Annotated in this window: 51 protein-coding genes, 1 pseudogene and 2 riboswitches (2 of these 54 only partly in view); of the genes and pseudogenes, 42 read left to right on the top strand and 10 right to left on the bottom strand. The window is 53.4% G+C overall.

Features of this window, described 5'->3' with window-relative positions:
• Positions 1 to 155: pseudogene (locus M6D81_RS07400) on the top strand (RtcB family protein); its annotated part reaches 1 nt to the left of the window's first position; the annotation flags it as partial.
• A gap of 62 nt (positions 156 to 217) precedes the next feature.
• Here M6D81_RS07400 and M6D81_RS07395 read toward each other — a convergent pair.
• From M6D81_RS07395 to M6D81_RS07380, 4 genes are read right to left on the bottom strand one after another with little or no spacing between them, the layout of a single operon-like run.
• Positions 218 to 2,965, bottom strand: a complete 2,748-nt coding sequence (locus tag M6D81_RS07395; RefSeq protein ID WP_262676200.1) for an FIMAH domain-containing protein — start codon at positions 2,963 to 2,965, stop codon at positions 218 to 220.
• Between the two features lie 22 nt (positions 2,966 to 2,987).
• A complete protein-coding gene (locus M6D81_RS07390) occupies positions 2,988 to 4,625 on the bottom strand; it encodes an extracellular solute-binding protein (RefSeq protein WP_262676198.1) in 1,638 nt (545 codons plus the stop codon).
• Between the two features lie 22 nt (positions 4,626 to 4,647).
• Positions 4,648 to 5,520, bottom strand: coding sequence for a carbohydrate ABC transporter permease (locus M6D81_RS07385; RefSeq protein ID WP_262676197.1), 873 nt, complete (start codon positions 5,518 to 5,520; stop codon positions 4,648 to 4,650).
• 12 nt (positions 5,521 to 5,532) lie between these two features.
• Positions 5,533 to 6,447: an ABC transporter permease gene (locus M6D81_RS07380; protein ID WP_262676196.1), complete on the bottom strand. Its 915-nt coding sequence runs from the start codon at positions 6,445 to 6,447 to the stop codon at positions 5,533 to 5,535.
• A gap of 247 nt (positions 6,448 to 6,694) precedes the next feature.
• Between M6D81_RS07380 and M6D81_RS07375 the strand changes: the two genes are divergently transcribed.
• Together M6D81_RS07375 and M6D81_RS07370 are read left to right on the top strand one after the other, a co-directional pair.
• Positions 6,695 to 7,927, top strand: coding sequence for an MFS transporter (locus tag M6D81_RS07375; protein WP_262676195.1), 1,233 nt, complete (start codon positions 6,695 to 6,697; stop codon positions 7,925 to 7,927).
• Positions 7,928 to 8,146: 219 nt separating this feature from the next.
• Complete coding sequence (locus M6D81_RS07370; protein WP_262676194.1) at positions 8,147 to 10,747, top strand: Ig-like domain-containing protein; 2,601 nt, start codon at positions 8,147 to 8,149, stop codon at positions 10,745 to 10,747.
• 74 nt (positions 10,748 to 10,821) lie between these two features.
• Here the strand turns inward: M6D81_RS07370 and M6D81_RS07365 are convergent, their stop codons facing one another.
• A complete protein-coding gene (locus tag M6D81_RS07365; protein ID WP_262676193.1) occupies positions 10,822 to 11,346 on the bottom strand; it encodes a C40 family peptidase in 525 nt (174 codons plus the stop codon).
• Between the two features lie 4 nt (positions 11,347 to 11,350).
• Positions 11,351 to 11,506, bottom strand: a riboswitch (cyclic di-AMP (ydaO/yuaA leader).
• Between the two features lie 167 nt (positions 11,507 to 11,673).
• Here M6D81_RS07365 and M6D81_RS07360 point away from each other — a divergent pair.
• The 4 genes from M6D81_RS07360 (at position 11,674) to hisC (ending at position 15,581) form a co-directional block, all read left to right on the top strand.
• Positions 11,674 to 13,347: a glutamine--tRNA ligase/YqeY domain fusion protein gene (locus tag M6D81_RS07360; RefSeq protein WP_262676192.1), complete on the top strand. Its 1,674-nt coding sequence runs from the start codon at positions 11,674 to 11,676 to the stop codon at positions 13,345 to 13,347.
• Between the two features lie 79 nt (positions 13,348 to 13,426).
• Positions 13,427 to 13,951 (top strand): GNAT family N-acetyltransferase, encoded by a 525-nt coding sequence (locus M6D81_RS07355; RefSeq protein ID WP_262676191.1) that lies wholly within the window; start codon positions 13,427 to 13,429, stop codon positions 13,949 to 13,951.
• A 58-nt stretch (positions 13,952 to 14,009) separates the two neighbouring features.
• A complete protein-coding gene (locus M6D81_RS07350) occupies positions 14,010 to 14,498 on the top strand; it encodes a VanZ family protein (protein WP_262676189.1) in 489 nt (162 codons plus the stop codon).
• A 15-nt stretch (positions 14,499 to 14,513) separates the two neighbouring features.
• Positions 14,514 to 15,581, top strand: coding sequence for a histidinol-phosphate transaminase (hisC, locus tag M6D81_RS07345; RefSeq protein WP_262676188.1), 1,068 nt, complete (start codon positions 14,514 to 14,516; stop codon positions 15,579 to 15,581).
• Positions 15,582 to 15,649: 68 nt separating this feature from the next.
• On the opposite strand, the gene M6D81_RS31675 is transcribed toward hisC, so the two are convergent.
• Both M6D81_RS31675 and M6D81_RS07330 read right to left on the bottom strand, forming a co-directional pair.
• On the bottom strand, positions 15,650 to 18,754 hold the full coding sequence (locus tag M6D81_RS31675) for an FAD-dependent oxidoreductase (protein ID WP_317259100.1): 3,105 nt from the start codon (positions 18,752 to 18,754) through the stop codon (positions 15,650 to 15,652).
• A gap of 187 nt (positions 18,755 to 18,941) precedes the next feature.
• Positions 18,942 to 19,148 (bottom strand): hypothetical protein, encoded by a 207-nt coding sequence (locus M6D81_RS07330; RefSeq protein WP_262676187.1) that lies wholly within the window; start codon positions 19,146 to 19,148, stop codon positions 18,942 to 18,944.
• A gap of 265 nt (positions 19,149 to 19,413) precedes the next feature.
• On the opposite strand from M6D81_RS07330, the gene M6D81_RS07325 reads away from it, so the two are divergent.
• The 6 genes from M6D81_RS07325 (at position 19,414) to M6D81_RS07300 (ending at position 26,263) form a co-directional block, all read left to right on the top strand.
• Entirely contained in the window at positions 19,414 to 19,833 is a 420-nt protein-coding gene (locus tag M6D81_RS07325; RefSeq protein ID WP_262676186.1) for an RrF2 family transcriptional regulator, read from the top strand.
• A 64-nt stretch (positions 19,834 to 19,897) separates the two neighbouring features.
• Complete coding sequence (gene trxA / locus M6D81_RS07320) at positions 19,898 to 20,209, top strand: thioredoxin (protein WP_262676185.1); 312 nt, start codon at positions 19,898 to 19,900, stop codon at positions 20,207 to 20,209.
• A gap of 169 nt (positions 20,210 to 20,378) precedes the next feature.
• The gene (locus M6D81_RS07315; RefSeq protein ID WP_262676184.1) at positions 20,379 to 22,757 is read left to right on the top strand and encodes an S-layer homology domain-containing protein; all 2,379 of its coding nucleotides are present in this window, start codon (positions 20,379 to 20,381) and stop codon (positions 22,755 to 22,757) included.
• Between the two features lie 290 nt (positions 22,758 to 23,047).
• A complete protein-coding gene (locus M6D81_RS07310) occupies positions 23,048 to 24,397 on the top strand; it encodes an ABC transporter substrate-binding protein (protein WP_262676183.1) in 1,350 nt (449 codons plus the stop codon).
• 104 nt (positions 24,398 to 24,501) lie between these two features.
• On the top strand, positions 24,502 to 25,359 hold the full coding sequence (locus M6D81_RS07305) for a carbohydrate ABC transporter permease (RefSeq protein ID WP_262676182.1): 858 nt from the start codon (positions 24,502 to 24,504) through the stop codon (positions 25,357 to 25,359).
• Between the two features lie 22 nt (positions 25,360 to 25,381).
• Positions 25,382 to 26,263, top strand: coding sequence for a carbohydrate ABC transporter permease (locus M6D81_RS07300; protein ID WP_262676181.1), 882 nt, complete (start codon positions 25,382 to 25,384; stop codon positions 26,261 to 26,263).
• Between the two features lie 133 nt (positions 26,264 to 26,396).
• Here the strand turns inward: M6D81_RS07300 and M6D81_RS07295 are convergent, their stop codons facing one another.
• Positions 26,397 to 26,540 carry a hypothetical protein gene (locus tag M6D81_RS07295; protein WP_262676180.1) on the bottom strand — a complete coding sequence of 48 codons (144 nt, stop codon included), beginning with the start codon at positions 26,538 to 26,540 and terminating at the stop codon, positions 26,397 to 26,399.
• A gap of 149 nt (positions 26,541 to 26,689) precedes the next feature.
• Between M6D81_RS07295 and M6D81_RS07290 the strand changes: the two genes are divergently transcribed.
• The 4 genes from M6D81_RS07290 to prmC all read left to right on the top strand — a co-directional run bounded on the left by M6D81_RS07290 (position 26,690) and on the right by prmC (position 30,905).
• Positions 26,690 to 27,109: an SRPBCC family protein gene (locus M6D81_RS07290; RefSeq protein WP_262676179.1), complete on the top strand. Its 420-nt coding sequence runs from the start codon at positions 26,690 to 26,692 to the stop codon at positions 27,107 to 27,109.
• 147 nt (positions 27,110 to 27,256) lie between these two features.
• On the top strand, positions 27,257 to 28,357 hold the full coding sequence (gene ychF / locus M6D81_RS07285) for a redox-regulated ATPase YchF (RefSeq protein WP_262676178.1): 1,101 nt from the start codon (positions 27,257 to 27,259) through the stop codon (positions 28,355 to 28,357).
• Positions 28,358 to 28,669: 312 nt separating this feature from the next.
• Positions 28,670 to 29,749: a peptide chain release factor 1 gene (gene prfA / locus M6D81_RS07280; RefSeq protein ID WP_262676177.1), complete on the top strand. Its 1,080-nt coding sequence runs from the start codon at positions 28,670 to 28,672 to the stop codon at positions 29,747 to 29,749.
• Positions 29,750 to 29,921: 172 nt separating this feature from the next.
• Positions 29,922 to 30,905: a peptide chain release factor N(5)-glutamine methyltransferase gene (gene prmC / locus M6D81_RS07275; protein ID WP_262676176.1), complete on the top strand. Its 984-nt coding sequence runs from the start codon at positions 29,922 to 29,924 to the stop codon at positions 30,903 to 30,905.
• Positions 30,906 to 32,044: 1,139 nt separating this feature from the next.
• Here prmC and M6D81_RS07270 read toward each other — a convergent pair.
• Together M6D81_RS07270 and sigJ are read right to left on the bottom strand one after the other, a co-directional pair.
• Positions 32,045 to 32,482 (bottom strand): carboxymuconolactone decarboxylase family protein, encoded by a 438-nt coding sequence (locus tag M6D81_RS07270; RefSeq protein WP_262676175.1) that lies wholly within the window; start codon positions 32,480 to 32,482, stop codon positions 32,045 to 32,047.
• 453 nt (positions 32,483 to 32,935) lie between these two features.
• A complete protein-coding gene (gene sigJ, locus M6D81_RS07265; RefSeq protein ID WP_262676174.1) occupies positions 32,936 to 33,829 on the bottom strand; it encodes an RNA polymerase sigma factor SigJ in 894 nt (297 codons plus the stop codon).
• A 175-nt stretch (positions 33,830 to 34,004) separates the two neighbouring features.
• Between sigJ and spoIIR the strand changes: the two genes are divergently transcribed.
• The 25 genes from spoIIR to M6D81_RS07140 form a co-directional block, all read left to right on the top strand.
• Positions 34,005 to 34,703, top strand: a complete 699-nt coding sequence (gene spoIIR / locus M6D81_RS07260; RefSeq protein WP_262676173.1) for a stage II sporulation protein R — start codon at positions 34,005 to 34,007, stop codon at positions 34,701 to 34,703.
• A 70-nt stretch (positions 34,704 to 34,773) separates the two neighbouring features.
• Entirely contained in the window at positions 34,774 to 35,826 is a 1,053-nt protein-coding gene (locus M6D81_RS07255; protein WP_262676172.1) for an L-threonylcarbamoyladenylate synthase, read from the top strand.
• A gap of 67 nt (positions 35,827 to 35,893) precedes the next feature.
• Positions 35,894 to 36,442, top strand: coding sequence for a manganese efflux pump MntP (locus tag M6D81_RS07250; protein WP_262676171.1), 549 nt, complete (start codon positions 35,894 to 35,896; stop codon positions 36,440 to 36,442).
• Positions 36,443 to 36,478: 36 nt separating this feature from the next.
• The gene (locus M6D81_RS07245) at positions 36,479 to 37,048 is read left to right on the top strand and encodes a low molecular weight protein arginine phosphatase (protein ID WP_262676170.1); all 570 of its coding nucleotides are present in this window, start codon (positions 36,479 to 36,481) and stop codon (positions 37,046 to 37,048) included.
• Between the two features lie 97 nt (positions 37,049 to 37,145).
• A riboswitch (ZMP/ZTP riboswitch) is annotated at positions 37,146 to 37,227 on the top strand.
• 137 nt (positions 37,228 to 37,364) lie between these two features.
• Entirely contained in the window at positions 37,365 to 37,823 is a 459-nt protein-coding gene (gene rpiB, locus M6D81_RS07240; RefSeq protein ID WP_262676169.1) for a ribose 5-phosphate isomerase B, read from the top strand.
• 39 nt (positions 37,824 to 37,862) lie between these two features.
• Complete coding sequence (locus M6D81_RS07235) at positions 37,863 to 38,468, top strand: TIGR01440 family protein (RefSeq protein ID WP_262676168.1); 606 nt, start codon at positions 37,863 to 37,865, stop codon at positions 38,466 to 38,468.
• 75 nt (positions 38,469 to 38,543) lie between these two features.
• Complete coding sequence (locus tag M6D81_RS07230) at positions 38,544 to 39,791, top strand: serine hydroxymethyltransferase (RefSeq protein WP_262676167.1); 1,248 nt, start codon at positions 38,544 to 38,546, stop codon at positions 39,789 to 39,791.
• Between the two features lie 1,329 nt (positions 39,792 to 41,120).
• Positions 41,121 to 42,788 (top strand): peptide ABC transporter substrate-binding protein, encoded by a 1,668-nt coding sequence (locus tag M6D81_RS07225; protein ID WP_262676166.1) that lies wholly within the window; start codon positions 41,121 to 41,123, stop codon positions 42,786 to 42,788.
• A 131-nt stretch (positions 42,789 to 42,919) separates the two neighbouring features.
• A complete protein-coding gene (locus M6D81_RS07220) occupies positions 42,920 to 43,855 on the top strand; it encodes an ABC transporter permease (protein ID WP_262676165.1) in 936 nt (311 codons plus the stop codon).
• A 1-nt stretch (position 43,856) separates the two neighbouring features.
• A complete protein-coding gene (locus tag M6D81_RS07215) occupies positions 43,857 to 44,801 on the top strand; it encodes an ABC transporter permease (protein WP_410795702.1) in 945 nt (314 codons plus the stop codon).
• Positions 44,802 to 44,832: 31 nt separating this feature from the next.
• The gene (locus tag M6D81_RS07210; RefSeq protein WP_262676164.1) at positions 44,833 to 45,834 is read left to right on the top strand and encodes an ABC transporter ATP-binding protein; all 1,002 of its coding nucleotides are present in this window, start codon (positions 44,833 to 44,835) and stop codon (positions 45,832 to 45,834) included.
• Entirely contained in the window at positions 45,831 to 46,787 is a 957-nt protein-coding gene (locus M6D81_RS07205) for an ABC transporter ATP-binding protein (RefSeq protein ID WP_262676163.1), read from the top strand. The genes M6D81_RS07210 and M6D81_RS07205 overlap by 4 nt, the downstream gene beginning before the upstream one ends.
• A gap of 220 nt (positions 46,788 to 47,007) precedes the next feature.
• Entirely contained in the window at positions 47,008 to 47,637 is a 630-nt protein-coding gene (upp, locus tag M6D81_RS07200) for a uracil phosphoribosyltransferase (RefSeq protein WP_262676162.1), read from the top strand.
• Positions 47,638 to 47,675: 38 nt separating this feature from the next.
• Positions 47,676 to 48,824, top strand: coding sequence for a non-hydrolyzing UDP-N-acetylglucosamine 2-epimerase (gene wecB, locus M6D81_RS07195; protein ID WP_317259099.1), 1,149 nt, complete (start codon positions 47,676 to 47,678; stop codon positions 48,822 to 48,824).
• Between the two features lie 190 nt (positions 48,825 to 49,014).
• Entirely contained in the window at positions 49,015 to 49,248 is a 234-nt protein-coding gene (locus M6D81_RS07190; protein ID WP_262676161.1) for an AtpZ/AtpI family protein, read from the top strand.
• Positions 49,241 to 49,606 carry an ATP synthase subunit I gene (locus tag M6D81_RS07185; RefSeq protein ID WP_262676160.1) on the top strand — a complete coding sequence of 122 codons (366 nt, stop codon included), beginning with the start codon at positions 49,241 to 49,243 and terminating at the stop codon, positions 49,604 to 49,606. The genes M6D81_RS07190 and M6D81_RS07185 overlap by 8 nt, the downstream gene beginning before the upstream one ends.
• Positions 49,607 to 49,631: 25 nt before the next feature.
• Positions 49,632 to 50,390: a F0F1 ATP synthase subunit A gene (gene atpB, locus M6D81_RS07180; RefSeq protein WP_262676159.1), complete on the top strand. Its 759-nt coding sequence runs from the start codon at positions 49,632 to 49,634 to the stop codon at positions 50,388 to 50,390.
• A gap of 106 nt (positions 50,391 to 50,496) precedes the next feature.
• Complete coding sequence (atpE, locus tag M6D81_RS07175) at positions 50,497 to 50,715, top strand: F0F1 ATP synthase subunit C (protein WP_262676158.1); 219 nt, start codon at positions 50,497 to 50,499, stop codon at positions 50,713 to 50,715.
• A gap of 86 nt (positions 50,716 to 50,801) precedes the next feature.
• The gene (gene atpF, locus M6D81_RS07170; RefSeq protein ID WP_262676157.1) at positions 50,802 to 51,284 is read left to right on the top strand and encodes a F0F1 ATP synthase subunit B; all 483 of its coding nucleotides are present in this window, start codon (positions 50,802 to 50,804) and stop codon (positions 51,282 to 51,284) included.
• A complete protein-coding gene (locus M6D81_RS07165) occupies positions 51,281 to 51,829 on the top strand; it encodes a F0F1 ATP synthase subunit delta (protein ID WP_262676156.1) in 549 nt (182 codons plus the stop codon). The genes atpF and M6D81_RS07165 overlap by 4 nt, the downstream gene beginning before the upstream one ends.
• 15 nt (positions 51,830 to 51,844) lie before the next feature.
• Positions 51,845 to 53,350 (top strand): F0F1 ATP synthase subunit alpha, encoded by a 1,506-nt coding sequence (gene atpA, locus M6D81_RS07160; RefSeq protein ID WP_262676155.1) that lies wholly within the window; start codon positions 51,845 to 51,847, stop codon positions 53,348 to 53,350.
• Between the two features lie 133 nt (positions 53,351 to 53,483).
• Positions 53,484 to 54,344: an ATP synthase F1 subunit gamma gene (gene atpG, locus M6D81_RS07155; protein ID WP_317259101.1), complete on the top strand. Its 861-nt coding sequence runs from the start codon at positions 53,484 to 53,486 to the stop codon at positions 54,342 to 54,344.
• A 33-nt stretch (positions 54,345 to 54,377) separates the two neighbouring features.
• Positions 54,378 to 55,784 (top strand): F0F1 ATP synthase subunit beta, encoded by a 1,407-nt coding sequence (gene atpD, locus M6D81_RS07150; RefSeq protein ID WP_262676153.1) that lies wholly within the window; start codon positions 54,378 to 54,380, stop codon positions 55,782 to 55,784.
• Positions 55,785 to 55,805: 21 nt separating this feature from the next.
• On the top strand, positions 55,806 to 56,210 hold the full coding sequence (locus tag M6D81_RS07145) for a F0F1 ATP synthase subunit epsilon (protein WP_262676152.1): 405 nt from the start codon (positions 55,806 to 55,808) through the stop codon (positions 56,208 to 56,210).
• 137 nt (positions 56,211 to 56,347) lie between these two features.
• A protein-coding gene (locus tag M6D81_RS07140) for a spore germination protein (protein WP_262676151.1) crosses the window boundary here: on the top strand, positions 56,348 to 57,671 show its 5' portion. 251 nt of this gene lie beyond the right edge of the window; the window shows 1,324 of its 1,575 coding nt (coding positions 1-1,324); it begins with the start codon at positions 56,348 to 56,350; its stop codon lies beyond the right edge, outside the window.

The following is a 57,671-nucleotide window of genomic DNA, read 5'->3' as shown; positions in this document are numbered from 1 at the left end:
AGATTGTTGTCAATCATCGAGCACTGGAAGCGATTATTGATGAATCGCCCCAGGCCTATAAGGATGTGGATCAGATTATTGAGAGCGTAGTTCGTGCTCGTCTGGCTGATGTTGTAGCCAAGTGCAGTCCGCTCGCGACGATTAAAGGGGTTTGAACGAGATTGTGAGAAGGAGCTCCTGCATAACACGCTGCAGGAGCTCCTTCATTGGTAGCTGTCTATTCGTTCTGCCAGTTATGCATCAGATAATAGCTCGATGCCTGCAATACGCGTATGGCATCTGCGTTGATCAGATTTGTGTTCTCGGTGTCGGTCAGGTGCTTCAACAATTGCCTTAGATGATGCTGCGCTTGTTCATCATGGCCTTTCATCTGGTGGTGTACAGCCGCCTTTAACGCATTCGCCAGCTTCTTCGTCAGAGGGTGCAGCAGCTGGCCGGATGCCGCGTATTCGTTGATGCGGTCCTGAAGGAACTCAGCATTCACCTGATCCGCGCTAAGCGTATAAGACATACGGATATTGTCGTAATAAGCCGTCGTCATCCAATACTGCGAGCAGAAAGCAACCACTCTTGCGGTATGCGCGCCTTCCGGAGCCGTACCCTTGATCGTGACCGACTGCCATGCTCCTGCTCCGCTTGTCACTTGTGCGCTGGACTTGGCGAGCTCCTTGTCATCTTCATCATAATAGCCGATGTACAGCAGCGTTCTTCCCTCTTGCAGAAATACGTCAGCGGTGAGGGTGTAATCCACGCCCGGCTGTACGGGGAACGGATCTGAGCCTACGGCGACTGTGCCGGTCTGGCTGTTATCCTCAATCTTCAAGCTGTATTGGCCGGAGCTGCTTCTCTCGGGACTAACTTCAGTGTCCGCGTTCGATTGATACAGCGTTGCCCAGCCTGGAATATCCGTAGCGGATACGAATTGCTCGAAGTCATAGTTAGGGATCGGAATCGCCACTTCCACATCCGGGATCGTGACACCGTCCGATACTTCGATCATGGCCAGCTTGGTACCGTCCATACCGTAATAGATGTTCCCGTCATCTCCCAAGGCCATGACCGGTGTTTTGCCTAGTCGGACATATTCCAGCGTCTCGGGATCAAGGACGGTCAGATGTCCCGCCGGCGTAGAATAGAGCAATCCGTCAGCTCCCCAACGGGAGTATACCGGACGCCACTTTCCATACTGAGACACACTGGCATCGACGGTGACATGCTTAACCATGTCGAGAGTGTCCGGATCAAGAGCGAACAGGGTGCCGTCGGCGGCTGCCCAGAGCAATCCGTCCGGCCCGAATGTCAGACCGCTGATCATCGTCGGAGCTGTGGTTGCGCCGGGAATGTCGGGAGTGAACTCAATCGTTTTTTCATTCGTCGATAAATCCCACACAAACATTTTTGCTGCTGTTTCCGTTGGATTAATGCCTTCCCCGCCGTGAATGGAGGTGGAGCCGTAAAGCTTGCCGTCCCTGTAGGCGAGGCCCACAATGCTTTGATTGTATACTACATTGTGGAATATCTCATGTTCATTAGTCGTCGGATCGTAGATCGTTAAAGCTCCGCCTAACAGCCCATAGTCGGGGATCGTGCCGATATACAGCTTCTCCTGATCCGTTGTCATAATGAACGGCCTGTCTTCTCCTTCGATTTTGAACAGGGAAGTAATGGCCGACCCGTCTGGCTGTGTCGGGTCGTAGGCGATAATCTCGGCTTCCGGATAGATGCCCATGTACAGTGTATCGCCTATAGCGACCATGCCTTCCGCCTGATTTAAGCCGAATACGGCAGTTTGACCGGTGGCGGGATCGTATTTGGCGCCCTTCCCGCCGGGATAGCCGCTCATATAAAGCGCACCGTCGGGGCCTTTCTCCATAATGCGAATCGCCACCGGCTTGCCTTCCACCGGGAATGTCCTGCTCTTGGTCACACCTGTGGCAGGATTCATATAGACTACATTGCCGAAGTAGCCCACTGTGGCAAGCGACCAGCCTGGCAGTTCCGGATCGCCTTCTACTTGTACCCATTCGGAGTTGCGAAGGAAGGAGGAGTATCTGACTCCCGTATCGGCGGCCGTTAAGGTGTTCAAGTCAAGCTCAAGCAGCTTGCCGTCTTGCAGGAAATAGACAGTATCACTGCCTGGAAGACCCTCGGCCAGCCTCAAACCTTTGTAATTGGGAAAGACGGCGTCGGTCCAGGACTCGGTCAGCAGATCATAAATATGCAAGCTTCCGTTCACGGAAGCGAATAAGTAATGGCCTGAAATATCTACCCGCTTGATGGCAAGCGATGCGTCCTGAATGTAGCCATCGGGAAGCGGGAGTATCGATTTCTCGCCCGTGGCCACATCCAGCTTCACAATATGGCCTACCGTGCCGATGCCGGCGTACAGGAAGCCCTCATAATAAGCGGTAGAGTCGACGTACTCCTGGCCGTCCACCATCTGTCCGTAGTCTGTCCATTCTCCGTTCGCATCATTGTACTTGAATACTTTTCCGCCAGGGTACGATCCGCCGTATACATTGCCGTTATCGTCAACCGATAAGCCGTACAGCTGCCGTTGTCCGGGCATCTCCCCCACATTGACCATCTGCTTGGTAACTGGGGAATAGCGGAACAATCCTCCTCTATCTGATGTGCCTACATAGATCGTGCCGTCAGGGGCTGCAATATGAGAGAAGGAGTCGATGACTCCCTCTAGCGTGAATGAGCGAAGCACCTCTCCTGTCACCAGATCGATGACATGGAATGCGCCAGGAGCCCCGCTGCTGGTCATATACATCACGTCGTGTCCGTTCTCGACGCCGAAGGCGCTATCGAATACGGAGACCAAGCTAACTGGTTCTCCGATCTCTACAGGATCGGAGAATGACCTTTCAATGAAAGCTTCGGTTTTGACGGGAAACAGGACAACGCTTGCCGTGATGACGAGTACCAGCATGAAGGATAAAGCGGAACGAAGGTTCATGTTCGGTGTCCTCCTCTATCGATTATTGAGACATGAAACGGTCATACGCCTGCTGCTCAAGCTGAAGCATTTCCTCAACGCCCATGTTCTTCAGACTTTTCTGGAATGCGGCGAACGAATCGTCCGTCAAGTCTTCCGCGCCGAGAATCCATTTCTGCGACATTTCTTCCACATAAGTCTCGATCGCGCTCTTTAAAGTCGTGAGCCGGTCTCTTTCCTCATTGGCATAGCTAAGTGTAGGGTACTGCTCCATGAACACGTTGGCTTTCGTATACATATCTTCGCCTTGCAGCGCAATGGCATTGGACCATTGTCTTTCATAATCAAAGTTCTGATGGAAGCCGATTTCAATCTGCACGCCGTCTTCCTGCAGCGCGGCCAGTGTGCCATTCTCTGCATTCAGATATTCCTCTTTGAATATCGGTTTGCCATCGATCATGTCATAGTGCACGCCTTCAATGCCGAAGTTCATCAGACGGCGACCTTCCTCGGAGAACCAGAAATCGAAGTATTTGATCGCCTCTACTTTATGCTTGCTCGTGGAAGCGATGCCCCAGCCGCTGGATGTTACTTCCGCCCGCTTGGTTTCTTCACGCATCTGACCGTCTATGCTTGCCGGCGGAAGCAGGGGCATGAAAGCGAAGTCTGGCCGCTCGCCTTGCAAGAGATCGTTATAGCCTGCTGTGCTTCCCAGCCAGTCATGCGTAATCCCGCCGCGGTCTTCGCGCAGCATAATGTCCCGGCCTTTCGAGCCGCGGGTGAAGATTTCAGGATCGATCAGCCCTTCTTTATACCACTCAGCGATATTTTGCACGCCTGTTTTGTAAGCGTCCTCATACGGTCCGAAGCCTATCTTGCTATCGGCAAGGTACAAGCCGCGGTTCGCATTCCAGAAGACAAGGAAATCAAGAGCCGCGGACTTCACTCTGGCGAAGTAAGGCACTTCATCCTTCTGGCCGTTGCCGTTCGGGTCCTGCTCGCGGAACGCTTTCATCACGGTGTAAAGCTCATCAACGGTTTTAGGCGCTTCGAGCTGAAGCTTCTCCAACCAGTCCTCGCGGATGAACCAGCCTTTCGCCACTTGTCCGTCAGGGATGAAGTTGATGTAATAGATGTTGCCGTCTGAAGCGGTAGCATATCGTTTCAGCTCCGGACGTTCTTCGAACAGCGCTTTGATGTTGGGGGCATGCTCGTCGATGAGATCGTTGAGCGGCTCGAATGCGCCTTCAACACCGTAATTATCATATACATCCTTCATATTGAAATGAACGATATCCGGCAGCTCCCCGGAAGCCATCGTAATGTTGAACAGCTCCTGGCTGTTCGTGGCGCTGCTTGGCGCCGTTCCTTTCAGAGAGATATTGGTCAGCTCGGCAGCCTTCTGGAATACCGGCCAATCATCCTGATAGGAGACACGGTCGGCGAAGTGCATATGAATCGTCAGCTCAAGCGGGTCCTTCGTCACCAGATGGCCTGAAAGTCCGTCAGCCTCAGCGTTGTTCCCGCCATTTCCAGCGTTGTTCGAGCCTGCATTTGACCCGTTTTCAACGTTGCCGCCGGAATTATTCGGCTCATTTTTGCTATCTGCGCAGCCTGCAAGCAATGAAATGGTCATGGCGAGCACCAGAAGCAGGGTGTATCCGTTTCTTTTTCTAAACATAATAATATGTCCTCCCTTTTAGTTATCCTTTCACAGAACCGATCATAACCCCTTTGACGAAGTAGCGCTGAATGAACGGATAGACAGCTACGATCGGTATAATGGAGATGATGATGGTGGCGTAGACGACGGTTTCTTGTGAGATGGCAGCAGTTACATCTCTGGACGCCATCATTTCCTCACTCAGGTTCAATTCGACGATAAGCTTCTTCAGCAGCACTTGAAGCGGGATTTTATTCTCGTCCTTCAATAGTACCATAGCCCAGAAGTAGCCGTTCCAGCGGAATACGGCGTAGAACAGGCCGATGGTCGTGAGAGCGGCCTTTGACAAGGGCAAATAAATTTTCCATAAAATCTGAAAGTCGTTCGCGCCGTCTACTTTAGCGGATTCTTCGAGATCGTTCGGTATGTTCTGGAAGAAGGTGCGCATCAAGATGACGTAGAAAGCCGATAATGCAAAGCCGATTATGATAGCCGCACGGTTATCCAGCAGCCCCAGGTCCCGGAAGTTGAGATACATCGGAATCATGCCGGCATTGAACCACATGGTGAAAGCGATCATAAAGCTGATAAACGTGCCGCCCTGCAGCCGCTGCTTGGAGAGCGGATAAGCCCCCAGTACGGTAAGAAGCAGACTGCATGCCGTGCCGACTACGGTATAATAGATGGTGTTGGCGTAAGCCGTCCATATGCCTTCGTATTGCATGACCTTCACATAAGACTGAAGCTGGATATCGATCGGCCACAGCCAGACAGAGCCTGTCACGACGGCTTCCGAGGAGCTCAAGGAAGCGGACAGCACATAGACGAACGGGTAAAGTGCGGCTAAAGCGAACAGAGCGAGCAGTATATAATTGAATACGGCGAATAACTTTTCTCCTGATGTCGGTTTCATCGGCTCACCTCCTTACCATAGCCCGGTTTCCGTTAGTTTCTTGCTCGCCCTGTTGGCGAATACGACGAGAATCAAGCCGACGAGGCCATTGAACAGCCCCACTGCCGTGGCGAGATCGTACTGTCCCTCCTGCAAGCCGGAGCGATAGACGTAGGTGCTGATCACGTCTGCCGTCTCATATGTGGAAGGCTGATAGAGCAGGATAATCGCTTCATAGGACACTTCCATCATCGAGCCGATCTTCAGAATAAGCATAATCGCAATGGTAGGCATCATCGCCGGCAAGGTGACATGGATCGTCTGCTTCCAGCGATTGGCGCCATCCATAACCGCAGCTTCATATAACGCCGGATTGACGGCTGTTACCGCGGCCAAGTACACGATCGTGTTGAAGCCGGCTTCCTTCCATATGTCCATCGAAGCGATGAAGATGGTTCGGAAATATTCCGGCTGCGTCAGGAAGTAGATCTTCTCCCCGCCGAACATGCTGATGATCAGGTTGACGATTCCGTTGCTTGGCGCCAGAAAGTTGGTCACAATACCTGCTACAACAACGACCGATATAAAGTGAGGCAAATAAGTCAGCGTCTGCACGGTCTTCTTGAACAGGGCATTGCGGATTTCATTCAACAGCAGGGCAAGCGCGATCGGAACAGGGAAGGCGAAAATAAGCTGATAGAAATTGATGATAAGCGTATTTCGCAATGTCCTGATAAAATAAGGACTGTCGAAAAACGTAATAAAGTTTTTCCAGCCAACCCAAGGACTGTCCGCTATTCCTTTCCATACGCTGAAATCTTTAAATGCGATTTGCAGGCCGTATAACGGCTTAAATTGAAAGATGATGTACCATAGCAGGAATGGGACGAGCATAATGTACAGATACCGATCCCGTATGATCGAAGATCGAATATGACTGAATTTCATAAGAACGCTTTCATCTCCTTTCATCGGGATGGATGTTGCCTTCGCGAAGTTGATTTAACTGTATGCCAAGCGGCTTGAAGGATCAATCGCCACTTCTTCATCGCATCATCATTCTTTCATGATGATAATAATGAGAACAAAAAATGTACATTTTTTCAGGATCATCAAAAACGCCACTATTTCGTATATAATGAAGAAATTCGATGTGTTGTCAGGATTGATTAAGCTTTAAAGGGGTAATTGCGGAATGAAGAGGTTGTTATGGATCGGCTGTCTTTCCTATCTTGTCATCGGAATTGCACATGTGGTCGGAGGATCCGTGCTGGAGCCGATGATGGCGCATTACGGTCTTGCATACAGGGACGGCGGCCAATGGATTATGAATCAATTTCTCGGTTTTCTTGCAGGCGTATTGTTGGCGCCTGCTTTATCAGGCAAGCTGGGGAAGCGCGGAGTCGTATTGCTTGCAATGGGCGCGCTGACCGTCAGCGAAGCGGCATACAGCTTATTGCTTCCATGGGAGTGGATGCTCGCTGTGGCTCCAATCGCCGGCTTCGGCTTCGGCATGACGGAAGCGATCGTAGGCGCCATGGTCATCGATCTGGTGAAGGATGGGAAAGCTTCTGCCGTAAGCCGTCTGGAGACGTTCTTCGGTCTGGGTGCGCTGCTGATCCCCATTACGGCCGCCTATCTTATTCAACAGCATATCTGGCAGCTGTCATTCCCGATCCTGGCTGCGCTCTCCGGCATTACCTTCGTGCTGTGGCTGACGATGTCCTTCGGCAATGAGACGGACGATGCGCTGGCCGCGCAGCCCGCTGCAGGGCAACGGGATTCATCCGATACCGCTGTATCTATAAAGCGGGGAAAGAGGGGAGAAGCAGGCGTATACGGATATGCCTACTCGGCCCTTCCGTTCCTCGCGCTCGCCGCTCTGTTCTTCATGATCTACGTAGGCATGGAGATGAGCTTCTCCAATTACTTGCCCTCCATCATGATCGACAGATCCGGCATGGAGGAGGCGGGAGCTGCCGCTGTACTGGGCTTGTTCTGGGGGATGGTCGTCGTCGGACGTCTATTCGCCGGGGTGCTGGCAGACCGGATCGGCTATGTCCGCTATCTGGCCTACGCTACGATCGGTGCGACGATCGTCATAAGCCTGATGGGCATGGTCCAAGGCTTGGCGGGCATGCTTATTCTGACGGCGCTATGCGGTCTCTTCTTCTCCGGCATGTTCGGCATAGCACTGGTCTATGCGAACGAGCTGTTGCCTGGCATGACCGAGCGGACGACGAGCATACTTGTCGCCTTCGGCGGGCTTGGCGGAGCGATCTTCCCGCGCATTACAGGCTGGATGATGGATGTCTTCCATGTAGGTGCGACGCTATGGTACATTGCCGCGCTCGTGGGCCTGCTTCTTGTCCTGTTGATCGTTATGCTGGTGCTCGGTCGCAAGCGCAAGCTGGCCATTACGGGATAGCTCATTACAACTGTACGGATATCCCTTAATATTCCATTTTTATTGGCAAAGTCCTATTCATTCCTTGATATGTATTCCCGATATATATAGTGATCTATCAATCCAGTGACCATCAAGTAAAGAAAGGGGCTGCCTAGTCTACTTCCGGAAGAACAATTGGATGATATCACTTGACTGTCATATCGGATGAATTCACATATCAAGGAGGCTATTTATCTTATGCTTAAAAAACAGTTGTCGCTGGTTCTCTCGCTGTTGCTTCTTCTGTCGATGTTCACCAGCGGCGGGGCTGCGTCCGCAGCCGGCAAAAAAATCTCCAAGCTGGTTGTGAGCAAAAACGAAATTACGCTGGAGGAAGGCGATTCCCATTCGCTGTATGCGACGGCTGTATACGAGGACGGATCGACGGAGGATGTCACGATTGAAACGGACTGGTCTACGGGCAGCGCAGCCGTTGCCGCTGTCTATGCGGGTACGGTAACAGCGAAAGCGGAAGGAACGGCTGTTATTACGGCGACTTATATGGGAAAGACGGTAGTCATCACGACGACCGTAACGAAGAAAGTGAAGGCGTTGTCGGCCGATATCGATGAGTTCGACCTGCGGATAGACGAACAGCAGCAGGTAGAGCTTACGGCTATCTATGAGGATGGCTCCAGCGAATCCGTCACACAACAGGCCGATTGGTCCGTTGATAATTATTCCGTGGCGACAGTTGTGAACGGGCTGGTAACCGGCAAGAAATCCGGTACGGCTATCGTAACGGCGGCTTATGGCAACCAGTCCGTTAACATGAAAGTCTCGGTCGAGATCGCCCGCAGGCTTGATATCAATCAATCGGAGTTATTCTTGCTGTTGGGCGAAGAAGAGACGGTTGAGCTTCAGGCAACTTATCCGGACGGAACGGTCGAGAATGTGTCCGGCAAGGCGGAGTGGAAGAGCGACAACGAGAAGGTCGCGGACGCGATTGACGGAGTTGTGAAAGCATACGGCTCAGGTGAAGCGAAGATCACGGCTTCATACGGTACGAAGACCGCTTCCATCACGGTCTATGTCGACGCTACCCGGAAAATTGAATTGAACAAGCAAGAGCTGTTCATGAAGGCGAATGAGGACGAGCAGCTCAAGCTAACGGCGACTTATATGGACGGCAAGACGGACGATATTACGAGTCAAGCGAAGTGGACGTCTTCCGACAGCTCGATAGCGTTCGTGTCTAAGGGACGGATTACTTCCTACAGGTCAGGGGAAGTGACGATTACGGCAGCTTATGGCGATCGTCAGGTCAGCATTGACGTTGACGTGGAGGTTCCCAAGAGACTGGAGCTGAATAAGGATGTGCTCGCGCTCGATATCGACAAGGAGGAAACGGTAGAGCTTACGGCCACATTCGCAGACGGAACGACGGAGCAGATTGCCGAGAAGGCCAAGTGGAGCTCGAGCAATCAGAATATCGCTTCCGTCTCGAAGGGCAAAGTGAGAGGCTACAAATCCGGCGCGGCCACGATAACTGCGCAGTATGGCGGGAAGTCGGCGAGCATGGAGGTGGAAGTGAGCCTTCCGAACAGCTTGACGCTGAGCCAGGAGCGGGTATCGATGCAGGTGGGCGATACGACAAAGCTGAAGGTAACGGCTAATTTCTCCGGAGGCAAGTCCGTGGATGTGACCGATAGCGCGACGTGGACCTCCTCCAGCGCCAATATTGCAGAGGCCAAGCGAGGCAGCATTATCGGGGTAGCTACTGGATCTGCGACGGTAACCGTATCCTATGGGACCCGTTCCGTCAGCGTCCCTGTATCCGTCGGTGTCGTTCAGAAGCTGTCATTTAATAAGAAGAGACTTGTTATGGAGCAAGATGAGGAGCAGACTCTCATCGCTACCGCGCTATACGAGGATGGCGTATCGAAAGCAGTGAGGTTGCTGGCTGAATGGACATCTTCCGCCCCGGAAGTCGCATCTGTGTATAAGGGGGCAGTTACAGCCCATGACAGCGGAACGACTCTCATTACAGCCACTTTCGGAGGCGTGAAGGCGTCGATCTACGTGGAGGTCGATGTGTCCAATCAGTTGAAGGCCAACGCCACTTCCGTGCAACTGGAAGTTGGCGAGACGCAGCAGATCGTATTAACTTCAACAGACTCGCTTGGCACAGAGACGATCGTGACGAATGATGCGAAGTGGTCGGTCTCGTCGGACAAGGCTGCCAGCGTATCCGGCGGATTGATTACTGGAGCGGCTGTAGGGAAGACGACAGTTAAAGCGGAGTATGGCGGCCAGACGGTAAGTATCGCCGTGGAAGTAGGAGCGATCGACCGGCTGGAAGTGGATACAGACAACTTGAGCATGCAGTCGGGCCAATCCCATTCACTGACGTTGAATGCAGTGCTGCCGGATGGCAGGACGAAGGATGTGACCAAGTCGGCTGCCTGGAAATCCTCCAACAGCAAAGTGGCAGAGGTAGCGGATGGGAAAGTAACGGCGATCGGGTATGGCAAAGCGAAAGTGTACGGCGAGTACAACGGCGAGAAAGTTACGATTAACATTGAAGTAGATTATCTGAAATACTTGGATGTCATGTCCAAGGATAGTCCTGTCACGGTACTGGAGCTGTCGGTAGGCCAGAAGCTGCAGTTGGACGGACTGGCGACTTATTCAGACAATTCGGAGCGTGCCGTCACGATAGACGGTCTATGGAGCTCTTCCAATCCGAAGGTTGCCCATGTGAAGCACGGGCTTATCACAGTGCAAGGCAAGGGAAGAGCGACGGTAACGCTGAAGTTCGGCAATATGAAGGCGAAGGTTAGCGTTGTGGTGAAATAATTGGACATTAAAATGGCGGTGCGAGGATGAAATCCTGCACCGCCATTATTTCAATTTCTATTATTCTTGGATGCTTAAGCAGCCTTCTCCGCTGCAGCTACTTGTACTTCTTTCTCTTCTACTGCTTCTACGGCAAAAGCCTGATAGGCTTCCTCATCCAATACGCGACGAGCCGTTACGTAACGGTTCTTGTAATAGGAAGAGTCCAACTTGTCGATCACTACACCGCGGCTAGTGGAGGCATGTGCGAAGCTTCCGTCACCAACATAAATGCCTGCATGGGATACTTTCCCGTTGTTCTTGCCGCTAGTATCGAAGAATACAAGATCTCCCGGCTTCAGGTCGGCCTTGGCTACCTTAGTGCCTACTGTTGCCTGGTCTGCCGATCTACGAGGCAGATCAACGCTCGCCTGATTGAAGATATGAATGATAAATCCGGAGCAATCGAAGCCGCTGGTCGTGTTGCCGCCATACTTATACTTGGTTCCGATGACTTCATCGATGCTTTCTTGCATTTCGGAGCTTGCCATGACGCTTCCCGCTTGGAATGCGAGCAGCAGTGCAAGTCCAGCGAATAGGGCGCTGATCTTCTTCTTCAAAACGTGAAACTCCTTCCGATGCCGACGAGGTTAGCTGTGGGGTTCGGTTGAAGGTCCCCTATGATTCCCAAGCCCGGTTCCGTTCTTGCGCAGGCCGGAATCAATTCACCCAAAGTGGTTCCCCCGTTTCCCTGTGTAGGGAATTTGGCAATTTATTCGTTTTAACTAAACCTATCATACTGGCAAATTGTTCTTTTGTGTTGAAAGTGAGAATTTTTTAATCGATTATGAGAGTATTCCGCTGCAGGCGGCTATAACAAGTGTAATTTCAATTATTTTTGTGTATTATAGTAGGATAAATATTTACCGTGGGAAAGGTTGATTGTGATGGAAAGCGCAACAGAAAACAAGTCGTCCTCCTCCAATTTCATTCGCCATATCGTCGTTGATGATTTGCAGAGCGGCCGGGTACAGGAAGTCGTCACTCGCTTCCCGCCCGAGCCGAACGGGTACTTGCATATCGGGCATGCCAAGTCGATCTGCCTCAATTTCGAATTGGCCGACGAGTTCAAGGGAAGGACGAACTTGCGGTTCGACGATACGAATCCGCTGAAGGAAGATACGGAATATGTAGAGGCCATACAAGAAGATGTGAAGTGGCTCGGATTCCAATGGGATGAGCTGCGCTTCGCCTCCGATTACTTCGAGGAGATGTACAATCGCGCCGTGCTGCTGATTAAGAAGGGCAAGGCGTACGTATGCGATCTGACAGCGGAGCAGATGCGAGAGATGAGAGGGACATTGACGGAGCCGGGCAAGGACAGCCCGGGAAGAAGCCGCAGCACCCAGGAGAATCTGGAGCTGTTCGCGCGCATGCGCGCAGGCGAATTCAAGGACGGGGAGCTTGTGCTGAGAGCCAAGATCGATATGGCGTCCCCTAACATCTCGCTGCGTGATCCCGTGCTCTATCGAATCGCCCATACGCATCACCATCGTACGGGAGATGACTGGTGCATCTATCCGATGTACGATTACGCGCACCCGCTTGGCGATGCCATTGAAGGCGTCACGCATTCCATCTGCACATTGGAATTCGAAGACCACCGCCCTCTCTACGATTGGGTTATCGCGGAATGCGAGATGGAAGCGACGCCGCATCAGTATGAATTCGCCCGCCTGAACGTGACGAACACGGTCATGAGCAAGCGCTACCTGAAGCAGCTGGTGGACGAAGGAGTCGTGGACGGTTGGGACGATCCGCGCATGCCAACGATCAGCGGGATGCGCCGCCGTGGATACACGTCGGAAGCGCTCCGTACGTTCTGCCGGGAGATCGGCGTTGCCAAGAGCAATAGCGTGGTGGATGAGCGCAATCTGGAGTTTTTCATCCGCGAAGACTTGAAGTTGAAGGCGCCTCGCACTATGGCGGTGCTGAAGCCGCTCAAGGTGGTCATTACGAACTATCCGGAAGGCCAGACGGAATGGCTGGAAGCGGAGAACAACTCGGAGAACGAGGAGATGGGCACACGCCAGATTCCATTCTCTCGCGAGATTTATATTGAACAAGACGACTTCATGGAGAATCCGCCCAAGAAATACTTCCGCCTGTTCCCAGGCAACGAGGTGCGGCTGAAGCATGCTTACTTCATTACCTGTCAGGATGTCATTAAGGACGAGGATGGCAATGTGGTGGAGCTGTACTGCACGTACGATCCCGAGACGAAGAGCGGGAGCGGATTTACGGGACGGAAGGTGAAGGGGACGATCCATTGGGTGGACGCTTCCGCCGCTGTACCGGCGCAATTCCGCTTGCTGGAGCCGCTTATACTGGACGAAGCGCAAGAGGAAGGGAAGTCGTTCCTGGAGAAGGTTAATCCCGCATCTCTGGTTGTGGAGCACGGCTTCGTGGAGCCGAATATGAAGGAGACGAAGGGCGGGGACAAGTACCAGTTTTTCCGCCACGGCTACTTCAGTGTCGATCCCAAAGATTCTGACGGCGAGAAGCTGGTGTTCAACCGTATCGTCTCCCTGAAGAGCTCCTTCAATCCGACACAGGCTTAACGGGAGTTCGATCAAGCGGTCCGTCCATGCATAGACTTGGCGGGCCGCTTCCCTATACATCCGAGAGAGGGATATACATATGCAGCAGCTATCCGATCAATTTGTTATACGAGATGCAGAGCCGGAGGACTTGGACGAGATCGTCTCCATCTATAATGCGACGATACCGGGCAGAATGGTGACGGCGGATGTGGAGCCTGTGACCGTAGAGAGCAAGCTTGCCTGGTTCCAATCCCGTACGCCGCATGAGCGCCCGATCTGGGTCGTACATGATGCCGTCAGCGGGGTGATGTCAGCTTGGCTCGGCTTTCAGTCGTTCTATGGCCGCCCGGCTTACAACGCTACAGCCGAGATCAGCATCTACATCGCTGAGCCGTATCGCCGCTGCGGTCTGGGATCGCTCATGCTGAAGCGAGCCATCGCGGAGAGCCCGCGGCTTGGACTGACGACGTTATTGGGTTTTGTGTTCCGTCATAACCAGCCAAGCCTTGCACTGCTGGAGCGGTTCGGCTTCCAGCAGTGGGGATGTCTGCCGGGCGTAGCAGTGCTGGATGGCGTAGAGCGCGATTTGGTCATAGCAGGAAGACGGCTGGAGCAGGACTGACTCGGCTCATAAGGGGGGATACTCCGTTGAGAATCAATGACTTGCGCGGGGCGGCGGCATGAGAGCCGACCGCTACGTTCGGCGAATGTTGCTGATCGGTATGGGGCTGGGTTATGCGGCAGTGATGCTTTACTTGCTGTTCGTTCGTCATCGCTATCCGATGGACGGCTATGCTTATAACTTGGTGCCCCTCCGTACGATAGAGAGCTATCTGTTGAACAGAGACGCTTACAACTTCGACACCTGGTTCAAAAATCTGTTCGGCAATCTCGTCTTGTTTATTCCGATCGGGATATTCCTGCCGCTGCTGTTCAAGCGATTGAGGAGAATGATCCCGTTTACAGCAGCTTGCGTTCTTATTTTGCTTGCTGTAGAGACGATGCAAATGCTGTTGAAAGTAGGCAGCTTCGATATCGACGATATTATTTTGAATACAATTGGCGCGTGGCTGGGTCTTTTTTTTACGTATATGATCAGAGGAGTTGCGGGAATTGGACCGTTAAACGGTCTGGCTGATAGAGAAAGCTCGAAAGCTTCAAACGAATAGAGGGGAGAACTGTCGATGAGCAAGTATTGGAGTCCGCTGACCGCTTCGCTGGAGCCGTATGTGCCCGGGGAACAGCCGAAGGACAAGCGTTATATTAAGCTGAATACGAATGAAAGTCCGTATCCGCCGTCTCCCGGAGTGCTGGAGGCGATTAACGGAGCCGTCAATGATGATCTGCGGCTGTACCCCGATCCGAACTGCGAAGCGTTGATTGAAGCCGCTGCGGCTTACTATGGCTTGTCTCCGAAGCAGACCTTCGTAGGCAACGGCTCGGATGAGATTCTCGCTTTTACCTTTGCGGCTTTCTTCGACCCAAGGAAGCCGGTGATGTTCGCCGACATTACCTACAGCTTCTATAAAGTGTATGCCAAGTTCTACGGGCTGGAGCCGCAGTTGATTCCGCTTAACGATGAGCTGGGCATTCCTGTCGATCAGTTCCAGGGCGACGGCCATGGCGGAGTGATCATTCCCAATCCCAACGCGCCTACAGCCGAGCTGCTGTCGCTGGCGGACATCCGCACGCTGCTTGAACGGAATCGCGACGTTGTCGTCGTAATCGATGAAGCATATATCGACTTCGGGGGCGAGTCCGCCATCACGCTCATTGGCGAATACGACAACCTGCTTGTGATTCAGACGTTATCGAAGTCGCGCGCGCTTGCGGGTCTGCGCGTCGGCTTCGCCTTCGGCTCGCCGGAGTTGATCGACGGGCTGAACCGGATCAAGAATTCCTTCAATTCCTACACGCTGGACCGACTTGCTCTGCAGGGAGCAGTCGCGGCGCTGCAGGACGAGGAATACTTCAAGCGAATTACGGATAAGGTGATCGCAACGAGAGAACGGGTCGCTGAGCAGTTGCGGGGACTGGGATTCCAGGTGACGAACTCCAGGGCCAATTTCCTGTTCATCTCTCATGACGATTTCGCTGCGAAGGATTTGTTCCAAGCTCTGCGTGAGCGGGGAGTGCTGGTCCGATATTTCGCCCAGCCGCGCATTGACAACCATCTTCGCGTCAGCATCGGCACCGATGAAGAGATGGACACGTTCCTGAAGCTGACGAAAGAAATTATAGGCCGTTCATAAGCGATATTGCAATAGAAGAGGAGCAGCTTCGCAGGTGGGAGGCTGCTCCTCTTCTTGGTGTATTCGTTCTATTCATAGACGACGCCGGCATAGAACTCCAGCACGTCGCGCAACAGCATGAAAAATTCTCCGTTCGTAATGGCTGCTGTGTCGCTGATGGCATCCAGCGTACGCTGCTGAATCCAGCCTTGCGCCACCAGCTTATCCAGCGTAAGCGTCTCCCCTTGGCCGATATCGACCGTATAAGCGATTGTCTTCGCAGCTTGCTCGATAGAGAGCGGCTGCTTCTCCGGCTCGGACATCTCCTTTACGGCTGCAAGAGGATCGCCCGAGAAGTGCTCCGGATGCTGCTTCATCACTCTGCCCATGCTGTAGGCGATACGTAGCGGATTGGACTTGCCGTCCAGATCAAAAGCCTTATTGTCGCTATTGCCGCTCGTAAGCAGCATGCTGACGGCAGCCTTCAATCCTTCGTATGCTTGGTGCTTCGCGTAGTAAGGCTCTTGGAAATCGTTCATCTTCAAATCCATGCCTTGCGCGGTCAAGCGTTCACGCAGCTCGGCGATCAGCTCCTTCGATTGCGACAGCTCGCGGAAGGTCATCCCGTTGTCCACGGCCAGCTTGGCCGCGGCGCCTGCTGCTTCCGCTGTGGCCATGCCAAGCGGGATAACCCTGGCGCTGCCGTGCGGCAAGGAGTCGAAGCTGGCGGCTCGTCCTACGACGAGCAGGCCGTCCACCTTCTGCGGCACAAGCGTGCGGAACGGTACGCCGTATTGCTCCGGCGAGAACAGGACATAGCCCTTGTCCAGCGGACTTGCCGCTTGAATGTCCACATCGTAGGAGCCGTAAGCGATGGCATCCCAGTGGTCTCTATTCTCCATTAGGTCGGCCATCGTCAGGCGATACTCCCCTATAATATGGCGCGACTCGCGTACGTATAATTCGTCGAACGTATAAGCGAATTCCAGCTCCTTGAATTCCTCGAACGTGCTCTTCAAGTATTCCACAATTCGCGGCGCTTCCGTCTTGCCGATCTCGATCGCGTCCTGAATGCTGTCTTGATCCAGCGGATCGATTCCGAATATGTGCATCGCGTTCACGAGAATGGTGTCGTCGTTCTGACGGCCGATGTTCAGTCCCCTCATCTTCACGCGTTCCGGATTGCTGGATTCGTAATATTGCGCGTCAGGGAAGCCCCAAGCGCTCATCGCATCTATGCCGGTACTGGGGTGGTCCTCGAAGGAGTCCCATATCTCTTGCGTAACGCCCTTCATGGCGAATACCATCGTGACGGCCATCTGATCGTCAGGCGCGCCGATATCCGCTCTGCCCAGCGTGAACGGAGCTCCGGCCGCCGCTGCGATGTCGCCGTCTTGCGTCGCATCGATGACGGCTGGGGCTGTCACTTCCAGCTCTGTGCCGTCCTCCTTCACGATTCGCATGCCTGTCACAACAGCGGCTTCACTTCCCTCCTGTACGAGCGGTTCCATCGACTGCACCTTCATAAGCAGATCGATGTTGTCTTCCGCTTGCACCATGCGGTTGAATACATTGGCCGCCGTGTTCACATCGACGGAGGTTCCTTCCGCTTGATCGTACCACTCTTGGAAGATGCCCTTGTTCAGGAAGTTATGCTTGCCTGGCAGGGGAGACTTCTTGGGCGAATAGTTCAAGTCCAGCGTGTTCAATCCGCCGACCGTCATTAGTCCGCCCAATATGTCGCGACCACGGCCGTCTACGAGCAGTACGCTCAGGCCGTTGCGGGAGGCGGAGATGGCGGCCGCAATTCCTTCGGGGTCCGTACCGGCTACGATGACATCGTATTCGCCGCCCACTTCTGCCACAGACTCCACGGGCATCAGCTCTTGCCGCTTGCTGGAATTGCTTGTATCATTGGCGCGCATCCATAGGCCAACTACGGTCGCGGAAGCGACCAGCACGACAGCCAGTCCGCCCAGCATGACCGTATTGCGAAGCCGCATGGACTTCCCGGACGCATGGCCCGTCGGAATGTCCAGCTTCTGCCCCTTCTTCGGCAGCTGGCCGAAGAAGATCCAGGAATAGGGAACGAAGCGCCCGAAGAAGGCGACTGTTGCCCATGAAGCCAGCAGCATGAACAGCCAGCTGCCCAGATAGCTCATATGCTCCAGGATGGAGTTGCCGAATGTCGGCACATAACGGTCGTATATATAAAGGTACAGCAGATGAATCAAGTATATGCCGAAGGAATATTGCCCGATCCGGTACAGCAGCTTGGATAGAAACGCCGGCATATGGCGATAGATGAAGAAGGCTGCGCCAATCAGCACCAATGCCGAGAAGATGGCGTGAAAGCCCCACAGCAATTCATACAGCCAAGCGGGATATCTCGTGTTATAAGCGCGTTGATTATAATAAATATAAACATGCGACAGAGCGACGGCCAGCCAAGTTGCCCACAATAGCACCCACGCGATAATCCGGCTGCCGCTCATATGCTCTCTGGTCACCGCCAGCCAGCTCTTCAGCTTCGGATAGAAGATGCCGAGAGCCGCACCCGTGAAGAAGAAGGAGAAGTACGATAGCGACCAGCTGCCCTTGTTCGGCACGCCCCAGCCGTAGTTTTTAATCATATATAGATTGAACAGCACGAATGCCCATTGCAGGGCGAAGCCGATCGGTACGAACCAGTAAGCGGCGCGCTTCCACTTCTTCGCTATCCAGAGCACAATCGGGAACAGCAGATAGAACTGGATGCTGATGAACACAAAGTACAGATGAGCGTACACATTGCCCATCAGCAGCTTCTCGCCGAAGTCCAACAAGGCTTCCGCCGTGAACAACGGAGCATTGTATATTTTGCGGACAAGCGCAAAGTAGATGGCGGAGAAGACGATATAAGGAATAATAATGTAAAGCAATCTCTTCTTATAGAAGCTTCCTATCAATTTCTTGTCCAGCGGCCGGTTGTAGTAGCTGTAGAACAGGACAAAGCTGCTGAGAAGAATAAAGGTAGGCGTGCCGAATCGCATAAAAATATTGATGAAATTATAGAAGAAAAAGTAAGCCGACTCTTTCATCGTGATCGTGGCCGCCGCGCTGGCATGCACGGATATGACACCGATGATGGCGAGCGCGCGAACGATCTGCAGCTCAGGAATGTGAGCTTTCCCCGGCAATGATTTTGTGGTCATATGGCGACTACTCTCCCTGCTAGATTAAAGTATAAATAACGTATAAATAGTATCATTGATAGAGATTCGTTTGCAACAAAAGAGGCATGCATACTTTAATAGATTACGGAAAAATATCAATTAACAGGAAAAAACAGCGCCGAGTGACGACGCTGTCCGCTTGTGTCTTCATACTTCTGATCAAAGCTTACGACTCTTGATCAAAGGCGTCCATCAGTTCCTTTGCCCGATCGGTATCTTTCTTCTTCACATGTATTCTCCTCAGTGCTCCTTCTTCGGTAATTTTGGTCTTCAATCCTTCACTTTTGAACAATGCGTAGAGCCGGTCGATCTGATCTGCCCGGGAACCGCCTTCCGTCCGCATTACAACCCAGCGGCCGCCGAATAATCCCATTGTGATCACCTCCACCCGGGAACGTATTTACTGCAGCAGGAGTCACATTACATATGTATTCATAGAGCTGTTGCGTTCATGACTGGTCTGTTCAAAAAACTTAAAAAATCTGCTCTCGCCGGACACGCGGCGAATAAGGCGCGTGCGGGCTCCACAAACTAAACGGGATTGCTGCCCTGACGATAAGTAAGGATGTTGCGTCAGCACTTGACAACTGCAACTGTAATGGATATTATTACAGTATAACCGCAGGGAGGCCCGCCAAGTGAACAGTGAATTTACAATTGCCGTACACAGTCTTGTCTTTCTGGCTTATTTGCCGGAGAGAATGGCAAGCAGCGAGATGATTGCTCACAATGTAGGCACGCATTCAGCGCGTATACGCAAGGTGATGAGCAGCCTGCGCCGCAGCGGATTTGTAGACACGAGGGAAGGCTCAGGCGGCGGTTACCGCCTCACGATTGATCCGAAGTCCGTTACGCTGGCCGACATCTATCGCGTATTGGCACACGGGTCGCTTATCCCGAGCTGGTGTTCAGGCGATCCCGGCATGGATTGCGTCGTCGGTTCCAATATGAACGAGGTCATGCATGGCATATTCTGCAGTGCGGAGAAGCAACTGGAGAGCTACTTCAAGGACATCACCATCGAAGATGTGCTGAAGCAGATTCGGGCATGTCAGTAACGGGCAATGGATGAGACGGGACTTCCCTTGATCATACACACATTGGATAGAGAGGATGATTGTAATGGCAGTAGTAATGACGAAGGATAACTTCACGCAAAGCGTGCAAAACGGAGTAACGCTGGTAGACTTCTGGGCGCCATGGTGCGGACCGTGCAAGATGCAGCTTCCAATCGTGGAGGAGCTGTCAACAGAGCTTGAAGGCACAGCTACAGTAGGCACTATCAACGTTGACGAGCAGCCTGAACTGGCTTCCCAGTTCGGCGTAATGAGCATTCCGACGCTGATCCTGTTCAAGGACGGTCAGCCGGTTGACAAGATGGTCGGCCTGCAAAGCAAGGATGCGCTTAAGTCGAAAATCGCAAACCAGCAATAATCGGCAAGAAAACGATAACCATCAATAAAATGAAAACCGCCAGGATCGGCTGAAAGCTGATTTTGGCGGTTTTCTATTTTGGAGAATTTTTCGTGAAAGCGCAACCTTCCCTCCCCAATGCTCGTCTAAATTATGGATGTAATGCCAATTATGCAGGAGGGGTTGAATAGTGAGAAAAAATAAAGGCGGAAGGCTTGCGCTCGCACTGTCGGTTGCAATGTTTGCATCAGCCTTGTCAATGCCTGTCTCCTCAGCCAGCAAAGAATTGACATCTATGGAGGAAGCAAGCGAAGGGACGAGCAGCGCAGTTCAGGTCAATGCAGTCGATGCAGAAGGGGAAGCAGGAGCCAGCAAAATATCCAAGGAGAAAGCGGAGTCTCTTATTCGGCAATACGTCAATATTCCCGAGGATTACGTCTTGCAGAGAACGAGCTATCAGACCAATATGCTGACAGAAGGCAAGCGTTATGAATGGGATATGCAGTTCCAGAAGCAAGTGAACGGAAAGCATATAGGCAATATTAGCGCTTCGATTGATGCAGACAGCGGCCAGCTCATGTCCTTCAGCAGCTATGTGGACAATCCGTCGGCCAAGCCGACATTTCCGCTGAAGGTGGACAGGAAGGAGGCGCAGCGGATGGCCGAGGAACTGATCGGCGAGCTCGCGGCTTCTTACAAGACCCAGCTGCGTCTGGACGAGGCTTACGGTGCGGACACGCTTCCTCCGCTGACAGGAGGAGTGGTGCATCAGCTGCGGTACGAGCGGGTGGTGAACGGCAATCTGTTCAATGGCAACTTTATTCGCATTTCGATCGACAGCGAAGGTCATCTGCAGAGCTTCCGGCTCGTATGGGACGATACAATCACATTCCCCGAGGCTGGCAAGACATTGACGATGGAGGAGGCTCGAGCGGCATTGGAGAAAGCCGCGAAGCCGGAGCTCTATTACATTCTTCCATACAATCAAGGCACGGGAGCCGCGAAGCCTTATCTCAGCTATCAGCTGCAGCCGTTCGCGATCGACGCCGTGTCCGGGGAAGTATTGGGAGAGGATCGCTATTACGATTACCGGAGAGGAGAGGTGTCCGCCGATCCGCTGACGAAGCTGCCGCTTGGCAGCAAGCCAGAGTCGGGCCAGTTATCGGAGAAGGATGCTATTGCCGCTGTGAAGGACAGCTTCGGGCTGCCCGAAGGAAGCGAACTTGTGAGCAGCAGCTTCAATGATTACAAGGATGAGCGGACCGGCAAGCCGCAGCTGCAATGGCATTTGAACTGGGTGCTGAAGAAGGACGGCAAGGAAGCAGGGAATCTCTATGCCAGCGTGGATGGCAGCACCGGCGTTATCCAGAGCTTCAATCAGTACAGCAATCATAATGAAGCGAATGACGGGCAAGGCGTAACGTTGGAGCAAGCGCTGGAGAAGGCCGAGAGTGCCGTGAAGGAGCAGCTGCCATGGCTGACGGATAAGCTGTACACCGTGAAGCCGGATGAGAAGCAATACGATAGCAAGAAGCCGGAAGAAATAGGCTCGTATTATATCTCATTCGTTCACAAGGTGCATGGCGCGGCCGTGCAATACGACTATGTGAATGTGAACATCGATGCGCGAACGGGGGAAGTGAGAAGCTTCGAAGCGCGCATTGCGGATTTCGACTATGCCTATAGAACTCCCAGACTGATTAGCGAGCCGGCTGCCGTGACGCATTGGATGGATGTGTATAAGCCGCAGTTGACGTATCGTCTGCTGGAGCAGTATTGGCTCGACGGCCAGCCGCTGCCCGTCGAGAAAGTGAACTTGCTGATCGCATCGGGAGAGCGAGTGCCGGATGACATCGAGAAGAAGTCAACGGTGGAGCTGGTGTACCTGCTTGTCAGCAGACCGCTGGAGGATTCCGTATTCCTGGATGCCAGAGACGGGCAGTGGCGGAGCGAGGAGACGGGCGAAGCGACAAGTCTGGATCGGCCCAGAGCGACGGATATTGAAGGACACTGGGCGGAGCATTCGCTTGAGCTGATGGTCGCCTACAAGGCGCTCGATCTGAAGGACGGGGAAGTTCGTCCGGGAGCGAAGATTACGCGGGGAGAGCTGATCAAGATGCTCGTGCTTGCCCGCAACAGCGGCCGCTTCGTTAGCTATGACGGATTGGCCAGCAAAGAAATGAGAGCTTCGTTCAATGATGTCTCCGCAAGTTCTGCATACTTCGCCTATGTGGAAAGTGCGCTGGAGCAGAATCTGATTGACCGCGGCGACGGCAACTTCGAGCCGGATGCGACCGTATCGCGCGACGAGATGGCGGAGCTGATCGTCCGGGCGTTAGGCTACAATACGCTTGCGGAATACGACCATATGTTCAAAGTGAACTTCAAGGATGCGGACAGCATTGCGAACAAAGGCCAGGCGGCCATCGTCGTCGGCCTCAAAATTATGACGCTGTCGGACGGCAAGTTCCTGCCAAACAAGGAAGTGACAAGAGCGGAGGCCTCCATCGCCTTCTATCGCTACCTGCAGAAGCGTGCGGAGCTTCAGGAGGCGCCGCTGCGCATTTGACCCCCCTTTTACTATAGTGAGACAGAGCCTGTGCTGCCCTAAGAGCAGCACAGGCTCTGTTTGCCTATTAACCAACTACTTTGTTCCACTTGAAAATTTCCCCCTCCGAGCGGAAAAATGTGCCCCGTTCAGTCATAGAATATCCCCCGTGGAATCATAGGAATATCCCCCCGTTACGGGCTCCGAAGCCGTTGACGGAGCCTGCCCGCATGCCCTAACATTTTAGGTGTAGCACACATGAACCCCGGCCGGGATCATATCGATGAACTTCTATCAAGGGGGATTGCCAAATGAAGAAAACCGCTTTTACCTTCCTAAGCGTGATATTAGTGATGATGATGTTCCTGGCAGCTTGCGGCAACAGCAGCAAGCCAAGCAACGAGGGGAAACAGGGCTCAACCGGCAATGCGAATCAGGAGGCGCCGAAGGAAACGGAGCAACCTAAGCAAGAAGAAGTGAAGCTTCGCGTATTCTCGACGTTCGGCGGCACGGATGCGGCGCGTGAGGCGTTCGCGACGGCGCTGGATGAGTTCCAGAAGGCGAATCCGCATATCAAAATCGAAAATGACGTGATGTCGGCAAATGACGACGGTTTCAGAACAAAAGTAAACACGGACATGACAAGCGGCAACGAGCCGGACTTGCTGTTCTACTTTATCGGAGCCGATGCCAATGAGATGATCAACGCAGGCAAAGTGGTTGCGCTTGACGAGCTGCTGGATGCGGACCCGGAGTGGAAAAACGGCTTCGCCCCCGCTGCGCTGAACTTCGCCAGACATACCGATGGCAAAATATATTCCATTCCGATGACAGGCTTCTACGAAGGCTTGTTCGTGAACAAAGCGCTGTTCGAGGAGCATGGCGTGGAGCTGCCGACGGATTGGGAGAAGATGAAAACAGCTGTGAAGACGTTCTCCGAGAAGGGCATTATTCCTCTGTCCGGCCCGTTCGATCAATCGCACTACCTGATTGAGCACTTCGTACTGGCTGCAGCCGGCTCTGAAGGCCAGAACAAAGGCCTTGTCGACGGCATCGAGCCGAATTGGGAAAAAGGACTTGCCGCTATGAAGGAGCTGTACGAGCTTGGCGCATTCCCGCAGGATGCCGCTACGATCGACCTGAGCATGGCAGGCAACTACTACTCTGAAGGGCTTGCCGCGATGATTCTGGAAGGCTCATGGGCAATCGGCGGATGGAAAGACGATACGAAAGCGAATACTACAGTACTTCCGTTCCCCGCCATTCCAGGCGGAGCAGGTTCAGGCAAGGACGTTGTAGGCGGCTTCGGAACTGGCTTCTACATGTCGACGGCAACTTATGAGAACGCTCAGAAGAAGGACGCTGCCGTTCTGTTGCTGAAGCATCTGACTTCGAAAGACACGATTAAAGCGATTGCAACGGCTAACGGCGGCACGCCGGCAGCACAGGGCGTTGAGCCGGAAGGCTTGCCGCAAGCGGCGCTGGACGGCTTCAAGATGATCGGAGAAGCGGCTTCCATCAGTATGCCGATCGACAGCAAGGTTACTCCGGAAACGTTCAATACGATTCGCGCCAACGTTCAACCGATTCTGACCGGCGAGAAGACGCCGGCCGAAGGATTGGAAGCGGCAAGAGAGATCGAGCTCGCCAACAAGAAGTAATCTCTTAACATGCAACGATAGGAATAGTCGCCGCCCCTCTGGTCTCAAGGGCGGCGTCATCATTTCAGGGTTGCGCGTGAAAATAATTCCCAAAGGTGATGACGATGAAGGGCGATCGCAAATATATAATGATGTTTCTGCTGCCTGCCGCAGCCATCATGTCCGTATTTCTGTACTATCCGTTTTTCAAAAGTGTATTCTACAGCTTCTTCCGAACGAAAGGCTTCTATGAGAAAACGTTCGTCGGCTTCGAGAACTATGCCAGAATGCTGTCCGACGAGCTGCTCCGGGGAGCGACGCTGCATACTTTGGAGATTATGCTGTATGTGATCGTCTTCCAGGTCGGCATAGCGCTGGTGCTGGCGGTGCTTGTGGACAGCATCAAGTGGGGCAAAGGTTTTTATCGCATGGTGTTCTTCTTCCCGGTCGTCATATCCGGTACCGCCATCGCATTGCTGTTCGTGCTGTTCTACAACTTCCAGTTCGGCTTGCTGAACAATCTGCTTCAGCAGATGGGCATGGACAAGGTGCTGTGGCTGAGCGAGAGCTTTGCGCTGAAGGCGATATCCATCCCCACCGTGTGGCATTATGTGGGCTTCTACTTCGTCTTGTTCCTGACGGCGATGTCCAAGATTCCGTCCGACTTCTATGAAGCGGCGAAGCTGGAGGGGATTACCGGGTTCAAGAAGACGATGAAGCTGACGATTCCGCTCATTATGAGCGACATTAAGGTTGTCATCACGTTGGCCATCACGGGCACGTTGAAGGTGTTCGAGTTCATCTTCGTTCTGACCAGAGGACAGAACGGCACGGAAGTGCTTGGCACGTATATGTACAAGAAGGCGATAGTCGATCAGAACTTCGGCTACGGCTCTACGATAGCGATCTACATTGTCGTATTCGGCGTGCTGCTGGCGCTGCTCGCGAACCGGCTTATGAAGAGGGAAGAAATCACATACTAAGCAGTATTAGGGGTGTTCAACCATGCAACAGACAGTAAGGGGAAACGTTCCGCTCCATCGAACGGTTACGAAGAGAAGGGGCCGGATAAGCATCAGCATGATTCTGATGTATATTGTGCTTACGGCCTGGTCTTTCACGACGATCTATCCCATGTTCTGGGTCATCAACAACTCGTTCAAGGTATCCAGGGATGTGATGAACAATTCATTCGCTATATCCTGGCATCCTGTCATGACCAACTATACGACGGCTTTCGATCGCATCAACATCGGCAAGAGCTATATGAACAGTCTGATTATGTCGGGCAGCGTCGTTATCCTGGTATTGCTGGTTGGCGGGCTTGCCGCCTACGTGCTGTCCAGATTCCAGTTCCGGGGAAGAAGATGGATTTACTCCATTCTGTACGCCAGCTTGCTGATTCCGGCATTCGCCACAGTCGTTCCTGTCTACGATCTGTTGATCAGATGGGGGCTGGTGAACACGCATCTGGGCTTGATTCTGCCTCAGACGGCGGGCAATCTGACCTTTGCCATCCTGGTGCTTGCAGGTTATATGGCGACCATTCCTAAGGATTTGGAAGAAGCTGCATTCATCGACGGCTGCAACCGCTGGAGCTTGTTTACGAGAATATTTTTCCCGGTGGCAAGACCTGCGTTCGCTTCAACGAGCATCTTCGTATTTCTGTGGTCCTATAACGATCTGTTCTCGGCGTTGATCTTCGTCAATAAAGAGAATGTTCGTCCCATTGTTGCCCTGCTGAGCGAGATCAGCTCCCAGTACGGCACAGACTTTGGGCTAATGGCGGCAGCGGTATCGCTCACAGTCGTACCGGTTCTCATCGTCTATTTGTTTATCCAGAAGTATATCGAGAAAGGGCTGACAGAGGGTGCGGTCAAAGGCTGATGGCAATTGACGGCGCCCGTATGCCCTCGCTGCACGTTCTGACGGAGAGTCGAAAGCCAAGCAGCCACGCTATAGCCGGAAGATGCCGGTTATGCCGTGGCTGCTTGTCGTGTAATGGGAAATGTTCCGGCAGTTAATGCTTCTTTTTTTTGCGGGAAGTAAAGTTGGAGACGGACTTGGAATCCTCTACTGTATCGTTGACGAAAGCCATATCCTGATTTTTGGCATGCATTTTTGTCGTTCCTTTATAGTTGCCGCGATGCGTGTTGTTCTCCATACAGGCGTGTCACCTCCTCATGAACTGTAGTATCTCCTTCCTGCCTTGAGACATTCTGAACGACTTGGCAGGAAGATGTCTTCCAATGCGTTATAATTGATGCAAGAGTATGTCCAAGCCAGCATAAATTGCGATGGGAGTTGATCGTTGTGAGCGTAGTTGTTGTACACCGTTATAACGCCCCTGCCGAGAAGGTGTTCGATGCGTGGCTGGATCCTTATGCGGTCGTGAGCTGGATGTTCCCTGACGGCCAGATTGGCCGTGTGGATATTGACGCCCGAGAAGGCGGGTCATTCTCCTTTATCGATTTGAGAGATGATGTGGAGATCGACCACCGAGGTGAATATTTGGTCATTGCTCCGCCGAAGCGTCTCGTATTTACGTGGGGAATACCGAAGGAATCGCCGGATTTCGACCGGGTCGCCATCGATATCGAAGGGACGGAGACAGGGTGCGAGGTTACGTTAACCTATGATCTCGATCCGAAGTGGGCGGAGTATGCCCCTCAGTCGGAGAAGGCTTGGCGAACGATGCTTGAGGCGATCGATAAGGCATTGACAAGGCATTGACAAGGCATTGACGAGGGAATAGGACGTTCTTGTTCGTCGGAGTTCCGCATTTTCCCCGGATGCCGGACAAGAACGTTTCACAAAAGATGGCGTCTGGGGTATAATGACTGAAGTTGTTTACTTTCGGAAATAGGGGTGTCTTCTCGCATGGCTTTGAAAGCAGGGATAGTAGGGCTGCCGAATGTCGGCAAATCAACGTTGTTTAATGCAATTACGCAAGCGGGCGCCGAGTCCGCGAACTACCCGTTCTGTACGATCGATCCCAATGTCGGGGTAGTGGAAGTGCCGGACGAGCGTTTATATAAGCTGGTGGAGCTCGTGAAGCCGAACAATATCGTGCCGACCGCATTCGAATTCGTCGACATTGCGGGACTCGTGGCCGGTGCCAGCAAGGGAGAGGGGCTAGGCAACAAGTTCCTGGCCCACATTCGCGAAGTGGATGCGATCGTGCACGTTGTGCGCTGCTTCCAGGATGAGAACATTACGCATGTATCCGGCAAGGTCGATCCGCTGGGAGATATCGCTACGATTAATATGGAGCTCATTCTGGCGGATATCGATTCCATCGACAGAAGGCTGGAGCGTTCCAGGAAGAACCTGAAGAGCGGCGACAAGAAGGTGGCGCAGGAGGTCGAAGTGCTGGAGCGTCTGAAGGAAGCGCTGTACGAGGACAAGCCGGCGCGCAGCCTGGAGCTGACCGACGACGAGAAGCTTCTGGTGCGGGACCTGCATCTGCTGACGATGAAGCCGATTCTGTACGCCACGAATGTAAGCGAATCGGAAGCGGGCGATACTGAGGGCAACGAATACGTCCAGACAGTGCGCGAGTTCGCGGCGGCGGAAGGCGCCGAGGTCGTGCCGATCAGCGCCAAGGTGGAAGCGGAGATCGCCGAGCTGGAGGGCGAGGACAAGGAGATGTTCCTGGAGGAGCTGGGTCTTGCGGAGTCCGGCCTGAACCGTCTCATTCGCGCGGCGTACAAGCTGCTGGGACTGTACACGTACTTTACCGCTGGCGTACAAGAGGTGCGGGCATGGACGATTCGTCAGGGCATGAAGGCGCCTCAGGCGGCCGGCGTGATCCACACGGACTTCGAGCGCGGCTTCATTCGTGCCGAGGTAGTGTCTTATGACGATCTGGTAGCCGCAGGCTCCATGGCGGTCGTGAAGGAGCGCGGCCAGCTGCGGCTGGAGGGCAAGGAGTACGTCGTACGCGACGGCGATGTCATGCATTTCCGGTTCAATGTGTAATCATTAGCGATAAGCTATATACAGCTTTAAGCAGCCTCTAACCGACAAGGTTGGGGGTTTTTTGCTGCATCCGGCAAGATTGTGGACAAGATGTGCACAGGCTGTGTATAATTATGTGGATAATTCCAGTTGTTTTGTGGACAAGTGTGCGTAATTCTGTGTACAACCATCGCTGAAACAGTTATCCACGTGGATAACGAGCAGCGAACAGCCGTTCACGGAGACTTCTCCAGAAACCTCATATTCAACCGGAACTTTCGTTATGCTATAATGATGATTATCTTAATGGAAAATAAACAGAGGTGAATAACGGTGCTAGACCGATTACAAGCGCTGGCCGACCGATACGAGAAGCTGAGCGAGCTGCTGTGCGATCCCGATGTATCCAGTGATCCCAAGCGGCTTAGAGAGCTGTCCAAGGAACAGTCGGACTTACAAGAGGCTTATGAGGCCTATACGGAATATAAAGAAGCGTCGCAGCAATTGGAAGATGCGAAGCTGATGCTGAACGAGAAGCTTGATGACGAGATGCGCGAGATGGTGAAGCTGGAGATCGAAGAGCTCTCGCCGCGCGTGACGGAGTTGGAAGAACGCATTCGCGTCCTGCTGCTGCCGAAGGACCCCAACGACGACAAGAATGTTATTGTGGAGATTCGCGGCGCTGCGGGCGGCGACGAAGCCGCCTTGTTCGCTTACGATCTGTATCGGATGTATACGAAGTATGCGGATACCCAAGGCTGGCGCGTGGAGCTGATGGACTTCAGCGAGAATGATCTGGGCGGATTTAAAGAGGTCATCTTCATGATTAACGGCAAGGGCGCGTACAGCAAGATGAAATACGAGAGCGGGGCGCACCGCGTGCAGCGCATTCCGGTGACGGAATCCGGCGGACGCATTCATACATCGACGTCGACGGTAGCCGTGATGCCTGAGGTAGAGGACGTTGAAGTGGAAATTCTGGATAAGGATATTCGCATTGATACATTCTGCTCCAGCGGCGCCGGTGGCCAGTCTGTCAACACGACCAAGTCCGCCGTGCGCGTGCTTCACGTGCCGACGGGCATTATGGCGACATGTCAGGACGGCAAGTCGCAGAACGACAACAAGATGAAGGCGCTGCAGGTGCTTCGGGCGCGCATCTTCGACGTTCGTCGCCAAGAGGAAGAAGCGAAGTATGCCGGCGAGCGGAAGAGCAAGGTGGGAACGGGCGACCGCAGCGAGCGGATCAGAACGTACAACTTCCCGCAGAGCCGCGTGACGGACCATCGCATTAATCTGACGCTGCACCGGCTGGATTCCGTCATGAACGGAGATCTGGAGGATATTATCGGGCAGCTCACGATAGCCGAGCAGGCGGACCTGATGGAAAGAGAATCGATGGGCAGCCAATGATCAGCTGAAGCGGAATAAGCAAGTGCCGGATAGCCGCAGAATTTATCCCTTGGCGGGACGATTCAGGCGGTCATCCGGTTTTTTGTTGCGGTAGCAATAGCGTTAGCGCTATTGACGAAAGGAGCATTCTGGTGACCTGTAGCGGCAGATGCGCGAGAGGAGTGGACGTACGATGCAGAATGAATCGAATACGGGGACGACTGCGCCGTTCAGCGAGGGGCTGACTATCAGAGAGGCATGCCGCAAGGCGACCGCTTGGCTGGAGGCTCAAGCGGTGGAGGAGGCTGACAGCAATGCGGAGCTGCTACTCATGCATGTGCTGGAGCTGGACCGCGCGGCGCTGCTGCTTGCCTGGAACGACACCTTCCCCTCGCATAAGAGGGAGCAGTGGCAAGCGCTGCTGCAGCGCAAGGCTTGCGGTGAGCCGATCCAATATATGATCGGCGAGCAATGGTTCTACGGCCGGCCGTTCACGGTAACTCCGGCCGTGCTGATCCCGCGCCCCGAGACGGAGCTGCTCGTCGAGGCGGTGCTCACCGCCGCCGACCGGCTATGGCCGGCGGCGGAGCGTTCTCCGGCGCCGCATAGCGTCGGCGCCGGGACGGGCGCCGCAGCAGGGCCGACGGTCGTCGACGTCGGCACCGGCAGCGGCGCCATCGCCGTGACGCTGGCTGCGCAGCGTCACAGCTGGCGCGTCAGCGCGTCCGATCTGTCGCCGGACGCGCTGGAGGTCGCCCGCAGGAACGCGGCCCGCCATGGCGTGGCGGACCGCGTGCAGTTCCTGCAGGGCGACTTGCTCGCACCCTATCTAGCAGGGTGCGTCAGCGGCGGGCGCGGCGGCGTGGCGATCGACGCGCTCGTGTCCAATCCGCCGTATATACCGGCGGCGGATCTGCCAGGGCTGCAGCGCGAGGTGCGGGAGTATGAGCCGCAGCTCGCGCTGGACGGCGGGGCGGACGGGCTGGACCCGTACCGCCGCATGCTGGAGCAGCTGCGGGAGCTGCCGCAGCTGCCGCGGCTTGTCGCCTTCGAGCTGGGCATCGGCCAGCCGTCCGTCGTCGCCGACATGATGAGGGAGATGGGGGTGTGGAGCGGCATCGCGATCATCAAGGATTATGCCGGCATCGAGCGCCACATTATTGCGACACAGGAGTAGTGGTCGGCTGGTGATTGTACGATAAATCGTAACTACTAAGGTACTAAAGCAAATAGGGGTGGGGCTTATCGCTCAAAAAGTTCACATAGTATCGGAAAAGTAGAGGAAAGTGTGCGCAATCCTCATTTTAGTCACATAGCCCCGCCAAGCGTGCCTCGTACCGAATGGACCCAAGTAGTAACGATAAATCGTACAAATTGAACCAAAAAGTGACTCGTGAAGCGGAAATTGTACGAAAAATCGTACAAAATGTGAGCCGAAGCGGGTAACTCCGCCAGCTTTGTACGATAAATCGTACAAAATGGACTGGAAAGTGGCTCGTGATGCGAAAATTGTACGAAAAATCGTACAAAGTGAGAGCCGAAGCGGGTAACTCCGCCAGCTTTGTACGAAAAATCGTACAAATTGAACCAAAAAGTGGATCGTGATGCGGAAATTTTACGATAAATCATACAAAATGTGAGCCGGAGCGGGTAACTTCTCCAGCTTTGTACGAAAAATCGTACAAAATGGACTGGAAAGTGGCTCGTGATGCCGAAATTGTACGAAAAATCGTACAAAGTGAGAGCCGGAGCGGGTAACTTCTCCAGCTTTGTACGATAAATCGTACAAAATGGACTGGAAAGTGGCTCGTGATGCGAAAATTGTACGAAAAATCGTACAAAGTGAGAGCCGAAGCGGGTAACTCCGCCAGCTTTGTACGAAAAATCGTACAAATTGAACCAAAAAGTGGATCGTGATGCGGAAATTTTACGATAAATCATACAAAATGTGAGCCGGAGCGGGTAACTTCTCCAGCTTTGTACGAAAAATCGTACAAAATGGACTGGAAAGTGGCTCGTGATGCCGAAATTGTACGAAAAATCATACAAAATGTGAGCCGAAGCGGGTAACTCCGCCAGCTTTGTACGAAAAATCGTACAAAATGGACTGGAAAGTGGCTCGTGATGCGGAAATTGTACGAAAAATCGTACAAAGTGAGAGCCGAAGCGGGTAACTCCGCCAGCTTTGTACGAAAAATCGTACAAAATGGACTGGAAAGTGGCTCGTGATGCGGAAATTGTACGAAAAATCGTACAAAAAGTGAGCCATAGCGAGTCCCCCTTCGGCTTGCAACTCCCCTCCCCCTGTTCTTCCGCTTATTCCGGCATCATGCCGGTGCTGATGGCGATCCGGTTCCAGCTGTTGATCGTGACGGTCGCCATAATCAGGTTGCCAATCTCCTCCTGATCATAGTGCCGCGCCGCTTCTTCATATACCGCATCCGGCACATGATTATCCGCTATGAGCGTAATGGCTTCTGTCAGTGCCAGGGCGGCTCTCTCCTTGTCCGTGAAGAATGGCGTCTCCCGCCATGCGTTCAGCGCATAGATGCGCCGCTCGGATTCACCGTACGCCCTCGCGTCTTTCGTGTGCATATCGATGCAGAACGCACAGCCGTTCATTTGCGACGCCCTGATCTTGATCAGCTCCAATGTTGTCTTATCGATTCCCGATGTCTGCACATAATTTTCCATGTTCAACATGGCCGTGTAACCTTTCGGAACCACTTTGTTCATTTGCATCCTTTGCGTCATGAATATCCACTCCCTAATTTGAGATGTCGCCGCTGACAGTGACGGTCGAATGCGACTCGATACAGTGCCAATACAACTGGCAGACGCTGCATGGATGAACAGCAAACCAATTGAAGCTAAGCGTCGGCAGCGAAACGTCTAGAAGCTGCTTGCAGTTGATCGATGATCGGAAGCGAAACGTCTAGAAGCTGCTTGCAGTTGATCGATGATCGGCAACGAAAGGTCTAGAAGCTGCTTGCAGTTGATCGATGATCGGAAGCGAAACGTCTAGAAGCTGCTTGCAGTTGATCGATGATCGGCAACGAAAGGTCCAGAAGCTGCTTGCAGTTGATCGATGATCGGAAGCGAAACGTCTAGAAGCTGCTTGCAGTTGATCGATGATCGGCAACGAAAGGTCCAGAAGCTGCTTGCAGTTGATCGATGATCGACAGCAGTGTGCCGCGGCTTACATCTCTATGACAACGAAGCGTCCGGAATTGTGACATGCTCCAGTTTATCCGGATTTTTAATCATATAGATTGATTCGATCCGCCGACTGTCTGCAGCCATGTGGAACGACAGCACTGTTACAGCCACCCCATCCTTCACAATGACCACGCCCGGCGATCCATTGACTAATACAAGCATATGGCCATCAGCCAGGAATCCTCTCGGTACGATGCCGCACATAAGCGCGACAACGCGCTCCTTGCCCATAATGGGGAATATTGCGGTGCGCACTTTTCCTCCCCCGTCGTTTTTCATGACGACATCCGCCGCAAGCAACTCAAGCAGCGCTTCCTTGTTTCCCGTTTCCGAAGCATGCATGAACGCTTTCACGATAGCGTCCGCATTCGGGACGCGAAGCGCGGGTTCTCGTCTTCCCTCCCCTAGCTTAGCTTTCGCTCTGCTGAATATTTTGCGGCAATTCGCCTCCGACTTCCCCGTCGCTTCCGCAATGTCCGGATAGCTGTAGCCGAGCGTTTCCTTCAGCAGGAACACTGCTCGTTCCATTCCGCTCAGCTCCTGCAGCATGATGAGCATCGCATAAGTCATCTCTTCTTGCCGCTCCAGCCGGTCCCCAGGCTCCTGACTGCTTGTATAGGCGGTTACAAGCGGCTCCGGCAGCCAGATGCCCGTGTAGACTTCCCGCTGCTTGCGCGCCGATTTGATGAAGTTGAGGCAGCGGTTCGTCACCATTCTTACCAAGTATGCCTTCTCATGCCGAACATCCTGCTCCTCCAGCCGATAGTATCGAGCGAACACCTCCTGCACCATATCCTCCGCATCACTGTAAGAACCCAGCATTTTATAGGCAAGCCGATGCAATAATCCGTAATACTGTCTATAGACCGGTGAAATGTCCAATTCGTCACCTCTTCCGCAATCTTTGTGAAGCCATTATAGCGGACCTCATCCCAAAAAAGAAAGTTTCATAGAGTTGCGAGGTTTACAGACTTATCATGCCGGGCATAATGACGGATAGAGACGTTCCGGGACGCAAGCAGGCACGCCGACGGGCGAGCGAGAGGAGCTTGTGTATATGTCCAGCTATTATTCTACTTATTCGGTTCACGCTTATAAATTTCCTTATCGTTCTTCGTACGGATTTATCGTTATTGCTATTATTCTGTTGATTATGAGCTGGGAAGCCCAGAAGACCGACGCCGCCATGACGGCGGGAAGCATACCCGAAGAGGCTATCCGCCTGCGCATTCTCGCCCATTCCGATTCCCCTGCAGATCAACTGGTGAAGCGTGTTGTGCGCGATGCGATCGTGAAGCAGATGGGAAGCTACGCGGCGCAGCCTGCAACGATTGAGGAGGCGCGAGCAGTGATGCATGAGCATATGCCGGAGATTGAGGAGACGGTAGCGGAGGTGCTGAGAAGCAGAGGATTTTCCTATTCCTTCTCCGTGGAGCTGAATAACGTGCAATTTCCTACGAAAATGTACGGCAACGAAGTATACCCGGCAGGCGAGTATGAAGCTTTGCTCATTACGCTCGGGGAGGGCAACGGTCAGAATTGGTGGTGCGTTCTGTTCCCTCCGCTCTGCTTCGTGGATGCGGCGACAGGCGAAGCGTCGGCGGCATCTTCTTCGGCGGATGCGTCGGCAGGCATAGTGTCTGCTGCACAAGACGCTGGTAAGCAGCCTGCGGCGGCAGGCGAAGCGCCCGAGGTGAAATTTTTCTTATGGGAAATGATCCAGAAGCTGATCGACTGGATTAAATCGTTATTTTGAAAGACCGGCCTGCGATTATGTTATAATAGCGTTGAATTAACGACTATTGTATGAAGGTTGAATATAAGACATGATGGATACGAAGATATGGCAAGCTAACGGGCATACCCAGTCCTTGAAAGAAGCGGCGGAACTGCTGCGGAACGGGGGGCTGGTCGCATTTCCAACAGAGACGGTGTACGGCTTGGGCGCCAATGCGGCGGATAACGATGCCGTGCAGGGCATATTCCGCGCGAAGGGCCGCCCTTCCGACAACCCGCTCATTGTGCATATTGCGGATATGGAGCAGTTGGACGGGCTGGTAGAGCCTTATCCGCCTCTGGCAAGACGCCTGATGGAGAAGTATTGGCCGGGACCGCTTACGCTGGTGCTGCCGGTGAAGACCGGGGCGCTGTCGCCGCTCGTGACGGCAGGCCTTCCGACCGTAGGCGTCCGCATGCCGGATCATGCCCTTGCGCTGCAGTTGCTGCGGCAGGCCGGTTGCCCGGTGGCGGCGCCCAGCGCCAACCTGTCCGGGCGGCCGAGTCCGACGACGGCCGACCATGTGGCGGACGATCTGACGGGACGAATAGACGGTATCGTAGACGGAGGAGCTACAGGTGTGGGACTGGAGTCGACGGTCGTGGAGCTGGTTGACGAAGGGACGGTGCGTATTCTACGGCCCGGCGGCGTAACGATGGAGTCGCTCGCAGAAGAGCTGTCGAATATCCGAATCATTCGTGAAGGCTTGCTTGAAGCGGATCAAGCCCCGCGTTCGCCCGGCATGAAGTATACGCACTATGCACCGAAGGGCGAGCTGTGTCTCGTGCGAGGTCGCCCTTCCGATGTAACAGCCTACATTAACGATAAGCTGATGCAGGCGAAGGCGGCGGGAGTGAAGACAGGCGTTCTCGCTTTTCGCGAGAGGGCTCATAGGTATGATACCGCTGACCGGGTGGAGGATTGCGGCAGCGAGCGGAATCTTGAGGAAGCGGCTCATCGCCTGTATGGGGCGTTGCGACGGTTCGACGATGAAGGGATAGAACGGATGTGGGCCGAAGGGTGCGTACCGGACGGCGGCATCGGAGAGGCGTTGCTGAATCGGTTGGCGAAGGCGGCGGGACACCTTATTGTGAATACTTAGAACATGTTTCCCCCCTTGTCCGCATATGTTGAGTAGAGACGCATGTGGACATGGGGGAGATAGTGGGATGGAATATACAGGCGGATTCATTACCCTGTTTATTATTGCCGTCGCCTTGGGCTTCGACGCCTTCTCGCTTGGACTTGGCATCGGGCTGAAGGGTATTCGGCTGCTGGATATCGCCAAGCTGGGCGTTGTCATCGGGTTATTCCATGTTATTATGCCGATTGGCGGCATGCTGACGGGACAGCTTGTAAGCGGTCTGCTCGGCGATGTGGCGACCATTTCGGCCGGCGTATTGCTCATGCTGCTGGGCGGCCATATGATTTACAGCTCCTTTAAAGGAGAAGAAGTACAGTCCTTTAACCACCGATCGGGCTGGGGACTGTTCATGCTGGCGGCAAGCGTAAGCGTAGACGCCTTTTCGGTTGGCGTGACGCTCGGCATGTTCTGGGCGGATTTTTGGCTGACCGTGCTGCTGTTCGGATTTTTCGGCGGACTTATGTCCATGCTGGGCTTGCTGCTGGGACGCAAGGTAAGCGCCAATCTGGGGGAGTACGGAGAAGCGTGCGGCGGAGCCATTCTGCTCGTGTTCGGCATTCTGTTCATAACCTAGAGATAACGTCAAGCACAACAGGAAGGAGATGACAGCATGAAGCGAATTTTATTCGTATGTACAGGCAATACATGCCGTTCGCCGATGGCCGAGGCCATCTTGCGGCATAAGGCCCGGGAGAGAGGGGTTCCGGTGGAAGTGCGCTCTGCCGGCGTGTCGACGATTGACGGATTGCCGATATCGGCACATTCTCTGGAAGCGCTGCGCCGCCGGGACGTCTTGCATGCCGGTTCGTCTTCGTCCTTAACGACGGAGGCGATCCGGTGGGCGGATCTGATTCTGACGATGACGTCAGGGCATAAGCGTGAATTGCTGCAGTGGCATCCGGAGTCGGTGGACAAGACCTATACCTTGAAGGAATACGCTATACAGAGTGCATCGGTATTGTGTGATATTGCGGAACTGGAGGGGCTCTACACCGATATGCAGATGAAGCAGGCGCTGGGAGACCAGCTGTCGGATACAGAGCGCGCACGGCTGCTGGAGCTGGAGAGGCGCATTCCCAGCTTCGATATCGCCGATCCCTTCGGCGGTCCGTTGTCGCTGTATAACAGCTGCTCCGATGAGATCGAAGAAGCGGTGGACAAGCTGCTTGACCGGCTATAAGAAGTTGTTCAGGTTTATTGAACACGCACTTTAAGCAACTTTACGTCAATGGATTGATTATTTTCATCGTTTGAGCTATGATGAGGGAGAAGATAATAGTATCCAATGTAACTGGCGACGAAAGTGGGCATACCACGGTGGAGCATTGGATGATACGGCCGGTCGCCTGGGCAAAGAGCATCATGCATATGTGCATGTATTGCTCTTTTTTCGTTTTTTGCGGCGGAACAAGGTATACTATCAGCAGAGGGATATGCAGCATGAGCGCGTTTGCGGGCACATGCCAGCAATATGATTTTGCGAAAGGGTGTTTACTTTGAAAATTGCAATTGGTGCTGATCACGCAGGATACCGGTTAAAGGATGTAATCGTTCCTCTTATTCAATCTATTGGTCACGAAATTGTAGATGTCGGCTGCAATTGCGAGCAATCCGTCGATTATCCCGACTATGCGTTGCCTGTCTGCGAGATGGTGACGGAAGGGAAGGCCGATCGAGGCATTCTCATCTGCGGCACCGGCATTGGCATGTCAATCGCGGCGAACAAGTATCCCGGCATTCGCTGCGCGCTTGTGCACGACCACTTCTCCGCGCAAGCGACTAGGGAGCATAATGATACGAATGTGCTTGCCATGGGTGAGCGCATCATCGGTCCGGGCGTTGCAATGGATATTGTGCGCATATGGCTGGAGACGCCGTTCTCTGAAGGTGAGCGTCATATCGGACGGGTTAACAAAGTGATGCAGCTGGAGAAGAAGTTCTCCATCCATCCCTAGTGCGGTGGTCATTCGCGCTCTAACGGAAGGAGTCGGCTTATGGGAATAGATGAATCGAGCCATTCGGGCTGGTCTGCGGATGTTGAACGAATCGTTCAGGAACTAATAGAAGCGGGCGGGCTGCAAGCCGGCCAGCTGCTAGTCGTCGGAGCAAGTACGAGCGAGGTGCTGGGCGAACGGATCGGAACGGCAGGAGCGCTGCAAGTGGCGGAGAGCATATTCGCCGGAGTGGAGGCGGTCCGAGCCCGTATTCCGTTCGTTCCGGTCTATCAGTGCTGCGAGCACTTGAATCGAGCGCTTGTCATAGAGCAGGCGGCCGTTGAAGCACATAGCCTCGAACCTGTCCATGCCGTCCCCGTACCGAAGGCGGGCGGCTCCATGGCTGCCTACGCCTACAGCCGGTTCGTTGCGCCTTGTCTCGTGGAAGCCGTGCGGGCACATGCGGGCATTGATATAGGCGATACGTTCATCGGCATGCACTTGCGTCATGTTGCCGTACCCGTGAGGCCGACGATTCGCTCCATCGGCGCCGCCCATGTCACGATGGCTTATACAAGGCCGAAGCTGATTGGCGGGGAGAGGGCGCAGTACCGGATGTCCGAACAGCAGCTGACGGAGAGGCAATCTGCGCATCATTGTGAATAACGAACCAGTGAATCAGCGAGCATATGGCATAAGCATGCCGTATGAACTCGCCTCAAATATAAGGAGGAATTGAGAGTGGAGCAACTACGCAAGCAAGATCCCGAAGTACTGAAGGCACTAGGACTGGAGCTGCAGCGTCAGCGCGACAACATCGAGTTGATCGCATCGGAGAATATCGTCAGCGAGGCAGTACTGGAAGCAGCGGGTTCTGTTCTGACGAATAAGTATGCGGAAGGATACCCGAGCAAGCGCTACTATGGCGGCTGCGAGCATGTCGATATCGTGGAGGATATTGCACGCGACCGCGCGAAGGAGCTATTCGGAGCCGAGCATGCCAACGTGCAGCCGCATTCCGGCGCGCAAGCGAACATGGCAGTATATCTGGCTGCCTTGAAGCCTGGCGATACGGTGCTTGGCATGAACCTGGCGCATGGCGGACACCTGACACATGGCAGCCCGGTCAACGCTTCCGGCTTGCTCTACAACTTCGTAGCCTACGGCGTGCAGGAAGATTCCTTCACGATCGATTATGAAGAAGTGCGCAAGCTGGCGTTCAAACATCGTCCTCGGATGCTGGTGGCAGGCGCAAGCGCGTACCCGCGCATTATCGACTTCGAGAAGCTGGCGGCTATCGCGAACGATGTCGGCGCTCTGTTCATGGTGGATATGGCGCATATTGCCGGGCTTGTCGCTGCAGGGTTGCATCCGAATCCGGTTCCTCATGCCCACTTCGTGACTACGACGACGCACAAGACGCTGCGGGGACCTCGCGGCGGCATGATTCTGTGCCGGAAGGCATGGGCGGCGGCGATCGACAAGGCGGTCTTCCCAGGCTCTCAAGGCGGTCCGCTTATGCATGTCATCGCAGCCAAAGCGGTAGCATTGGGCGAAGCGCTGCAGCCTTCCTTCAAGCAATACGCGCAGAATGTGGTGAGAAATGCGAAGGTATTGTCGGAAGAGCTGATGGCGAAAGGCATCAATATCGTCTCCGGCGGAACGGACAATCACTTGATGCTGATCGATACTCGCAATCTGAACATTACAGGCAAAGCCGCCGAGCATGTGCTGGATGAAATCGGCATTACGGTGAACAAGAATGCGATACCGTTCGATCCGACGAGCCCGTTCGTCACAAGCGGAATCCGGATCGGCACGCCGGCCGCGACGACTCGCGGCATGGATGAAGAAGCTATGAAGGCTATCGCAGACATTATTGCCACGGTATTGAAGCAGCCTGAGGATGCTGCAGTGAAGGAGCAAGCGCGTGGCAAAGTAAGGGAACTGACATCGAGATTCCCTCTCTATCCCGAGTTGAAATACTAATATTGAATGTTGATGAACGTCCCGGTTTCGTGCCGGGGCGTTTTTTGTTTAATGATATAGAGTTTATAAAGTTCGAGTTGAATAACAGAAGGTAGAGGAGCGACCTGTGAATCATAATAGTGTAGGAATCCTACACTGGAGCGCCGAAAGGGTGCGTGCGGGCCAGACTGGTGTAGGAATCCTACACTGGAGCTCCGAAAAGAGGCGTGCGAGCCGGGCTAGTGTATGAATCCTGCACTGGAGCACTGAAAGTGCGCGTGCGGGCCAGACTAGTGTAGGAATCCTACACTGGAGCTCCGAAAAGAGGCGTGCGAGCCGGGCTAGTGTATGAATCCTGCACTGGAGCTCCGACAAGGGGCGTGTATGTGGGAAGAGAGTAGGAGGTCATCAGGAATTGTGATCTCGGCTGGAGAGTGGGAAGCGGGTGAATGGTGAGCTGCAAGCGATGAGACCTCGGTTGCAGGGTGGGGACAAGGCGAATGTGAAGCTGCAGTCAAGGTGACCTGTGCTGGAGAGTGGGAAGTAGGTGAATGCTGAGCTGTAAGCGATGAGGCCTCGGTTGCAGGATGGGGAGAAGGCGAATGTGAAGCTGCAGTCAAGGTGACCTGTGCTGGAGAGTGGGAAGTGGGTGAATGCTGAGCTGTAAGCGATGAGACCTCGGTTGCAGGGTGGACTAAGAACGAAAGGACGCCGTCAGGCGTTTTTCTATAAAGCGATATAAGTTCTGGTGTCCCCGCCAAGTACCTGAGTAAGCTTCGAAGCAGAGCCCCACTTTATGGGGTTATTTTTGTTTGCCGCAAGAAACTTTTTGCCGCATTGGGACATGATAAGACAGTGAACCAACGGATGGTTATTTAGGCGCAAGGAAGGAAAGAAAGGAGGAGGGATATTGCAAATAATCCGACTTTTCAAAAATAATAAATCCCATAATATTACTATAATGTTATCTATGAATTAAGAATTTTCAAAAAACTACACCCGAAAACCGCTGCGACGTACCATAGCTTTAAAGCAAATTCGCTATAAAGCAAATAGGTGTTAAAGCGTTAAAGCGTCCATCGGACAGTGTTTTAAAGCGGATTTCGCTATTTCAAGCCAGTACTGGGTTTGCTGGCGCAGTCGGCATTTGGAAAGAAATTTCGACAAATATATGATTGACAATAATAAAAATGAAATAGTATATTGTTAAACGTTACTGTAGAATATGAATCTTGTGTAAAACTGGTTATTTTCAATAAAATGTATGTTTTACCTTGGCATTCAGTTCGGTCCATATTCCTGTTAATACGGTTTCAAACAAAATACACATAGAAATGGGAGTTGATTTTCATGAAAGGAAGTTTCAAAAAGTCAACGCTGTTCATGCTTGTATTCGTACTTGCGCTCAGCACATTGCTCGCAGCTTGCGGCAAATCCAAAGAGGAAGCGGGCCAAGGCGGCAAAGGCGAGGAAGGTAAAACGGCAGCCGCTGAATTCAGATTTACGATAGCGAGCGATCCACCGTCCCTGGACCCTGCCCTGATGAAGGATTCTACATCCGGCATCGTAGCGGCCGGCCTGTATGAAGGCCTTACGCGTCTGAATGCGGAGGGCTTCCCGGAAGCGGCTGTCGCAAAGGATTGGACAGTATCGGAAGACGGACTGACATATACATTTAATCTTCGCGATGATGTGAAGTGGAGCAACGGCGACAGTGTTACGGCGCATGACTTCGAATATGCCTGGAAGCGTGTCATCGATCCCGCAACTCCTGCAGACTATGCTTACAAGATGAACTACATTGTGAATGCGGAAGCTTATAACGCTGGGGAGATTAAGGACGCCGATCAAGTCGGAATCAAGGCCACAGGCGATTACACGCTGGAAGTGAAGCTGCATTCGCCGACTCCTTACTTCCCGAGCATCGTAGCCTTCTACACATTCTCTCCTGTACACAAGGCAACAGTCGAAGCTTCGGAAGGCTGGGCTGCGGAGCAAAAAACGATTGTCTCCAACGGACCTTTCTTGTTGAAGCAATGGGCACATGAAGACAAGCTCGTGCTGGAGAAGAATCCGGACTATTATGCAACTGACAAAATTGGCTTCGATAAAGTGACGTTGACTATCGTGAACGATGAGAACACGATCTTCAACTTGTATGAGACGAACAAGATTGACTGGATTGGCGCACAAGCCGGCGCTCTGTCCATTGACCGCACGCCTAAGATGATCGAAGAAGGGAAAGCAACGGTTCACAATGTCGGTTCCGTGTACTACTACGAGTTCAACCATCAGAAAGCGCCGTTCGACAATGCCAAAATCCGTAAAGCGTTCGCGATGTCGATCGATCGTCAATCGCTGATCGACAATGTTACGAAAGCGAAGCAAACGCCGGCATTCGGCATTGTGCCGCCGAACATTGCAGGCGCAGACGACAAGACTTACCGCGATATGTATGCGGACGACTTCTTCCAGGAAAATGTAGAGGAAGCGAAGAAGCTTCTGGAAGAAGGACTGAAGGAAAAAGGTCTGACAGAGCTGCCGGAAATCACCTTGCTGTACAACACAAGCGAGGGCCACAAGAAGCTGGCTGAAGCAATGGTAGATATGTGGCGCAAAAACCTGGGTGTGGAAGTGAAGCTGGCCAATCAGGAGTGGGGAACATTCCTGGAAGCGAAAAAAGCGGGACAATTCGATATCGCCCGTTCAGGCTGGGGAGCGGACAACAACCATCCGAACTCCTTCGTTGTAGACCTGCTTCACCCGAACTCCGGCAATAACGACGGCAAGTATATCAATGAAGAAGTGGGCAAGCTGCTTGACGAGTCGCTTACTCTGCCGGACATGAAAGCAAGCCTCGATCTGGTGGCGCAAGCCGAGAAGATCGCATTCGAGCAAGACATGGCCGTACTGCCGGTGTACTACTATACAACTGTTACAATGCTTAAGGACGGATTCAAAGGCGTTGGTCCTGACTACTCCGGTACGATCGACTGGGTATTCGGCAGCAAAGAGTAACCTTCAAACGAAAGGGTATATATAGTCATCCTATATATACCCTTTTCAAGGTATTAAAGCGTATAAGCGAAGGATAGTTATCCGGAATGCGATACGCCGCTTCAATAAAGATCTAGAGAGTAGGTGAACCTTTGGTCCGCTACATTACAAGCAAATTTATCTTTATGCTGTTGTCCTTATTTCTGCTTGTTACCGCCACGTTCTTCCTTATGAACGCCATTCCGGGCAGTCCCTTGCAGTCAGAGAAGGCAACGAGCGAGGCGGTCCAGAAAAATCTGGAGGCTTATTACGGGCTGGATAAGCCTTTGTTCCAGCAATACACGACCTATTTGAACAACTTGCTGCACGGTGACCTGGGCATATCCATGAAGAAGAAGTTCCAGTCAGTTGACAAAATGATCAAGGATTCGTTCGGCTATTCGTTAAGCCTTGGCTTATCTGCCATAGTCACATCCGTTGTGGTGGGCAGCTTGCTTGGCATTATTGCGGCGATGCATCACCGCAAATTTTTGGACAATCTGGCGATGATTATCGCCGTTATCGGCTTGGCGGTGCCCAGCTTGGTATTGGCGCCGATATTGCAATATCTGTTTGCTGTGAAGTTTCCTATATTTGATGTAGCAGGTCTTGATGATCCGCTTGATTATGTGCTTCCGACCATCACGCTTGCGTCGGGGCCGATTGCGTTTATTGCCAGACTGCTTAGGTCGACCATGATTGAAGTATTGAACGCCGATTTTATTAAAACTGCAAAATCCAAAGGCCTTTCCGGTCATCTGATTGTATGGAGACATGCGCTGCGTAATTCCATGCTGCCTGTTGTCACTTATTTGGGATACTTGACGGCGGGAATTATTACTGGCTCTGTTGTCATTGAAGAAATTTTTGCCATACCTGGCATCGGAAAGTACTTTGTTCAAAGTGTAACAGATAGAGATTATCCTCTCATCATGGGGATTACGATTTTCTACGCCGTTATATTGATGGCAGCCCGGTTCTTGGCGGATGTGGCGTACGTGCTAGTGGACCCGCGTATGCGCAAATCCGGTGGAAAGGGAGGGAAATAACATGTCCGATAAATACAATACAGCCGCTCCTGACGGACTGACTCCCGACATGTTCGAGAAGCTTCCGAAGTCTGACAAGACGGATTCGGGAGAAGGGCGCAAGAGCTTAACGGCATGGCAAGATATATGGATGCGTCTCGTCAGCAACAAGCTCGCTATGACGGGCTTCTGGATCATCGTGGTCATGGCCGTATGTGCGATCGCGATTCCAATCCTGTCGCCGAACGATCACAGCACCAATTATCTGGACAATACGAATGCAGCGCCTAGCGCCGCCCACTGGTTCGGTACGGACGATCTGGGACGCGACATGCTGGAGAGAACGTGGAAGGGCGCGCAAGTATCGCTGTTCGTTGGCGTTGTAGCCGCACTGATCGATTTGGTGATCGGCATCATTTATGGCGGCATCATGGGCTACTTCGGCGGCAAGGTCGATGAAGTGATGAATCGGTTTTCGGAAATTCTCGCTGCCATCCCTTATTTGCTGGTCGTTATTCTACTGCTGGTTGTCATGGAGCCCAGCATAACGACCATTATAATTGCGATGTCGATAACCGGCTGGATTAATATGGCCTGGATTGTGCGCGGTCAAATTATGCAGCTGAAAAATCAAGAGTATGCGCTGGCATCGAAGTCGCTCGGCGCAGGGGCGTTTCGCATCATTTTCCGCCATCTTATTCCCAACGCAATGGGGCCGATTCTCGTTACGCTGACGCTCACTATTCCGAACGCGATTTTCACCGAAGCGTTCCTGAGCTTCCTCGGTCTCGGCGTGCAATCGCCGGTCGCTTCCTGGGGGACGATGATTGATGAAGGGGTCAGCGCCATTGACCTGTTCCCTTGGCGTCTGCTGTTCCCTGCATTTTTCCTGAGCTTGACGATATTTGCATTTAACGTTCTGGGCGATGGCCTGCGGGATGCATTCGATCCGAAGCTGAAAAAATAAACATTCCGGCAAAAAGGAGGTCATGACAGCCATGAAAACTTTGTTGGAAGTCAATAACTTACGTGTATCCTTCGACGTATATGCCGGCGAAGTGCAAGCGATACGCGGCGTCAGCTTCGATGTGAAGCAAGGCGAAGCGGTCGCAATCGTCGGCGAATCCGGCTCCGGGAAAAGTGTGACGGCGCAATCCATTATGCGATTGAACCCGTCGCCGCCAAGCCGGATCAAAGAAGGTTCTATTATATTCGATGGAATTGATCTGCTCTCACTATCGGAGAAGGAGATGCAGAAGATCCGCGGCAACAAGATCGGGATGATCTTCCAGGACCCCATGACGTCGCTTAATCCGACAATGACAGTCGGCGCGCAGATTATGGAGGGCTTAACCAAGCATCAGCAGCTGAGCAAGGCGAAGGCGACAAGCCGTGCAGTGGAGATGCTTGACTTGGTCGGCATTCCGAATCCGGCGGCGCGCATGGACGCCTATCCTCATCAATTCTCTGGCGGTATGCGCCAGCGGGTGATGATTGCGATCGCGCTCGCTTGCAACCCGTCGCTGCTTATAGCAGACGAGCCGACGACGGCGCTTGACGTAACTATTCAGGCGCAGATTATGGGAGTTATGAAGGATCTGCAGAAGAAGATGGGGACGTCGATTATTCTCATTACCCATGACCTGGGTGTCGTCGCCGATGTGTGCGACCGCGTTATTGTCATGTATGCGGGCAAAGTGGTCGAGACAGGCACAAAGTGGGAAATATTCCATAATCCTCAGCATCCTTATACACGCGGCTTGCTTCGTTCGCTGCCGCGGCTGGATCAGAAGAAGGACGAGCCGCTTATCCCGATCAACGGCATGCCGCCGGATTTGATCAAGCCGCCTGCAGGCTGCAGCTTCTGCGCTCGTTGCGATGAGGCGATGAGGGTATGCGTCGATCATGATCCTGCCCTGGAGCCGATCAAGGGCAGCGATACGCATGCCGCCGCCTGCTGGATGCTGCATCCTTATGCGAATCGGGAGGTGCCCGTATGAGCTCGCCACTAGTGGAAGTGAATGATCTGCGCAAGTTCTTCAACTTGGGCGGCAACAAAATATTGAAGGCTGTCAACGACATCAGCTTCTCCATTGGCCGCGGCGAGACGGTTGGCGTCGTCGGCGAGTCCGGCTGCGGGAAGTCGACGGCCGGTCGTACGATTCTGCGTCTGTATGAGCCGACCGGCGGCAACGTGACGTTCGACGGCAAGGATATATACAAATTGCGCGGTTCCGGCTTGAAAGGGCTGCGCCGCAATATGCAGATGATCTTCCAGGACCCGTACGCTTCGCTAAATCCGCGTCTGACAGTGACGGATATTATCGGCGAAGCGCTGGATATTCATAATCTGGCGGGCAGCAGGGCGGAGCGCAAGCGCAAGGTGGAAGGTCTGCTTGATCTCGTCGGCCTGAACCCGGATCATGCCATCCGTTATCCGCACGAATTCTCGGGCGGCCAGCGGCAGCGTATCGGGATCGCCAGAGCGCTGGCGGTGGATCCGAAGTTCATTATTGCCGATGAGCCGATCTCCGCGCTGGACGTGTCCATTCAGGCGCAGGTCGTCAATCTTATGAAAGATCTGCAGCGGAGTATGGGCTTGACGTATCTCTTCATCGCCCATGACTTGTCCATGGTCAAGCATATTAGCGACAGGGTAGCGGTGATGTACTTGGGCAAGATCGTCGAGCTGGCCGAAAGCGACAAGCTCTATGACGATCCGAGGCATCCTTATACGCGCGCTCTGCTGTCGGCTATTCCGATTCCGGACCCCGAGGTGGAAGCGGGGCGGGAGCGAATTGTGCTGCAAGGCGATCTGCCGAGCCCGATCAATCCGCCGATGGGCTGCCAGTTCCACACGCGCTGTCCGATGGCAACGGAGAAGTGCAAGACAGACGAGCCGAAGCTGCTAGAAGTGAAGAAGGGGCATTATGCCTCCTGCCATTACGCCTGATTGCCCATGTGATCGGTACAAGATCGCCATGGCATTATATGTAGGAACAAGCCGGGAGGCATGCTTGCGAGCAGCTTCCCGGCTTGTCTTGTTTGCACACAATTGTTATGGGAAGAATAGAGATGCATCAGACTATTGACAGTGCTATAATAAATGGGATTGTGTCCATGCTAAGGGATGGACGACGTTGATAAAGTTATTGTGGGAGGAATTACGCTCCATGAGCAAATTGGTTATATGTGATCATCCCCTGATACAGCACAAGCTGACATTCATTCGGGATAAAGAGACGAATACGAAGGATTTCCGCGAGCTGGTGGACGAAGTGGCGACGCTTATGGCTTACGAGATTACACGCCATATTCCGCTGGATACGATTAAGGTGGAGACGCCTGTCGCGATCGCCGATGCCAAGGTCGTATCGGGCAGAATGCTGGGGCTCGTCCCGATTCTCAGAGCCGGTCTCGGCATGGTGGACGGCATATTGAAGCTGATTCCATCCGCCAAGGTAGGGCACATCGGCCTTGCGCGGGATCATGAGACGCTGAAGCCTATGGAATATTACATTAATTTGCCTACGGATGCGAAGGAGAGGCTGCTCATCGTCATCGATCCCATGCTTGCGACAGGCGGCTCCGCGATAGCGGCGATTAACTCGCTCAAGCAGAGGGGATGCGACCATATCAAGCTGATGTGCCTCATCGCTGCTCCTGAAGGTGTGAAGGCCGTTCAGGACGCACACCCGGACATCGATATCTATATCGCCGCATTGGACGAACGGCTGGATGAGAAGGGCTATATTATTCCAGGTCTTGGCGATGCGGGAGACCGCATGTTCGGCACCAATTGACAGGCAATCCGAATTATAGAAGTGGGAGTGGGAGATTCGTGTCTAAGTTGAAGGTAATGACGATATTCGGCACCAGACCGGAGGCGATCAAGATGGCGCCGCTCGTGCTGGAGCTGCAGAAGCGCGAAGAGGACATCCAATCGATCGTCTGCGTGACGGCCCAGCATCGGCAGATGCTGGATCAGGTGCTTGAGTTTTTCGAGATTCAGCCGGATTACGATCTGGATGTCATGAAGCAGCGTCAGACGCTGACGGAGACGACCGTGAAGGTGCTGCAAGGGTTGGAGCCCGTCTTGGAGGAAGCGAGTCCGGATATCGTGCTTGTGCACGGGGATACGCAGACGACATTCCTGGCGAGCTATGCGGCGTTCCTGAAGAAGATCAAGGTCGGCCACGTAGAGGCGGGACTCCGTACGTGGAACAAGATGTCGCCTTATCCGGAGGAGATGAACCGTCAGCTGGCAGGTGTGCTGTCGGACATCCATTTCGCGCCTACGGACTGGTCGGCGGGCAACTTGCGCAAGGAGAATAAGTCAGAAGGCGCCATCTACGTGACGGGCAATACCGCGACGGATGTGTTCCAATATACGGTGGACGAGTCGTTCACACATCCCGTACTCGATTGGGCGCGCGGCAAGCGGATGATTCTGATGACGGCACACCGCCGGGAGTCGCTGGGCGAGCCGCACCGCAACATATTCCGCGCGGTGAAGCGGATCGCGGATGAGCATGAGGACGTCGCCATCGTCTATGCCGTCCATCTGAATCCCGCCGTTCGCGAGCCGGCCGAAGAGATATTGGGCAATCATCCCCGGATCTCGCTTATCGAGCCGCCTGATGTATTCCAGTTCCATAATTTCTATCCGCATGCTTACATGATCTTGACCGATTCCGGCGGGCTGCAGGAGGAAGCGCCTTCGTTCGGCGTACCTACTCTGGTGCTGCGGGATACGACGGAACGGCCGGAGGGCATCGAAGCCGGCACGCTGGAGCTGGTCGGTACCGATGAGGAACGTGTATACGAGCGTACGAAGGCGCTGCTGACCGACACGACGCTGTACTGCCGGATGAGCCAGGCGGCGAATCCTTACGGTGACGGACGTGCATCGGAGCGCATAGTAGATGCGATCCTGCATCATTTTGGAAGAGCGGCGGAACGTCCGCAATCGTTCACACAACGTTCATAGTTGCCATCTCCATAAGGCGCAAGCTGCGGAATGTACAGCGTACAGTGCTACTGTACGGTTTCGCGGGTCCGGGAAACCTTGTGAATCAAGGATTTCTGGGATGTTATACTAGCAATTTGACGCCGGATTTCAATTGACAAACCTTGCGCCGCTTCGATAAAATATATGAGGATTGACAGGGGTAATGACCATGAATGGGAGTAACAAAGGGGATAATCCGTGGAAGGCTGCGGCTCTCGTCGGAGCGCTTGGCATGGATGTCGGCATTTGTATTTTCATAGGTTATTGGCTGGGATCGATGGCCGGAGAACGCTTTGGCGATGTCAAGGCTTGGACGGTCGGGGGCTTGCTTGTCGGTCTGGCTGTCGGATTGTTGACAGCGGTTTTAATTGTGAAGAAGGTGTTGGAGGACTCCGATGGATAACATTTTCAAGACGGCGATGCGTACGGTTCTGATCCTCGCGGCGGCGTGCCTGCTTTTATGGGGTATTCTGCCTTCGTATCGGGCGGTATTTGCCGGACTGCTTCTGGGTGTTGCCGCGAGTTCTTTGAATGCGCTTTTGCTGAGGCGCAGAGTGGAGATGGTAGCCAGGTCCATGGCGAACCGAAGCGTTCGCAGAATGGGACTGGGTCTCGGCAGCCGTATGGCCATGGTGCTTCTTGTCGCCATGATTGCCTACAGATATCCCGAGACGTTCAATCTGCCTGCTGCGCTTGCGGCTAGTATGGTGATGCCGTTCATCGTATTGGTATCAGCTTTCATATGGAACAAACGACAATGACAAGGGAAAGGGGTGAAATTGTTACATGCATATTTTTCCCATAATAGAGGTTGGGGGCTTTAGAATTGACCTGTCCACATGGGGAGCCATTATTATCTCGGCAGCTATTACATTCTTGTTGGCAAGGCTGGCGGTTCGCAATCTGTCGGTGGACAACCCGTCCAAGATGCAGAACTTCATGGAATGGATCATGGAATTCGTGCACAATACGATTGCAAGCACACTGCCGCTGGAGAAGGTGAAGCGCTATCTGTCGCTGGGGATGACGCTTATTCTGTTCATCTTCATCTCGAACTTGCTGGGATTGCCTTTCGGTATTGTATTCGACGTTCATCATGCCAGCTGGTTCGTTAGCCAGGAGACGTTGGATGCGCACGGGGGCCATGTTCATATGGCGTTCTGGAAGTCGCCGACGGCTGACTTGGCCGTAACAGCAGGTCTGGCGGCGATTGTTATCTTCCTGGTGCATTTCCTGGGACTGAAGGAGAATACGAAGCATTATCTGAAGCATTACTTCGAGCCGTATCCGATCTTCTTCCCGCTGAACGTGATCAAGGAGATTTCCAAGCCGGTGACGCTTGCCCTTCGTCTCTATGCGAATATCTTCGCAGGCGAGGTATTGATCTCCACCATTCTCATGCTTAAAGTGTGGGGCGTTGTGTTCCTTGCAGCATGGCAAGGCTTCAGCGTGTTTGTCGGCGGTATCCAGGCGTTCCTGTTCACGATACTGACGATGGTGTACATTTCGCAAGCGACGATCCACCATCACGAGGAAGACCATTAAGTTGTGCTTTAGCCCAGTTGCCCGGTCATGATGAACGGAGCATGCGGGATTTAGTGATAAACAAGCATCACCCTAATAATAAAGTTAATTTGAGGAGGATTTTTCAATGGATTACGGAGTTCTGGCAGCAGCATTGGCAGTTGGTTTGGGCGCACTTGGCGCTGGTATTGGTAACGGTATGATCGTCAGCAAGACAATCGAAGGCATCGCGCGTCAGCCTGAATTGCAAGGCAAGCTGCAGACAACGATGTTTATCGGTGTCGGTATCGTCGAGGTTGTGCCGATCATCGGCGTCGTTATCGCCTTCTTGGCATTCTTTGGCTAAGACATAGTTACGCTTTTTTGGCGGGGAAGGCCTAGCCCTCTTCGCCTTCGTTTTGATTACAAGCAAGTAAGGAAGGAGTGGCAGCAATGGATTTCGTATGGGAGTCGACGGTGTTCGCGATTATTGCGTTCCTCCTGTTGTTCTGGCTATTGAGCAAATATGCTTTCGGTCCTCTATTTGCAGTCATGGAGAAACGCAGAGATCTTATTCGCGAGCAAATGAATACAGCGGAAACAAGCCGCCAGGCAGCAGAGCAGCAGATGGAAGAGCAGAAGGCTGCGCTGCAGCAGGCGCGCAAAGAAGCGCATGAGATTATCGAGCAAGCTAGAACGACCAGCACGAAGCAAGCAGATGAGATTGTTCAATCCGCGAAGTCGGAAGCTACTCGTCTGAAGGACGATGCGCTGAAAGACATCGAGAGCGAGAAGAACAAGGCGATTGCCGCTCTTCGTTCCGAAGTGGGCGGTATCTCCGTCAAGATTGCTTCCAAAATTATCGAGAAGCAAGTGGACGAGAAGTCGCAAGAGCAACTGGTTGACAAGTACCTGAAAGAGGTAGGAAGCAAATGAGCCGGGATGCGGTCGTAGCGAAGCGCTACGCTAAAGCGTTGTTCGAGCTGGCATCGGAAGGCGGCAAAGTATCGGAAGTGGAAGCGGAGCTGAAGCTGATCGCTGAGACGCTCCAGCGCGATCCCTCCATCGAGAAGTTCCTGTCCTTGCCCAGCGTGGCACCAGTAGGCAAGATTGCCGCGCTGAAAGCATCGTTCGGAGAAGCGGTATCCCCGCTTGTGTTCGATACGCTGCAGCTGGTTATCTCCCGCGGGCGTCAGACGATCATCGGTGAAGTATACGAAGCGTATACGAAGATTGCCGGCGACACGCTGGGACAAGCGCATGCCATCGTATATACGGCGAAGCAGCTGTCGGATGACGAGCTTGCCGGCGTTGCGGCTCACTTCAGCAGCGTGACGGGAAAGAAGATAATTGCAGAGCAAATCGTCGAGCCGGCGCTGCTGGGCGGCCTGCAGGTTCGTATTGGCGACCGCCTGTACGACGGCAGCCTCTCCGGCAAGCTGGATCGTTTGTCAAAGACGTTAAATTCCAAAGCACTGTAGATAGGGGTGAACGAATTGAGTATCAGACCTGATGAAATAAGCACGCTGATTAAACAGCAGATTGAACAATATAAATCCGAGATTCAAGTCGTGGATGTCGGCACAGTAATCAACGTCGGCGACGGTATTGCCCGTGTACACGGTCTCGAGAACGCGATGCAAGGCGAGCTGCTCGAGTTCGCGAACGGTGTAGTCGGCATGGCTCTTAACCTTGAGGAGAGCAATGTCGGCGTCGTTATCCTTGGTCCGTACACAGACATTCGCGAAGGTGACCAAGTGAAGCGGACAGGCCGCATCATGGAAGTTCCAGTCGGCGAAGAGCTGCTCGGCCGGGTTGTTGACCCGCTGGGACAGCCGCTTGACGGCAAGGGCCCTATTAATACGACACAGACTCGTGCGATTGAGTCTCCTGCTCCGGGCGTTATCGATCGTAAATCCGTACATGAGCCGATGCAGACAGGCATCAAGGCGATTGACTCCATGGTACCGATCGGCCGCGGCCAGCGCGAGCTGATTATCGGTGACCGCCAGACAGGTAAAACAGCTATTGCCATCGATGCAATCATCAACCAGAAGGGCAATGGCGTGAAGTGTATCTATGTTGCCGTAGGCCAGAAGCAATCTACAGTTGCCAACGTTGTGGAGACGCTGCGTCGCAATGGCGCAATGGAATACACGATCGTCGTAACGGCGAGTGCTTCCGAGCCATCCCCATTGCTGTTCCTGGCTCCTTATGCAGGCTGCTCCATGGGCGAGTACTTCATGTATAAAGGCGAGCATGTCCTTGTTATCTATGATGACCTCTCGAAGCAAGCGGCGGCTTACCGTGAATTGTCTCTCTTGCTCCGTCGTCCACCGGGCCGCGAAGCTTATCCGGGCGATGTCTTCTATCTGCACTCCCGTCTGCTGGAGCGCGCTGCGAAGCTGAGCGACAAGCTGGGCGGCGGTTCTCTGACGGCACTGCCGTTCATTGAGACGCAAGCATCCGACGTGTCGGCATACATTCCGACGAACGTTATCTCCATTACTGACGGTCAGATCTTCCTGGAGTCGGATCTGTTCTACTCCGGCCAGCGCCCTGCGGTTAACGTAGGTATCTCCGTATCCCGCGTCGGCGGCGCTGCGCAGATCAAGGCGATGAAGAAGGTTGCCGGCACGCTCCGTCTTGACCTTGCGGCATACCGCGAGCTTCAAGCGTTCGCGCAATTCGGCTCCGATCTGGACAAGTCGACGCAAGCCCGTCTGAACCGCGGTGCGCGCACGATGGAAATCCTGAAGCAAGGCGTCAATCAACCGATGCCGGTCGAGAAGCAAGTCATCTCCATCTATACAGCGGTGAAAGGCCATCTGGACGACATCGCGATAGAGGATATTCTTCGCTTCGAGAGAGAGTTCCTGGCGTATCTGGATACGAACAAGCCGGAGATCGGCGCTTCGATCCGCGATACGAAGGATCTTGCGGCTGACAACGAGAAAGCCCTTGTCGACGCCATCAATCAATTCAAGAGAAGCTTCGCGTAAAAGACGAAGCAAGCTATATAGCAACAAGACGACCGTTGGTCAATGATGTCTACGCCCATCCGCTCTAGACCGGGCGTAGGCCCCTTACCAAGCTTCGGAGTCATTCCAAGCATCGAAGGCGGGTGAAATGAAAGTGGCAACGAACATGCGTGATATTAAGCGCGAGATTAAGAGCAAACAGAACACGAAGCAGATCACGAAAGCGATGGAGATGGTCGCGGCATCCAAGCTGAGGAAGGCTCAAAGCGCTGCGCAAGCAGCACGGCCTTACGCCGACAAGCTGAAGGAAGTCGTAGCGAGCATCGCTTCCGGCACGAATGATGTGAAGCATCCGATGCTGGAGACTCGTCCCATCAAGAAGACCGGCTATCTGGTCATTACTTCCGATCGTGGTCTTGCAGGTGGTTACAATGCGAATATTCTGCGCAAAGTGATGAACACCATTAATGCAAAGCATAAGTCTGCCGATGAGTATGCCTTATTCGTCATTGGCCGGAAGGGCCGCGATTTCTTCCGTCGCCGCAATATGCCGATCGTAGAAGAAGTGATCGGTCTGTCGGATTCGCCGACATTCGCCGATGTGAAGTCAGTGGCTACGGCGGCTGTGCAGAAATTCGCAGATGGAGCTTATGATGAGCTGTATCTGTACTATAATCAATTCGTCAATGCGATTTCACAAGTTCCGACGGAATCCCGCTTGCTTCCGCTTGAAGCGGTGAGTGAGGGCACGGCGGTATCCTCCTATGAATACGAGCCATCGGCAGAAGGTGTGCTGGAAGTGCTGCTGCCGAAGTACGCTGAGACTTTAATCTACAGCGCGGTATTGGATGGGAAGGCCAGTGAATTCGGTGCTCGAATGACAGCAATGGGAAGCGCAACGAAGAATGCGACGAAGATGATCAACGGACTTACGCTCACTTACAACCGTGCGCGTCAGGCTGCGATTACGCAGGAGATATCGGAGATCGTTGCAGGAGCGAATGCACAATCGTAATTTTTATATAAGAAGGAACCAGGAGGGAAAGCAATGAAAAAAGGACGCGTTGTATCCGTCATGGGTCCGGTCGTTGACTTGGAGTTCGAACGCGGCAACCTGCCGGAAATTCTGAACGCTGTCAAAATCGACCAGAAGGCTGCAGCTGGCGGAGTGGACATCAACCTTACGCTTGAAGTAGCCGTTCACCTTGGCGACAACATGGTTCGCGCGGTTGCGATGAGCACAACCGACGGTCTCGTTCGCGGTATGGAAGCTGTAGATACCGGCGCAGCGATTACGATCCCGGTTGGCACGCCGACTCTGGGTCGTGTATTCAACGTACTTGGACAACCGATCGACGAAGCTGGCGATGTGACATCGGAGAATAATCTCCCGATTCACCGTCCGGCACCGACATTTGACGAACTATCCACACAAGCGGAAATTCTTGAGACTGGCATTAAAGTTATCGACTTGCTTGCTCCTTATGCCAAGGGCGGCAAGATCGGTCTGTTCGGCGGTGCGGGTGTAGGTAAAACCGTTACGATCCAGGAATTGATCAACAACATCGCGCAAGAGCACGGCGGTATCTCCGTATTCGCAGGTGTAGGCGAGCGTACCCGTGAGGGTAATGACCTGTACCATGAGATGAAGGATTCCGGCGTTCTTAGCAAGACGGCGATGGTATTCGGTCAGATGAATGAGCCGCCGGGCGCACGTCAGCGTGTTGCTCTGACGGGTCTGACAATGGCTGAATTCTTCCGTGACGAAGAGGGCAAAGACGTGCTTCTGTTCGTCGACAACATCTTCCGCTTCACACAAGCGGGCTCCGAGGTATCCGCGCTTCTTGGCCGTATGCCTTCGGCCGTTGGTTACCAGCCTACGCTGGCAACCGAGATGGGTCAGCTGCAAGAGCGTATCACCTCCACGAAGAAAGGCTCCGTTACGTCCATTCAGGCGATCTACGTTCCTGCGGATGACTATACGGACCCGGCTCCGGCGACGACGTTCGCTCACTTGGACGCGACGACGAACCTGGAGCGTAAAATTTCCGAGATGGGTATCTTCCCGGCGGTTGATCCGCTGGCGTCGTCATCCCGTATCCTGAACCCGGAAGTTCTGGGCGAGGAGCATTACAATGTCGCTCAGGGCGTGAAGAAGATTCTTCAGCGCTACAAGGAGCTTCAAGATATTATCGCGATTCTGGGTATGGATGAGCTTAGCGAGGAAGACAAGCTTACTGTTGCCCGCGCTCGCCGCATCCAGTTGTTCCTGTCCCAGCCGTTCCACGTTGCCGAGCCGTTCACAGGCACGCCGGGCAAATATGTGGCGGTTAAAGAATCCGTTCGCAGCTTTAAAGAAATTCTCGAGGGCAAATATGACCACCTTCCGGAAGAAGCCTTCCGTTATGTAGGTGTCATTGAAGAAGCCGTGGAGAAAGCCAAAACGCTTCAATAGCGAAAGGCGGGAGGAATCCACATGAGTACCTTTCTGGTAGAAATCGTAACACCTGAACGCAAGGTGTACGAGGAGACGGCGAATATGGTCAGCGTAACCGGCGTGGAAGGCGAGCTCGGCATATTGCCGAATCATATTCCACTCGTGACGCCGCTTCGCATCGCTCCCGTAACGATCAAGCGTGACGGCAAGACCGATGTAATAGCTGTGAATGGCGGCTTCATCGAGGTGCGCAAGGACAAGGTCGTCATTCTCGCGGAGAGTGCCGAGCTGCCTACTGACATCAACGTGGAGCGTGCGCAGGCTGCCAAGCAGCGTGCCGAGCAGCGCCTGAATGCGAAGCAGCAGGATGAGATTGATTTCCGTCGTGCAGAGATGGCAATGCAACGCGCGATGAATCGTCTGCACGTGAAGCATCGTGTATAAGCAAGATAAATGAGAAAGCCGCCAGTGCCCCTCCGGGTGCTGGCGGCTTTTTTGCCATATAAGCGTATAAACGCATAAATTTTCCTCGCGAGTGGGACGCTAGTGGGTAATGAAGCAGGAAAAGGAGGCGAATTTCCGTGCGGAGTCGAAAGCAACTGCTTCGTTCGATGAAGGAAGAACAAATTGAGCAGGAGCAGCTGAAGGATTACGAAGCAATGCCCGTGTCAAGCTCGCTTCAGGAGATGCTGGATGCTATCGGCTTCGAGCTCGGGAACAGCGCCGATCTCAATATCAGGCGGTTATCCTGTTCGGATTGCACGGATTCTGACAGCATTGCTGTTGTCTATATAGAAAATATGGTCGATGAGACTCAACTGGACGAATTCGTCATCAAGCCGCTGCTGAACGCTTCCGGAAGCTCATCTGCTGAAGAGCGGGTTGAGCAGTTGCGCAATAAGCTGCTGGCGACCGGAGCAGTAACCGTCATCACCCATTTCAAGCAATTGTTTCAACAGCTCTTCGCGGGCAATACCGTTATTCTCGTTGACGGCTGTGCGCACGCCTTGTCAGCAGGTACGGCAGGCGGGGTAAAGCGCAATATGCAAGAACCCAGAACGGAGCAGGCACTGAGAGGCCCAAGAGAAGGATTCACAGAGACATTGCTGGACAATACGGCGCTGATCAGACGGAAGATTCGCAGTCCCAAGCTATGGCTGGAGAGGAAGACAATCGGGAAGGTGACCCAGACCCCGGTTGGTATCATGTATATGAAGGACTTGGCCGATGAGGGTGTGCTGAAAGAACTGCGGAATCGGCTGGATCGCATTCATATTGACGGCATTCTGGAGTCCGGTTATATCGAAGAGATGATCAGCGATCAGAAGTGGACACCATTCCCGACCGTCATGAATAACGAGCGGCCCGATGTGATCGTCTCTTATCTGCTGGAGGGAAGAGTAGCGATATTGATGGAAGGAACGCCGTTCGTGCTGGTTGTACCTACGACGCTGAACGCTTTCTTCCAGGCCGCGGAAGATTATTATCACAATTACCAGATGGCCACATTCCTTAGAATGCTGCGGTTCGTCTCTTTCGTCATCGCATTGCTGATGCCCTCGATCTATGTCGCGATCGTTGGCTACCATCAGGAGATGATTCCGACCCCGCTGTTGCTCAAGCTTGCCGCGCAGCGGGAAGGCGTCCCGTTCCCGGCCTATCTGGAGGCATTCCTTATGGAGTTCGTATTTGAAATATTGCGGGAGGCCGTGCTCAGAATGCCTGGCAACGCCGGCAACGCCGTGCCTATCGTCGGAGGTCTTGTCATCGGCCAATCCGTTGTAGAGGCCGGTATTGTATCGTCGGCTGTCGTAATCGTCGTCTCGTTCACGGCTATTGCCAGCTTCGTCGCACCAGTGTACAGCTTGGGCATCGCGGCGCGCCTGCTTCGCTTCATCCTCTTGC

The sequence above is a fragment of the Paenibacillus sp. J5C2022 genome (assembly GCF_025567625.1).
Classification (GTDB): Bacteria; Bacillota; Bacilli; order Paenibacillales; family Paenibacillaceae; genus Pristimantibacillus.
This window is presented reverse-complemented; position numbering and strand designations above follow the sequence as displayed.

Bases quoted from the DNA above. Each gene is read 5' to 3' on its own strand.
- M6D81_RS07395 (WP_262676200.1), bottom strand. From the start codon at position 2,965: ATGAACCTTCGTTCCGCTTTATCCTTCATGCTGGTACTCGTCATCACG.
- M6D81_RS07390 (WP_262676198.1), bottom strand. From the start codon at position 4,625: ATGTTTAGAAAAAGAAACGGATACACCCTGCTTCTGGTGCTCGCCATG.
- M6D81_RS07385 (WP_262676197.1), bottom strand. From the start codon at position 5,520: ATGAAACCGACATCAGGAGAAAAGTTATTCGCCGTATTCAATTATATA.
- M6D81_RS07380 (WP_262676196.1), bottom strand. From the start codon at position 6,447: ATGAAATTCAGTCATATTCGATCTTCGATCATACGGGATCGGTATCTG.
- M6D81_RS07375 (WP_262676195.1), top strand. From the start codon at position 6,695: ATGAAGAGGTTGTTATGGATCGGCTGTCTTTCCTATCTTGTCATCGGA.
- M6D81_RS07370 (WP_262676194.1), top strand. From the start codon at position 8,147: ATGCTTAAAAAACAGTTGTCGCTGGTTCTCTCGCTGTTGCTTCTTCTG.
- M6D81_RS07360 (WP_262676192.1), top strand. From the start codon at position 11,674: ATGGAAAGCGCAACAGAAAACAAGTCGTCCTCCTCCAATTTCATTCGC.
- M6D81_RS07355 (WP_262676191.1), top strand. From the start codon at position 13,427: ATGCAGCAGCTATCCGATCAATTTGTTATACGAGATGCAGAGCCGGAG.
- M6D81_RS07350 (WP_262676189.1), top strand. From the start codon at position 14,010: ATGAGAGCCGACCGCTACGTTCGGCGAATGTTGCTGATCGGTATGGGG.
- hisC (WP_262676188.1), top strand. From the start codon at position 14,514: ATGAGCAAGTATTGGAGTCCGCTGACCGCTTCGCTGGAGCCGTATGTG.
- M6D81_RS31675 (WP_317259100.1), bottom strand. From the start codon at position 18,754: ATGACCACAAAATCATTGCCGGGGAAAGCTCACATTCCTGAGCTGCAG.
- M6D81_RS07330 (WP_262676187.1), bottom strand. From the start codon at position 19,148: ATGGGATTATTCGGCGGCCGCTGGGTTGTAATGCGGACGGAAGGCGGT.
- trxA (WP_262676185.1), top strand. From the start codon at position 19,898: ATGGCAGTAGTAATGACGAAGGATAACTTCACGCAAAGCGTGCAAAAC.
- M6D81_RS07310 (WP_262676183.1), top strand. From the start codon at position 23,048: ATGAAGAAAACCGCTTTTACCTTCCTAAGCGTGATATTAGTGATGATG.
- M6D81_RS07305 (WP_262676182.1), top strand. From the start codon at position 24,502: ATGAAGGGCGATCGCAAATATATAATGATGTTTCTGCTGCCTGCCGCA.
- M6D81_RS07300 (WP_262676181.1), top strand. From the start codon at position 25,382: ATGCAACAGACAGTAAGGGGAAACGTTCCGCTCCATCGAACGGTTACG.
- M6D81_RS07295 (WP_262676180.1), bottom strand. From the start codon at position 26,540: ATGGAGAACAACACGCATCGCGGCAACTATAAAGGAACGACAAAAATG.
- ychF (WP_262676178.1), top strand. From the start codon at position 27,257: ATGGCTTTGAAAGCAGGGATAGTAGGGCTGCCGAATGTCGGCAAATCA.
- prmC (WP_262676176.1), top strand. From the start codon at position 29,922: ATGCAGAATGAATCGAATACGGGGACGACTGCGCCGTTCAGCGAGGGG.
- M6D81_RS07270 (WP_262676175.1), bottom strand. From the start codon at position 32,482: ATGACGCAAAGGATGCAAATGAACAAAGTGGTTCCGAAAGGTTACACG.
- spoIIR (WP_262676173.1), top strand. From the start codon at position 34,005: ATGTCCAGCTATTATTCTACTTATTCGGTTCACGCTTATAAATTTCCT.
- M6D81_RS07255 (WP_262676172.1), top strand. From the start codon at position 34,774: ATGATGGATACGAAGATATGGCAAGCTAACGGGCATACCCAGTCCTTG.
- M6D81_RS07250 (WP_262676171.1), top strand. From the start codon at position 35,894: ATGGAATATACAGGCGGATTCATTACCCTGTTTATTATTGCCGTCGCC.
- M6D81_RS07245 (WP_262676170.1), top strand. From the start codon at position 36,479: ATGAAGCGAATTTTATTCGTATGTACAGGCAATACATGCCGTTCGCCG.
- M6D81_RS07235 (WP_262676168.1), top strand. From the start codon at position 37,863: ATGGGAATAGATGAATCGAGCCATTCGGGCTGGTCTGCGGATGTTGAA.
- M6D81_RS07225 (WP_262676166.1), top strand. From the start codon at position 41,121: ATGAAAGGAAGTTTCAAAAAGTCAACGCTGTTCATGCTTGTATTCGTA.
- M6D81_RS07215 (WP_410795702.1), top strand. From the start codon at position 43,857: ATGTCCGATAAATACAATACAGCCGCTCCTGACGGACTGACTCCCGAC.
- M6D81_RS07210 (WP_262676164.1), top strand. From the start codon at position 44,833: ATGAAAACTTTGTTGGAAGTCAATAACTTACGTGTATCCTTCGACGTA.
- M6D81_RS07205 (WP_262676163.1), top strand. From the start codon at position 45,831: ATGAGCTCGCCACTAGTGGAAGTGAATGATCTGCGCAAGTTCTTCAAC.
- upp (WP_262676162.1), top strand. From the start codon at position 47,008: ATGAGCAAATTGGTTATATGTGATCATCCCCTGATACAGCACAAGCTG.
- M6D81_RS07190 (WP_262676161.1), top strand. From the start codon at position 49,015: ATGAATGGGAGTAACAAAGGGGATAATCCGTGGAAGGCTGCGGCTCTC.
- M6D81_RS07185 (WP_262676160.1), top strand. From the start codon at position 49,241: ATGGATAACATTTTCAAGACGGCGATGCGTACGGTTCTGATCCTCGCG.
- atpB (WP_262676159.1), top strand. From the start codon at position 49,632: ATGCATATTTTTCCCATAATAGAGGTTGGGGGCTTTAGAATTGACCTG.
- atpE (WP_262676158.1), top strand. From the start codon at position 50,497: ATGGATTACGGAGTTCTGGCAGCAGCATTGGCAGTTGGTTTGGGCGCA.
- atpF (WP_262676157.1), top strand. From the start codon at position 50,802: ATGGATTTCGTATGGGAGTCGACGGTGTTCGCGATTATTGCGTTCCTC.
- M6D81_RS07165 (WP_262676156.1), top strand. From the start codon at position 51,281: ATGAGCCGGGATGCGGTCGTAGCGAAGCGCTACGCTAAAGCGTTGTTC.
- atpD (WP_262676153.1), top strand. From the start codon at position 54,378: ATGAAAAAAGGACGCGTTGTATCCGTCATGGGTCCGGTCGTTGACTTG.
- M6D81_RS07145 (WP_262676152.1), top strand. From the start codon at position 55,806: ATGAGTACCTTTCTGGTAGAAATCGTAACACCTGAACGCAAGGTGTAC.